At 48.7% G+C, this 57,671-nt stretch carries 46 protein-coding genes (1 of these 46 running past the window's edge); 31 read left to right on the forward strand and 15 right to left on the reverse strand.

Annotated features, from left to right (window positions below):
- Positions 1–60: 60 nt before the first annotated feature.
- Positions 61–255: a hypothetical protein gene (locus tag Q3O60_RS12770; protein ID WP_305894330.1), complete on the forward strand. Its 195-nt coding sequence runs from the start codon at positions 61–63 to the stop codon at positions 253–255.
- Between the two features lie 204 nt (positions 256–459).
- Complete coding sequence (locus Q3O60_RS12775) at positions 460–840, forward strand: response regulator (RefSeq protein ID WP_305894331.1); 381 nt, start codon at positions 460–462, stop codon at positions 838–840.
- Positions 841–874: 34 nt separating this feature from the next.
- On the opposite strand, the gene Q3O60_RS12780 is transcribed toward Q3O60_RS12775, so the two are convergent.
- On the reverse strand, positions 875–4,033 hold the full coding sequence (locus tag Q3O60_RS12780; RefSeq protein ID WP_305894332.1) for an efflux RND transporter permease subunit: 3,159 nt from the start codon (positions 4,031–4,033) through the stop codon (positions 875–877).
- Positions 4,034–4,039: 6 nt separating this feature from the next.
- Positions 4,040–5,038, reverse strand: a complete 999-nt coding sequence (locus Q3O60_RS12785; RefSeq protein WP_305894333.1) for an efflux RND transporter periplasmic adaptor subunit — start codon at positions 5,036–5,038, stop codon at positions 4,040–4,042.
- 466 nt (positions 5,039–5,504) lie between these two features.
- Between Q3O60_RS12785 and Q3O60_RS12790 the strand changes: the two genes are divergently transcribed.
- The 4 genes from Q3O60_RS12790 (at position 5,505) to Q3O60_RS12805 (ending at position 13,319) form a co-directional block, all read left to right on the forward strand.
- Positions 5,505–7,565 carry a S9 family peptidase gene (locus tag Q3O60_RS12790; protein WP_305894334.1) on the forward strand — a complete coding sequence of 687 codons (2,061 nt, stop codon included), beginning with the start codon at positions 5,505–5,507 and terminating at the stop codon, positions 7,563–7,565.
- Between the two features lie 366 nt (positions 7,566–7,931).
- Positions 7,932–11,288 (forward strand): TonB-dependent receptor domain-containing protein, encoded by a 3,357-nt coding sequence (locus Q3O60_RS12795; protein WP_305894335.1) that lies wholly within the window; start codon positions 7,932–7,934, stop codon positions 11,286–11,288.
- Between the two features lie 8 nt (positions 11,289–11,296).
- Positions 11,297–12,841: a DNA-3-methyladenine glycosylase 2 family protein gene (locus tag Q3O60_RS12800; protein ID WP_305894336.1), complete on the forward strand. Its 1,545-nt coding sequence runs from the start codon at positions 11,297–11,299 to the stop codon at positions 12,839–12,841.
- Positions 12,834–13,319, forward strand: coding sequence for a methylated-DNA--[protein]-cysteine S-methyltransferase (locus Q3O60_RS12805; RefSeq protein WP_305894337.1), 486 nt, complete (start codon positions 12,834–12,836; stop codon positions 13,317–13,319). The genes Q3O60_RS12800 and Q3O60_RS12805 overlap by 8 nt, the downstream gene beginning before the upstream one ends.
- A 55-nt stretch (positions 13,320–13,374) precedes the next feature.
- Here Q3O60_RS12805 and Q3O60_RS12810 read toward each other — a convergent pair whose 3' ends face one another.
- Positions 13,375–13,911, reverse strand: coding sequence for a hypothetical protein (locus Q3O60_RS12810; protein WP_305894338.1), 537 nt, complete (start codon positions 13,909–13,911; stop codon positions 13,375–13,377).
- A gap of 212 nt (positions 13,912–14,123) precedes the next feature.
- Here Q3O60_RS12810 and Q3O60_RS12815 point away from each other — a divergent pair, with 212 nt between their 5' ends.
- From Q3O60_RS12815 to lnt, 10 genes are all read left to right on the forward strand, one after another.
- Positions 14,124–15,008 carry a pirin family protein gene (locus Q3O60_RS12815; protein ID WP_305894339.1) on the forward strand — a complete coding sequence of 295 codons (885 nt, stop codon included), beginning with the start codon at positions 14,124–14,126 and terminating at the stop codon, positions 15,006–15,008.
- Positions 15,009–15,056: 48 nt separating this feature from the next.
- Positions 15,057–15,761: a 5'-methylthioadenosine/adenosylhomocysteine nucleosidase gene (locus Q3O60_RS12820; protein WP_305894340.1), complete on the forward strand. Its 705-nt coding sequence runs from the start codon at positions 15,057–15,059 to the stop codon at positions 15,759–15,761.
- 2 nt (positions 15,762–15,763) lie between these two features.
- A complete protein-coding gene (locus tag Q3O60_RS12825; RefSeq protein ID WP_305894341.1) occupies positions 15,764–16,738 on the forward strand; it encodes a cobalamin biosynthesis protein CobD/CbiB in 975 nt (324 codons plus the stop codon).
- 214 nt (positions 16,739–16,952) lie between these two features.
- Positions 16,953–21,416, forward strand: a complete 4,464-nt coding sequence (locus Q3O60_RS12830; protein ID WP_305894342.1) for an EAL domain-containing protein — start codon at positions 16,953–16,955, stop codon at positions 21,414–21,416.
- A gap of 90 nt (positions 21,417–21,506) precedes the next feature.
- On the forward strand, positions 21,507–22,355 hold the full coding sequence (locus Q3O60_RS12835; RefSeq protein ID WP_305894343.1) for a DMT family transporter: 849 nt from the start codon (positions 21,507–21,509) through the stop codon (positions 22,353–22,355).
- 114 nt (positions 22,356–22,469) lie between these two features.
- Positions 22,470–23,894 (forward strand): tRNA (N6-isopentenyl adenosine(37)-C2)-methylthiotransferase MiaB, encoded by a 1,425-nt coding sequence (miaB, locus tag Q3O60_RS12840; RefSeq protein WP_305894344.1) that lies wholly within the window; start codon positions 22,470–22,472, stop codon positions 23,892–23,894.
- A gap of 95 nt (positions 23,895–23,989) precedes the next feature.
- Positions 23,990–25,012 carry a PhoH family protein gene (locus Q3O60_RS12845; RefSeq protein ID WP_305894390.1) on the forward strand — a complete coding sequence of 341 codons (1,023 nt, stop codon included), beginning with the start codon at positions 23,990–23,992 and terminating at the stop codon, positions 25,010–25,012.
- The gene (gene ybeY, locus Q3O60_RS12850; protein ID WP_305894345.1) at positions 25,009–25,470 is read left to right on the forward strand and encodes an rRNA maturation RNase YbeY; all 462 of its coding nucleotides are present in this window, start codon (positions 25,009–25,011) and stop codon (positions 25,468–25,470) included. The genes Q3O60_RS12845 and ybeY overlap by 4 nt, the downstream gene beginning before the upstream one ends.
- Positions 25,471–25,505: 35 nt before the next feature.
- Positions 25,506–26,378: a CorC family transporter gene (locus tag Q3O60_RS12855; RefSeq protein WP_305894346.1), complete on the forward strand. Its 873-nt coding sequence runs from the start codon at positions 25,506–25,508 to the stop codon at positions 26,376–26,378.
- A gap of 13 nt (positions 26,379–26,391) precedes the next feature.
- A complete protein-coding gene (lnt, locus tag Q3O60_RS12860) occupies positions 26,392–27,918 on the forward strand; it encodes an apolipoprotein N-acyltransferase (protein ID WP_305894347.1) in 1,527 nt (508 codons plus the stop codon).
- Here the strand turns inward: lnt and Q3O60_RS12865 are convergent.
- The 5 genes from Q3O60_RS12865 to Q3O60_RS12885 form a co-directional block, all read right to left on the reverse strand.
- A complete protein-coding gene (locus Q3O60_RS12865; protein ID WP_305894348.1) occupies positions 27,915–29,816 on the reverse strand; it encodes a TIGR00341 family protein in 1,902 nt (633 codons plus the stop codon). The two genes, lnt and Q3O60_RS12865, sit on opposite strands and share 4 nt — an antisense overlap.
- The gene (locus Q3O60_RS12870) at positions 29,806–32,199 is read right to left on the reverse strand and encodes a Lon protease family protein (RefSeq protein WP_305894349.1); all 2,394 of its coding nucleotides are present in this window, start codon (positions 32,197–32,199) and stop codon (positions 29,806–29,808) included. Before Q3O60_RS12870 ends, Q3O60_RS12865 begins: the two co-directional genes overlap by 11 nt.
- 72 nt (positions 32,200–32,271) lie before the next feature.
- Entirely contained in the window at positions 32,272–32,745 is a 474-nt protein-coding gene (locus Q3O60_RS12875; RefSeq protein ID WP_305894350.1) for a zinc ribbon-containing protein, read from the reverse strand.
- Between the two features lie 151 nt (positions 32,746–32,896).
- Positions 32,897–33,433: a DUF1240 domain-containing protein gene (locus Q3O60_RS12880; protein WP_305894351.1), complete on the reverse strand. Its 537-nt coding sequence runs from the start codon at positions 33,431–33,433 to the stop codon at positions 32,897–32,899.
- Between the two features lie 92 nt (positions 33,434–33,525).
- A complete protein-coding gene (locus tag Q3O60_RS12885; RefSeq protein ID WP_305894352.1) occupies positions 33,526–34,452 on the reverse strand; it encodes a hypothetical protein in 927 nt (308 codons plus the stop codon).
- 330 nt (positions 34,453–34,782) lie between these two features.
- On the opposite strand from Q3O60_RS12885, the gene leuS reads away from it, so the two are divergent.
- From leuS to Q3O60_RS12955, 14 genes are all read left to right on the forward strand, one after another.
- A complete protein-coding gene (gene leuS, locus Q3O60_RS12890; RefSeq protein WP_305894353.1) occupies positions 34,783–37,371 on the forward strand; it encodes a leucine--tRNA ligase in 2,589 nt (862 codons plus the stop codon).
- 3 nt (positions 37,372–37,374) lie between these two features.
- The gene (locus Q3O60_RS12895; RefSeq protein ID WP_305894391.1) at positions 37,375–37,881 is read left to right on the forward strand and encodes an LPS-assembly lipoprotein LptE; all 507 of its coding nucleotides are present in this window, start codon (positions 37,375–37,377) and stop codon (positions 37,879–37,881) included.
- Positions 37,878–38,918 carry a DNA polymerase III subunit delta gene (gene holA, locus Q3O60_RS12900; protein WP_305894354.1) on the forward strand — a complete coding sequence of 347 codons (1,041 nt, stop codon included), beginning with the start codon at positions 37,878–37,880 and terminating at the stop codon, positions 38,916–38,918. Before Q3O60_RS12895 ends, holA begins: the two co-directional genes overlap by 4 nt.
- A complete protein-coding gene (gene nadD / locus Q3O60_RS12905; protein WP_305894355.1) occupies positions 38,905–39,606 on the forward strand; it encodes a nicotinate-nucleotide adenylyltransferase in 702 nt (233 codons plus the stop codon). Before holA ends, nadD begins: the two co-directional genes overlap by 14 nt.
- A 79-nt stretch (positions 39,607–39,685) precedes the next feature.
- Entirely contained in the window at positions 39,686–40,006 is a 321-nt protein-coding gene (rsfS, locus tag Q3O60_RS12910) for a ribosome silencing factor (RefSeq protein WP_305894356.1), read from the forward strand.
- A gap of 46 nt (positions 40,007–40,052) precedes the next feature.
- Entirely contained in the window at positions 40,053–40,523 is a 471-nt protein-coding gene (rlmH, locus tag Q3O60_RS12915; protein ID WP_305894357.1) for a 23S rRNA (pseudouridine(1915)-N(3))-methyltransferase RlmH, read from the forward strand.
- A 2-nt stretch (positions 40,524–40,525) separates the two neighbouring features.
- On the forward strand, positions 40,526–42,382 hold the full coding sequence (gene mrdA / locus Q3O60_RS12920; protein ID WP_305894358.1) for a penicillin-binding protein 2: 1,857 nt from the start codon (positions 40,526–40,528) through the stop codon (positions 42,380–42,382).
- Positions 42,379–43,497, forward strand: a complete 1,119-nt coding sequence (gene rodA / locus Q3O60_RS12925) for a rod shape-determining protein RodA (RefSeq protein WP_305894359.1) — start codon at positions 42,379–42,381, stop codon at positions 43,495–43,497. The genes mrdA and rodA overlap by 4 nt, the downstream gene beginning before the upstream one ends.
- A gap of 16 nt (positions 43,498–43,513) precedes the next feature.
- Positions 43,514–44,413 carry a septal ring lytic transglycosylase RlpA family protein gene (locus Q3O60_RS12930; RefSeq protein WP_305894360.1) on the forward strand — a complete coding sequence of 300 codons (900 nt, stop codon included), beginning with the start codon at positions 43,514–43,516 and terminating at the stop codon, positions 44,411–44,413.
- Between the two features lie 75 nt (positions 44,414–44,488).
- Positions 44,489–45,649 carry a serine hydrolase gene (locus tag Q3O60_RS12935; protein ID WP_305894361.1) on the forward strand — a complete coding sequence of 387 codons (1,161 nt, stop codon included), beginning with the start codon at positions 44,489–44,491 and terminating at the stop codon, positions 45,647–45,649.
- An 86-nt stretch (positions 45,650–45,735) separates the two neighbouring features.
- Positions 45,736–46,014 (forward strand): DUF493 family protein YbeD, encoded by a 279-nt coding sequence (gene ybeD, locus Q3O60_RS12940; protein WP_305894362.1) that lies wholly within the window; start codon positions 45,736–45,738, stop codon positions 46,012–46,014.
- Between the two features lie 71 nt (positions 46,015–46,085).
- Positions 46,086–46,748 carry a lipoyl(octanoyl) transferase LipB gene (gene lipB, locus Q3O60_RS12945; RefSeq protein WP_305894363.1) on the forward strand — a complete coding sequence of 221 codons (663 nt, stop codon included), beginning with the start codon at positions 46,086–46,088 and terminating at the stop codon, positions 46,746–46,748.
- Positions 46,741–47,724: a lipoyl synthase gene (gene lipA / locus Q3O60_RS12950; protein ID WP_305894364.1), complete on the forward strand. Its 984-nt coding sequence runs from the start codon at positions 46,741–46,743 to the stop codon at positions 47,722–47,724. The genes lipB and lipA overlap by 8 nt, the downstream gene beginning before the upstream one ends.
- A 74-nt stretch (positions 47,725–47,798) precedes the next feature.
- Complete coding sequence (locus tag Q3O60_RS12955) at positions 47,799–48,203, forward strand: PilZ domain-containing protein (protein ID WP_305894365.1); 405 nt, start codon at positions 47,799–47,801, stop codon at positions 48,201–48,203.
- On the opposite strand, the gene Q3O60_RS12960 is transcribed toward Q3O60_RS12955, so the two are convergent.
- From Q3O60_RS12960 to pnp, 3 genes are all read right to left on the reverse strand, one after another.
- A complete protein-coding gene (locus tag Q3O60_RS12960; RefSeq protein ID WP_305894366.1) occupies positions 48,115–49,320 on the reverse strand; it encodes a hypothetical protein in 1,206 nt (401 codons plus the stop codon). The genes Q3O60_RS12955 and Q3O60_RS12960 overlap by 89 nt on opposite strands.
- A gap of 76 nt (positions 49,321–49,396) precedes the next feature.
- On the reverse strand, positions 49,397–50,317 hold the full coding sequence (nlpI, locus tag Q3O60_RS12965; protein WP_305894367.1) for a lipoprotein NlpI: 921 nt from the start codon (positions 50,315–50,317) through the stop codon (positions 49,397–49,399).
- Positions 50,289–52,433, reverse strand: a complete 2,145-nt coding sequence (gene pnp, locus Q3O60_RS12970) for a polyribonucleotide nucleotidyltransferase (protein WP_369812672.1) — start codon at positions 52,431–52,433, stop codon at positions 50,289–50,291. The genes nlpI and pnp overlap by 29 nt, the downstream gene beginning before the upstream one ends.
- 375 nt (positions 52,434–52,808) lie before the next feature.
- On the opposite strand from pnp, the gene fusA reads away from it, so the two are divergent.
- Positions 52,809–54,908, forward strand: coding sequence for an elongation factor G (gene fusA, locus Q3O60_RS12975; protein ID WP_305894369.1), 2,100 nt, complete (start codon positions 52,809–52,811; stop codon positions 54,906–54,908).
- Positions 54,909–55,157: 249 nt separating this feature from the next.
- Here the strand turns inward: fusA and rpsO are convergent, their stop codons facing one another.
- The 4 genes from rpsO to infB all read right to left on the reverse strand — a co-directional run.
- Positions 55,158–55,427, reverse strand: coding sequence for a 30S ribosomal protein S15 (gene rpsO / locus Q3O60_RS12980; RefSeq protein ID WP_305894370.1), 270 nt, complete (start codon positions 55,425–55,427; stop codon positions 55,158–55,160).
- A 123-nt stretch (positions 55,428–55,550) separates the two neighbouring features.
- On the reverse strand, positions 55,551–56,489 hold the full coding sequence (gene truB, locus Q3O60_RS12985) for a tRNA pseudouridine(55) synthase TruB (RefSeq protein WP_305894371.1): 939 nt from the start codon (positions 56,487–56,489) through the stop codon (positions 55,551–55,553).
- A complete protein-coding gene (rbfA, locus tag Q3O60_RS12990; RefSeq protein WP_305894372.1) occupies positions 56,490–56,957 on the reverse strand; it encodes a 30S ribosome-binding factor RbfA in 468 nt (155 codons plus the stop codon). It abuts the gene before it with no gap.
- Positions 56,958–57,028: 71 nt separating this feature from the next.
- Positions 57,029–57,671, reverse strand: partial view of a translation initiation factor IF-2 gene (gene infB, locus Q3O60_RS12995; RefSeq protein WP_305894373.1) — the 3' portion only. The gene runs 2,039 nt beyond the window's last position; 643 of the gene's 2,682 nt are visible here — the last part of the coding sequence; its start codon lies off the right edge, out of view; its stop codon occupies positions 57,029–57,031.

Genomic DNA, 57,671 nt, shown 5'->3' on the forward strand with positions numbered 1-57,671 from the left:
AAGTAATAGCCCAATCAGCCGATAATTTGATGACGACTTACTCTAACCGAAGGAGGTTTTATGAGTCAATCCGTCGGCGCTGCAGCTTCGGCTCAGGCGTTTGAAGTGCTTGGAGCTGTCATGGCAAAAAAGCAAATGAACCAGGAAGCACAGATGACGACTATGTTGTTGGATAGTGCGATGAAAACCGGTGAGCAGGTGCAAACCTCTCAGGCGGTTGGAAACTTGGGTCAGAACATTAATATTAGTGTTTAGTACTAGAGCCAAGGTCAGCATATGCTGGCCTTTTTTTCAGCGGCAATATCGGCATGGTTGTCGCACTTCAGCTATAAAGCATCTATACTGATGAAAATCTGATAAATGAGTTATATTTATTGCGAGTTACGGACAACTCAGAGTCAGCGATTATACTGACTTATATGGAATCATGCTGCGGTTTACAGCACAAGGACGCTTGCGATGAACACAAACATAGCTCTGATTATTGATGACAATGCCACCATCCGCGAACTATTGCGTCAAACCCTAAAGTTATTGGGATTTCAACAAATCCACGATGCCCCTAATGGCCTTACTGGCATTGAGCTGGCCCAGCAACAACCCTTCGATGTGATATTTCTGGATTTAGAGCTGCCTGATTTGCATGGCACCAGTGTATTAAGCCACCTAAAGCCACGCTTGCCGGATACCCCTGTGATCGTCGTCACCGCACATACCACGGTGGAAAACCTAAAGTTAAGTCTGGCTGCAGGCGCTTCTGGCTTTGTCGCCAAGCCATTCTCGGCACAAAAAATCAAAGCCATTTTGCATAAAAATGACCATCAGCAAAGCCTTGTCTGACAGAGTTACACCACGCTGGTTTCATGGCAGCAATCTACTCTCGTGATTTAGAACCAGTTACGAAATGTCCCAATCGCTCAGCAGAACCGGTGATCAGTAGATACAATACCGGCACCAGCAATAACGTAAGCAGCATTGCACCCAGCAAACCACCGATCACACTGATCGCCAACGGCCGCATAATTTCAGCCCCTTCACCCAAGCCTATCGCGAGCGGAGTCATGCCCAGAACCGTGGTCAGCGTCGTCATCAAGATAGGTCGTAACCGCACCTGCCCCGCCTCAACAATAGCTTGTTCGATAGCCAGACCTTTTGCCCGACCAATTTCAATGTATTCAACCAACAAAATGGCGTTATTCACTACAATACCAATCAACAGCACGACACCAATAAGCACCGGAGCAGACAACAGGCTACCGGTGAGCCACAAGGCAAGCACGACTCCCATCAGCGACATTGGAGCTGCGGTAATGATCACCAGTGGGTTGCTTAACCGCTCGTATTGCACGGCCAACACTACAAACACCAAAAATACCGACAGTAGAATCACAATGCCAAGCTCACGCTGTGTTTCCTGCATGGTTTCCCATTGCCCCCCCAAAATTAAACTGAATTGATCGGGCATTTCAAGCTCCTCCAAACGGCGTTCAACCTCGGCCATTAAAGTGGCTACATCGGATTCTGCGGTATTGATATCAGCATTCATCCGCAGCAATCTGCTCTGGTTTTCACGCTCTATATGCGCGGGCCCATCCGTCAACTCAAAACGGGCTAAGTCACGCAAAAAAACGGTTTGTCCCTGCTGGCGAAAGAGCAATAAATTGCCAAGTTGTTCGGCATCTTCGACCTGATCACGCGGCAATTGCACACGAATGTCGTACTCACGATTCTGGTCAATAAAGCGTGAAGGCACAGCACCGTGCACCGCCTGACGGATCGCTTGCCCTACATCCGCCACGCCTAAACCAAAATCAGCAGCCCGCTCTCTATCGACTCGAATTTGCAATAAGGGGCTTTGCTCTTCCCGAGCGGTTTCCAGCCCCTGTAAGCCCGGGATACCTTGCAGTAAAGCGGCGATCTGGTTGGATACCTGATGCAAAGCTGCTAAATCCTCACCGACAATGGCCACGGAGAAATCTGCACCGGCCCGGCCAAAGCGCAAGCCTCGAATGCTTGGCGGCCGCACACTAATGCGAGCGCCGGGCAACGATAACTTTTCCAGCTCTTGCTGAGTTAGGCTCACCCATTGCCCTGCCGTCATCTCTGGTCGTTGGCTGGCTGGTGTAAGTTGCATACGAAAATTAGCGACTCCCGGCCGTTCATTGACGATACCACCGCTTAAATGCCCACCGACCAGTGCAAACAAGGTTTCCACATAGGGCAGACCAGCCAGCACCGCTTCAACTTCCCGACTGATCGCCTCGGTTTCCTGCGGTGGAGTGCCCGGAGGCAGCACAATACGAACCGATACGCTGCCATCATCAACCGGCGGCAAAAACTCACCGCCCAGCTGCTTGGACACTTGATAGCTGCCAATAAAGGCCAGACAAGCTAACCCCAGTGCCAGCCAACGAAATCGCAAAGTTTCAGTCAATACACGCCCATAACCTGCCCGAAGTTTGTTCAGTAGTTGATGAAACGACCGTACTGGCCAACTACGGATCAAACCACTTTGCCACCGCACCTTTCCTAATAAAGCGGCTAGCATCGGCACCAACGTCAGAGCGGCCACTAAGGTAGCCAAGATGGCAAAAGAAATAGTCAGGATCATTTCTTTAAAAATCAACGCTGCCATACCAGTGATCAACAAAAAGGGTACCACTGCTGCTAAGTTGGTCATCGTGCCCGCGATAACAGCCGAGGCCACTTCTGCCGAGCCTTCTTTTGCAGCCTGATTCGCCGGTTTTTTTAATTGCTCGTGGTGCCGAAAAATATTCTCCAACATCACAATGGCATTATCGAGTAGCATGCCGATACCAAGCGCTAAGCCACCCAAACTAATGATGTTGATGGTCAACCCACCTTGTCCCATCAAGGCAAAGGTAGCCATTAACGCAATAGGGATAGACAGGCCAATCACAAAACTCTTGCGCAAACTGCCGAGAAACAACCACACTACCAGCATGGCGAGCGCCCCACCCAATATGGCCGCAGTAGAGACACTAGCGATGGCGCCGCGAATAAAGAAAGCCGGATCATTGATCGCCTGCACCGCCATATCATCTGGGATAAAACCAGATCGCTCCAGTTGAGCGATCACTGCCTGTACCTGCTCGACCACTTCGACGGTATTGGCCTCTGGTAATTTAAAAATAGATAATTGTACGGCAGGCACGCCGTTCAAGCGGCTAAACACTCGCTGCTCACGATAGCCATCGGTTATCTGTGCCACTTCCCGTAGACGGATCCGCTGTTCTGAGTGCGGCAACGGCAGCAGCAACTGCTCGATATCGTCTACTGAGCGAAAACGACCTTCTGTTTTTGACATCACATCAAAACGATTGGACGTCACCCAGCCGCCGGCAATGTCCATATTTTCAGCCGCCAAAATGCGAACTACATCGTCCATCGTTAGCTGATACGCTGCCAGGCGGTGTTGATCCAATACCACCTGAACTTCTCGCTCTAAACCACCAGCGGCTTCGACAGATGAAACGCCTTCAATGGCAATTAAATTCGGTGTCAGGCGGTTATCAATCCAGTCTCGTACTTCCACTTCGGTGCGAATGGGCGAGCTAAAACCCGCTTGCCAGACTGGGGCCTGTGAGGGATCAAACTTATACAGGCGAGGAGGTTCTATATCTCGTGGTAATTGGGTTCTGGCTAATTCCAGTGCCCGAGATGCATTTTGCAGCGCCACATCTAAATTGGTGCCATAGCTAAAATGCAAATTGACATTGGTCCGTCCTTCCGATGCCCTGCTGTCAATGTGCACCAGATTTTCCACCGAGGCTAAGTTACGCTCTAGCACCCGGGTCACCTGCTCTTCCATCACTTCAGGGGCAACTCCGGAGTAATTCACTGTGACCCGAATTTGTGGATACTCGATGTGTGGCAACAGATCAACCGGCAAGCGTTGAATAAAAAATAAACCCAGCACTAAAATCACTGAAGCAAGCGCTAGCGTACCGACTGGCCGATCAATGGCCCAACTGGTCACGGCCGATATGCGTTTTTTGCTGCCTTGGGTCATCTGAAACTACCCCCGCCAACCAACAATACGAACACGCTGACCTTCATTCATATCACTCGCTTGCGCTGCCAGTACGACATCACCAGCCTCTATACCAGAGGTGATTTCTAGCCACTGCCCCCGTTGCACGCCGGTGGTGACAGCTTGTCTGAGTAAGCGATCATCTTTAATCAACATCACATACTGGTTTTCATCATCGCTACTTTCGTCACTACTGATCAGTGCCGAAACAGGGATAGCCAATGCCTGCTCGCGCGCATCAATGGTTAAATTCACCCGAGCCAAATAACCGGGGCGAATGCCTTGTTGATAAGCGGTACCGGGTAGAGCGACTTCGACCGTAATAAATCGGCTGCTTAGTTCAGCCGTGGGAAATACACGCCGGATCTGGCCGGTAATAGGGTGTTGCGGCAGTGCATCCAGCTTTACTTCAACTTGCTGGCCAACTGTTAAGTGAGCAACATCCAGCTCAGACACACCAAGATGCACCACCAGTTGTGACATATCGGTCAGTTCAAGTAATGGATCTTGCTCCCGAATGCTTTCGCCTAATTCGACCCAACGCTGGCTCACGACCGCCGCACGCGGTGCCACAATGGTGCCAAAAGCGACCCGCGTCTGCCACAACACAAACTCACTTTCAGCAACCCGGAGTTCAGCAGCCTGAGCCTGATATTCCGCCGAACTGGTGAGCTGCCGACTATAAAGCTCAGCTTGACGTTGATAGGCCAGTTTAGCTTGCTCCAATACCGCTTCAGCCCGGGCCAACTCAGCACCTTGTTCAGCCTGATCTAAGCTCAATAATGGATCGCCTTGCTCCACCTGATCGCCCACTTCCACATGCAGCTGTTGCACAATACCCCGCGTTTGTGCCGCCAAACGGACGGTTTGTAATGGTTGCACCGTTGCGGATAGTACCAACCGCCTTGAGAGATCGCGAGACTGAACCTCGGCAGCGGCAACAGCGATGGTTCGTTCCGCCATTGGTGAACTAGTGTGATTCACTTGATCATCCTGCCCTGGCTGGCAAGCAACCAAAAACCAAGCCATACAGCTTATAAAAGCAAAAATACCCAATGAACGGATCAAACGGCTTCCTCCATAGTAGCTATAGTGGATAAGACCAAACAGAACCACTATAGCATTGCCAGCCACAAAAAATGATGGGCATCCGCTCTTTAAACAAACAGATACGATAGAACACTATTTTGTACATTTTTTGTTCAAGCTTGCTGTTGCATTCTGGAAAATCCTTTGGTGATTAGCCTGAATGGCAATGCTGGCTTAGTGCAGTAAATTGATGTCGTGGTTAATTGAAGCGGGAGGTTTAATCCGATCGAGTGCCGATACGGCTGCATCGGCACTCATCGCAATTTCTATACCTCTAGCCCCGTCCAACCTTAGCGCCACATCCAAACTCTGCTACCGTTCGTATTTCAAGTACATACAATAGCTGACTGAAGGATATGCCATGGAACTTGCTTGTCGATTACTAGCTGTCACCGCCTTACTATTTGTCTGCAACTTAGTTGCACGACCAATGACCCTGGAAGAAACAGTTCAACTAAATAGCATCAGTCAAGTTGCCATTAGTTCAGATGCTGAACTAACTGCCTTTGTGCGAAACCGACCACGTCACCCTTACAAAGAGGAAGATGGGGTCTCTCATCGTGAGCTATTTGTGCTCGATAGTAGCGGCGAAAGCAAAGCTTTTGTCACTGGCTCAAGTCGTGTGCTGCAGGTACAATTTAGCGCTGATAATCGCCAATTATTTTTTATCTCTCGCCGGCTGAACGATAAGCAAAATAGCCTGTACCGCATCGCTATTGATGGTGGTGAAGCCGTCAAGGTCTACGAGCATCAACAAGGCATTCAATCCTATGCATTAAGTGATGATGGTCGTTACTTAGTTTTCCGTGCGCAGCCTGCAGTGCCTTCTTCCAAGCAAAAAGCACAAAAACATGGTTTTAAAGCCGAAGTGTATGAAGAAAATAATGTTCATAGCCAGCTGTTTATCTTGGATTTAACCGCTGCACAGGCGCAGGCAGAACCGATCACTTTGACTGAGCATGTTTTATCCGTCCAATTTCAGCCAGGACAGCACCAGCTACTGGTTCGTGTCGCACCAACTGCTTTGGTTGATGACGATTTAATGCGTAGCCGCTATCAATTGATTGATTTATCGGGCGAGCTACAACAGCGCTTTGCGACTGAAGGTAAGCTGGATCAAGCCTTGTTTTCTCCTAATGGCCAGCAACTCGCTTTTATTGGTGCAGAAGATCAGCATGACCCATCTGCTGGAAGGCTCATGCTGGCCGATGTCGCCACAGGTTCAATAAAAGAGTTGCTGCCAAACTATCAAGGCCATGTCCGCGGCCTGGGTTGGCGCTCGGATAATCAGTTGCTGTTTGTAGGGCATGTCGGCACCGAAACCGAAGTCGGTAGTGTCAATCTTCGGAATCAACGTGTCAGTCGGATCCTCAATGCTGGTGAAGGCATTATCAGCAGAATGGAATGGCCCACGGGGCAGCGTCAGGGTCGCGTGTTGCTTCATAAAGCAGAACATCCAACGGAGGTGTACCAACTCACCGATCGTGGTCGTTTACATCAACTAACCAACACCAATCCCTGGCTCACTGAGATAAGCATGCCCAGGCAAGAAACCTTTCGTCACCAAGCCCGTGATGGCTTGGAGCTTGAAGGGGTTTTGGTTTATCCCCTGAACTACGAGGAAGGTAAGCAATATCCGTTGATCATGGTCGTGCATGGTGGCCCTGAAGCACATATATCCAATGGTTGGCTTGATCGCTATGGCAGCCCGGTTCATTATGCAGCCGCCGAAGGCTACATGCTGTTTTTCCCCAATTATAGAGGCAGTACTGGCCGTGGTGTTGAATTTACCAAGCTAGGGCAAAATGATTATGCTGGTAAAGAGTTCGATGATTTGGTTGATGCAAAAGATGCTCTTGTTGCTGCCGGGCTTGTCGATAGCAACCGGGTTGGTATCACTGGTGGGTCGTATGGCGGTTATGCCTCTGCCTGGGCCGCGACCAAACAGACTGAGCATTTTGCTGCCAGTGTCATGTTTGTTGGCATCAGTAATAATTTATCCAAGTTTGGTACCACCGACATACCTAATGAAATGCATTTGGTGCATGCGCGCAGCTACCCCTGGGACAAATGGCAGTGGTATCTGGAGCGAAGCCCCATTTATTATGCTGAACAGGCCAGAACGCCACTTCTGATTATGCACGGTAAAAATGATACCCGAGTTCACCCTAGCCAATCGATGGAACTATATCGCTACTTGAAAACCATCGGCAAAGTGCCTGTCCGTTTGGTCTTATACCCTGGTGAAGGCCATGGCAATCAACGTGCTGCTGCTCAATTGGATTACGCCATGCGCTTAATGCGTTGGATGGATCACTTTTTGGTACAACAGCAGACCGAACTCCCTCCGCATGAGCTTGCTCATGCAGAACGGATCAGCCAACAGCAATCCGCAGCGAAGGCCAAAGAGCAAGTCGATTAACCCAGCTACTTTGCTAAACTGAAAATATAAAAAGCAAGTGGGTTTCTTAATTGTAAAGAGCCCACTTTTATTTTTATCGCATAACTATTACAGCATTATGCTGCATTGTACTGACGCAACATGCTCAACCTGCATGCATCGCTATGCTAGCTCCCTATTTTTAATCAACTTACCTATTCTAGGTTCAGCACCAAAATAGTGCATAATTTAATTAAAACATCAAAAAACACCCGCCTAAACCCATGTTTTATGCATAAAAATTCATAATTCTATGTTAAATGCCATAATTAAGTGCATAAAAAAGCTTGTCAACGGCACGTTTTTTGCCATGCTCTATAAGAACAACATGAGATGAGTGGAGCGATAATGAAGACAAAATGCATTGACATGTACCAAAAATCAATAATTGCAGCAGCGGTATCCTCACTATTCTGTTCCCCTATACTACTTGCTGATGATCAAGTGACTGAAGCAGAAGAGAGTGTAGAGCGGATTATGGTGACAGGCTCACGGATTGCCCGTGATGCCAACTTAGCGTCGCCATCGCCAGTGCAATCCATTAGCGAAGAAGAGATACGTATGTCGGGTGAGTTTTCCATTGCCGATGTGGTCAACGATATTCCGGCGCTATTTTCCTCCACTACCAGCTCAATGGCCAATGAAAGTGGCTTTGCCAGTGGCACCAACGTACTCAATTTACGTAGCATGGGATCGAACCGCACCTTGGTTCTCGTTAATGGCAAACGTCACGTGGGTGGAACTCAGGGTTCATCTGCCGTAGATGTTGGCTCCATTCCAACCAGCCTGGTTCGTCGGGTTGAAGTACTGACGGGCGGCGCTTCTGCGGTTTATGGTGCCGATGCGGTAACCGGAGTAGTCAACTTCATCTTACGCGATGATTTTGAAGGATTTGAGTTTGATGCTCAAACCAGTGGCGCTGATGAAGGCGGGGCTCATAAGTACAAGCTGGATGCAACCTGGGGCAGTAACTTTGCCGACAATCGCGGTAATGTTGCCGTGAATGTCTCTTATGGCAAAGATCGAGGCTTACGTGCTTATGAGCGCAAGGATGGTCATTTGATTGGTTCAGGTCGTGATTGGCTTAATCCAGACCGACGTTTTCAAATCGGCGATCTAAATGCCAGCAACACACCTAACTTTCACCAATTTTACAACCCATCGCAAGGCAGGCCAGGTTATGGTCTGAATATTCCTGGTTCTGTCGATGCATTTTTGGATAACTTCGAAGCCAGCTTTGGCTCCCGGCCAAACCTGACGCCCGCGGAGCTGGCGTTGATCGACCGGGCGGCCAATGCGCCACAACGCGCTATTTTGCAAGGGCGAACCTTTCCGTTTTCCTCCGGTTATGGAATAATTGCTCCGGGAAATGGTTTTACTTTTGCTGGTTTTGATGAGTTCACTCCCATCGATCTCGATGGCAATGGTGTGCCAGACTGTCTGGATTCCTTTACTGGCTGGACGTCCTCATTCGCTCCTGGCGCCTTTGGTGCTTTAGGTGGTTGTTGGACTATTCAGCCGGACGGCACCTATCGGCCAGTGCAAGATGGTCTGGTCGCTAGCCCGACTCAAGGCTTTGGTGGCGACTCATTTGACACCATTCAACAAAATAACAGCTACTTACTGACACCAGAAGAGCGGATAGCATTCAATCTACTCGGAAGTTACGATCTGACATCCGATATTGTGTTGCGTGGTGAGCTGAAGTACGTTCGCCAAGAAGTGCAAAACACCATTCACCCTACGTCGTTCTGGGATTTGCTACTTGGTGCTCCGGATAACCCATTTTTGCCTGAGTTTATTCGTCCTATCGCTCAGCAAACCGGCGGTGTGAGTCTAACCATCGATCCCATTGGTCTGGGTGATGCTATGGTGACGAACAAACGGGAAACCGTGCGTGGTGTCGTCAGTATTGATGGCTTTTTGGATAATGGCTGGAGCTGGGATGCCAGTGCTGTCTATGGCCAATTTACGCGTAAATCCGAGTCTACCCATCAAGTCATTGTCGATCGCTTCTTTTCCGCCATTGATGCCGTGACCAACCCAGCGACCGGTCAAGCTGATTGCCGGGTCAATGTAAACCCTGCCACAGCCGCAATGGGTACCCCATTTAATATTCCAACTTACGATCCAGGCTACTTCACCTTTACACCAGGTGATGGTCAGTGTGTCCCCCTTAATATCTGGGCGGGCCGAACCGGTATTACCCAAGAAGCACTGGACTGGGTCACACGAACCAATGAAAGCAAAATCACCTTGGATCAAACCGTACTCAGTGCATCACTGGCTGGTGACTTTGCCGATTACTTTGAATTACCAGGTGGCGCCATTGCTTTTGCTGCCGGGGTAGAATACCGCCGCGAAACATCCAAGGCCGAATTTGATGCATGGAGCCGTGGTGTCATCCCAGAGGGGGCACCGCTACCGGCAGGCAGCAATGTTGCCGACGCCTCCACCAATGCTAGCCTGACCTTCCGGCCAGAAACCATCGTCCGCAACGAAAGCGGAAGCTACGATGTGTATGAAGTCTTTGGTGAGCTATCGATTCCTTTGTTGTTCGATGTCTTTTTGGCCGATGAATTAACGCTGGATTTAGCGGCTCGGGTGTCGGATTACTCCACCATTGGTGTTACGACTACCTGGCGAGCCAACCTGTTATGGGCGCCGGTGCAAGATCTACGCGTGCGTAGCAGTTACTCAGAAGCAGTGCGGGCACCCAATATCACCGAACTGTTCGGGCCAGAAACGGGGACTACCTTCCGCCCTGCTGATCCTTGTGATGCAGCGCAGATCAATGCCATCAGAGCCAATGACCCTGAGCGAGCGAATAATACTCAGGCGAACTGTGTGGCGTTCTTCAATAGCATTGGCCTGGATCCATTTGATGGCAGTGGCAACTATGATTTCTCCGACCCATTAACTGCAGCTTTTGGAGGTGTCGTTGGTGGTAACCCGGATTTACGTGAAGAAACGGCAGAAACCTTAACCGTTGGTTTTGTCTTTACACCAAGCTTTTTGCCGGGCTTTAACATGAGCCTGGATTACTGGAGTATTGAGCTAAAAGATGCCATCAACGCCGTCAGCGGGCAGAATATTGCCGATGGCTGCTTTACTGGTGCTAGCTTAAACGAACAGTTTTGTGAACTATTAACCAGAAACTCTGATCCAGGTTCGCTATTTTTTGGTGGCTTCAACTTTATGAAATCCACCGATATTAACTTCGCTAAGCGTGAAGCTGCAGGGTATGACTTTGCTGTTGGTTACAGTTTTAGTCTGGGAGAGCATAACTTGAGTGCTCGTATTGCTGGCACACGCATGGAAAAGTTGAAGGACTTTACCAACCCGCTTGATGTCAACGATGTAAATGATAGATTAGAAGAGATCCGTAACCCGAAACTAGCTGGCAATGCCAACCTTAGCTGGTCATATCAAGATCTACGCATGGCATGGCAAACTCAGTACCATGGTAAGCAGCTACTTAGCTTTGCCAATAAGGATACCTATCAGTCATTGTACGGTGATATTGTCATGATGCCATCCACCCTGGTGCACAATCTCAATGCTAGTTATCAGTTTAGTCCAGAGCTTATGCTATATGGTGGTGTGAATAACGTAACCAACGAAGAACCCTTTATCACTAACTATGCCTACCCAGCCAGTGCTGCCGGGCGCACCTTCTTTGTCGGGGTGAATTTACGCCTCTAGTATGATGCATGAGCACGATCAAAAGCTCTGGCCTGTGCCAGAGCTTTTTTGTTGGTGCCCGTAGTGCTACCAAGGTTTGCCACATAACTCTATTCAGTACCGGATCCGGCCAGTATTTTTTGCTTAGCCTGATATACTCAGCTTACATTCCTTGCCAGAGATTGTTGATGCTGACTCCTGATATCTGCCGTCAAGCTCGCTTAAGCCGAGATCCGCGTTTTGATGGCTTGTTTTTTACGGCCGTGAACTCAACCGGAATTTATTGCCGCTCAGTCTGTCCAGCTCGAGCTCCCAAAGAAGCCCATGTGACGTATTTCCAATCAGGTGCTGCGGCTTTAGCGGCAGGTTATCGCCCCTGTTTGCGCTGTCGACCGGACAGCGCACCCGGCTCACCGGCATGGCAAGGCAGTGACACCACCTTACAACGTGCGCTGCGCTTGATTGATGAAGGTGCATTACAGCATCAAACTCAATCTGAACTCGTCCATCGTTTGGGCATTAGCGAACGCTACTTACGTAAATTATTTCAGCAGCAACTTGGTATTTCGCCTAAGCAGTACGCCATCACTCAGCAAGTGTTATTTGCTAAAAAGTTACTGCACGAAACCAACCTACCTATCCAACAAATAGCGATGATGGCAGGCTTTCATAGTATCCGGCGTTTTAACGATGCTTTCGTGAAAATACTGCAACTGACACCTGGTAAGATTAGACGGCAAGCCCCCTCCCGAACCGATGGCCTACTTCAGCTAGAACTCAGTTATCGCCCTCCACTGGCATGGCAAAGCATGCTAAATTTTTGGCGAAGCAGAACACTGCAAGGCGTTGAATGGTGTACTGAAGACAGCTATGGTCGCACTTTTGAATGGCAGCAACAACAGGGCTGGTTTATCGTGCAAGCTGGCTCCGGCAATAGTCTGCAATTGCAGTTGCATTGGCCTGCCGGTCGTGAGCTGTGGTCTTTAGTGAAACACATACGTCGGGTGCTCGACCTGGACGCCGATTGCCAGCTAATCGAGCAGCAACTTGCGACGCACCCTTGGTTTCACCGTGGTTTGATCAGCGGTTTGCGCATCCCGGGGATATGGAGCCTTTGGGAGGCCGGAGTGCGTGCTATTTTGGGCCAACAAGTCAGTGTGGCCGCTGCCAGAACACACCTAAATCGCTTGGTGTCGTCGCTTGGAGTGACCATCGATTCGTTAACAGATAAAACCTTGTTTCCCAGCCCTCAAGCAGTAGCTACCAGTGATTTACAAATGCTGAAGTTACCTGATGCTCGCCGCCAAACGCTACGAGCCTTTGCCGGGCTCATGCTTCAGCAACCCCATTGCTCGCCAGAGCAATGGCTGGCACTGAAGGGGATTGGCCCTTGGACTGTCAATTATGCTCGTATGCGTGGCCTTCAACAAACAGATATTTGGCTAGCAGGCGACTTGGGGATCCGTAAAGCTTTGCAGCAAAAGCAAGCAACAGCCTCTGATACTACACTGGCGCCTTGGCGCAGTTACGCCACACTACAACTTTGGTTACAGCAAGGAACATCCAATGCATGAATGTATGATCACAAGCCCGGTTGGCCCTATTCAATTAGTGGCTGAACACGAACACATTATCGCAGTGCGCTTTGTTGCTGCCGATGAATTAGCCAAAGACCAGTACCCTACCCGTTCACAACCGTATCAAGCCCCTATTACTGGGGTTTTGAAGCAAGCCTATGAACAACTGCATAGTTATTTTGCTGGTGAATTATCACATTTTGAATTGCCATTAGCGCCACAGGGCACGCACTTTCAACAGCAGGTTTGGCAACAATTGCAACGCATCCCTTATGGGGAAACCTGTAGTTATCAAGCGGTGGCGAACCGAATCAATAATCCAAAGGCAGTGCGAGCTGTCGGAATGGCCAATAGCCGGAACCCTATTGCTATTGTGATCCCATGTCATCGGGTGATTGGCGCTAATGGCCATTTAACGGGGTATGCAGGTGGGCTGGATAAAAAAACCTGGTTACTCAATCATGAAGGTTGGTAACCAGGTGAGCAAGGCTGTTGAAGGATGGGCAACAGCCGTGAAATCAATCCCGGTATTAAAACTGGTAAGACACACCCAGACGAAATTCATTCGAGCGATTGCCACTGTTCAGTGCAACGCTGGAGCGAGCCGCCCAATCCGGGCTAAAGTAAAAAGCAAGGCCTGCACCTAAACTGCCATAGTCGCGGCCAATGGTGTGATAGCTTGCTTCGGTAAACCATTCCACTTCAGGAGTTAGCTTATCTGCAATCCCAAAGCCGGCATAGATGCCCGTCTCACTGGCATCTTCGAACGCATGCTGTAAACCACCTTTAATATAGGTTTGTACTGAAGGAGCAAAATCCAGCTGAAATCCGGTCAGGTAGTTTGCACCGAGTGATAACTCACTGACATCAACGGAATGTTTTGAAACGCGATTCACGTCAGCGCGAACGACCCAGCTTGGCTCCAACTGATGGCTCAAATTGAGGTAAGCTCCTGACCCAAAATGATCAATATAACCAAAACCAACGTGATCCCAATTTACTGCAGTTGCACTTGCAGCGACGCTTCCTAGCGCCACAGCACAAAATAATTGGCTCAGTTTCTTCATGTTTGTCTCCTTTTCTGTTTGGCGAAACAAGACTTGTAATCACCAAAGCAGGTTCGTTTTACGTTAAGTGCCGAGACTAACAAGCAGCAGCTTAACTCAAACTGAACCATGATCGTTTTAATAAATAGAATGATTGGTGCAAAAATATGCAATTTTCTTTCTATGAATACTATTATTTAATGATGATATCGCACTGACTTAGGGAAACACTTATGACTGCACGATCCATCAAACAACTGATCCCATCACGGCAAGTATCGGACGGTGCTGGCGTGAAAATTCAACGTAGTTTGGGACTGACTCAACAACTGAGGCTGGACCCTTTCCTGATGCTGGACTGCTTTGGCTCCGATCAGGCGAGTGATTATCTGGCTGGTTTTCCTGCGCACCCACATCGTGGTTTTGAAACCGTAACCTACATGCTGCATGGCCACATGCTGCATGAAGACCATATGGGAAATAAAGGCCACTTAAAAAGCGGTGGTGTGCAGTGGATGACTGCCGGACGAGGCATTATTCACTCGGAAATGCCACAGCAAGAATCCGGCTTGATGCAAGGTTTTCAGTTATGGCTGAATTTACCTGCGGCCGAAAAAATGAAAGATGCCGCCTATGTTGATATCGCCCCGGAAGATATTCCGGTGCTGCAACTGGATGCGGGCCATCAAGTAAAGGTCATCGCCGGTCAGTTTCGTAGTGAACAGCACCAGCTCGATGGTGCGATCCGTGGTCTGAGTACCGATCCGCAATACTACGATCTGCATCTGGTGGCAGGGCAATCACTGCATATAGAACTGCCTGAGGATTATCAAGCACTGGTCTATCCGTACGAGCAAGCGGTGACTATTTTGCACGGTGATACCAGCAGTAAAGTGCCCATGCATCAAGCGGCGGTTCTGACCGCTGGCAGCACATTACAGGTACAGGCAGATCAGGACAGTAAACTATTGGTACTCGCAGGAAAACCCATTGGTGAGCCAGTAGCGCAGTACGGTCCATTTGTGATGAATACCTCAGAAGAAATTGAGCAGGCGATCCGCGATTATCAGACGGGTACTCTAACTGGGGATAAGCCACTTCAATCCATTCAAATTTGACCATAAAAGCCGTATACTGCTGCTTTCTCTCCATTGAAAAGAGTCGTTATGCAGCGTATTGGAATTATTGGTGCCATGGAGCCAGAAGTGGCCCTTCTGAAACAGCAACTTGCTCAGCCTCGCACTGAGCAAGTTGGCCCTTATTCGTTTTACTCAGGCCAACTAGCTGGCCGCAATGTAGTACTGGTGCAGTCAGGTATCGGGAAAGTGGCGGCTGCTTTAGCAACCAGTTTAATGATCCACCATTTTCAGGTGGATGCAGTGATCAATACCGGCTCTGCCGGTGGCTTCGATGCTGAATTGCACATTGGTGATGTCGTGATTGGCACTGAGTTGTGCCACCATGATGTCGACGTGACTGCTTTTGGCTACGCCGCTGGGCAAGTGCCTAATATGCCAGCAACATTCCTCTCGGATCCTCGCTTGGTTACCGCTGCAGAGCGCAGCATCGAAAAACTCGGAGTCGGTAAAACCAAGCGAGGGCTCATCGCCACTGGCGATAGCTTTATGTGCGATCCAAAGCGGATTGAAGCAACCCGTGCGACCTTCCCCAGCATGTTGGCAGTAGAAATGGAAGGCGCAGCCATCGCACAAGTTTGTTATCAAATGCAGGTACCCTGCGTGGTGATCCGTAGTTTAAGTGATATTGCTGGCAAAGAATCTCCCGAGTCATTTGAAGCATATTTAGCAGTGGCATCTAAAAACAGTTCAGCCATGGTGATTGAATTGCTTCAGCAGCTATCGGCTGCATAATCATGTCAGAGCCCTGGCTAGAGCTCTTACTTCAAAGCCCACTGCTGCTGTTGCTAGCAGTGTTGATGGCCTATCTGTTGCCGTTGCCAGAGAGCTATCATCCTCTGACCTTTTTTCGCTTTTTTGCCCAGCGACTTGGCCAGAAAGTGAACCCGGATCACGACCGGAGCCCTCAGCAGAAAAGGCTGTCTGGGGGCTTAGCCATTCTGGTAGCCATTCTGCCATGGTTGTTTATTCTGATGGCTTTCATGCACTTGTCAGCGCTACCGACGGTGTTCGAAGCTATACTGCTTTATCTGCTACTGGATATCAGTAGCAAACAACAACGGATCCAAAAATTACAGCGCGCACTGCAGCAACAACAGCTAAGCCTCAGCCGGGATTTGGCCAGCATGTCACTGTTACGCCAAACTCGTACCTTATCAGCACTGGGGCTCAGTAAAGCGGCGATTGAAAGTTTATGGCTTAATTTCAGTCAAATCTGGCTAACCACCTTGTTCTGGTTTCTGGTGGCTGGGATTTGGCCTGCATTGATGGTTCGGTTACTGGCTATTTTGCAGCAAGAGTGGAGCCCAAAATTGCAGCATAATCGTGATTTTGGTGCTGTCGTAGCTTGGTTGAGCAATTGGCTGCAAAAGCCCGGATATTGGTTGTGTTTTATGTTGATCTGCATTCGTTTACGCTGCCGCCTCAGTATTCAGCGTTACCGACAGCGTACGGCCATTTACTTTGATCGTGCCCAAATGGCTTGTCTCTGTGCTGTCAGTGCGAGCCTTCGTTGTCGTCTGGGAGGGCCAGTGTTGTATAACACCCATAAAAAACAACGCGATAAAATCGGCCAGAACGATGCGGAGCCTGATCACCTGACGCTGCAAAAAGCACTGAACCAGCTCAAACAGTTAATCTGGTTCAGCATGGTACTCTTGCTGGCTTATGCCCTGCTTTGGTGGGCGGTGCAGCTAAATTTAACATGGTAACGTTGTTTGGCTATATAAACGTGGTAAGTATGGACTTATTAAGTCAGCTTAGTATAGTAAAGCTCTGTTACCGCTGAATAATAATCAAGAGTGAAAAGCCAGTGTTTCAACAGAGTAGAATAAAAACAAAACTGTTGAGTGAGACGTCACTGTGAAGCATCGAATGCATTGCATATTGTGGCTTGTTTTGCTGCTGTGTTGCAGCCCTTTCGCTTTGGCTAAACCAGTGCTATCGCCACTGACTCCAGAGCAAGGTCTATCCCAAGGTACCATCACCAACATGATGTTGGATCAAGATGGTTTTCTCTGGCTGGCGACGGATGGCGGACTCAACCGCTACGACAGCACCCGCGTGATTAAGTTAAGTAACCAAGAGCAAACATTGCAAGATGCTGCTTTTGTTTCGACACTACAGCAAGCTGACGGTAGTATTTGGATCGCTACAAGTACTGCTGGCATCTATCGCTTTAACGCTGAGCAGGGCTGGTTAGAGCATCAATTTTCGATGCCAACGGTCAGTGAACAAACTCAGTTCCAACACATCACTGATATGATTGCTTATTCAGAGCACCAATTGCTTGTTTCTACCAATCTAGCTGTGTTTTTATTGCATACCAAGACCGGCGAAGTCAGCCAGTTATATCAGCTATCAGGTGAAAACAGCATCGAGCGTTTTATTCGCCGTATCTATCAGTATAATAAGCATATTTTTATTGGTACCCACAACCAATTGCTGTTATTGGATTTAGCAAGTAATCAAGTACAAAGTATCCCATACCTACCGGCTGATGCCAATAATGCTCAGCGCCACATAAAATTCTTTTCAGTGAAAGACGAGCACTTATGGATAGGAGCTGTTGAAGGCTTGCACAGCCTACCATTGTCTTCAATCGCTACTTACCTTGAGACAGGCGAGCCGGTAAACGCGCAGCCTCGGTTTGCAGCGCGAAATATCTGGCATGTCGAATGGCTTGAAGATGAGGCTATTATTGCTACCGAGCTTGGCTTGTACCGCTTTCAGCCTGACTACAATCATTATCAGTATCTCTGGAGTTTCAGTGATAGTGACTTAGGGCTTACCGACAATAACATTATTAGTATGGTGCCAGATCATTCTGGAGGCTTCTGGTTAGGCACTCGCTTTGACGGAGCTTACTATTGGCATCCTCGCAGTACTGCCTTCAGTCACTTAGGTCATGGTGAAGATGGTACCGAAGCCTTTAGTAGTTTGCGTGTGCATGTTGTGGCAGAAACTAAGCCTCATCATCTCTGGGTGGGAACCAGCAACGGTCTAAATCGACTCGACCTGCGCCAAGGAGAAATAGAACCCTTCCTGGTGAACCCCGATCCAAAAGCCATATGGCATGAAACCACCATCTTTACGTTATTCCCAAAAACTGAACATCAAGTATATTTCAGCTCCCCTTATGGCTTATTTTTGTTTGACGCGAAACAAAATCGTTTATTGCCCTTACCATTGCAAGATGAGAGCCAACAAAGCCTATTAGAACAGGGTGCCAGATATTTCTGGCAAGATCATACAGGCACGTTCTGGTTCGCCTATGATCAGCATTTTTACCACTATGAACCAGACACTGGCATTATTCAGTCAGTGACAGGCCTTGAGCCATTGCAACCTGAAGTCTTTGGCGGATTTTTAGGCTACTTGCCAGGCTCCAATCATCAAATATTATTAACCACAGAAGGCAAGATCTGGCTGTACAACTTGAGTTCAGAGCAACTGACTCTGAAATACGAAGCCAGCAATGCCCATCCAGGGTTATCGCGCTTTGCCGATAACATCTTATTAGATCAACAGCAACGATTATGGATTGGATTAAATGGGGTCGGTTTATTAGTTTTTAATCTGCCTGACTTCGAGTTATTACATCACTTCCACCAACACAATCAGCTGGAAAGCAACTTGGTGTTTAGTTTGCAACAAGACCGTTATGGCTTCATTTGGTTTGCCAACCACCATGGCTTATTCCGCATGAATCCGGAAAGTTTTCATACCGAACGCTTTAGTAAACATGATGGTCTGCTCACGCATGAATACAACGGCCGGGCCGGTTTGCAGTTGCAGGATGGCCATTTGATCTATGGAGGAATGCGAGGCATTACTCTTATTCAACCAGAGCAACTCCTGGACGAGCCTGACCGTCCTACGGCTGCCATCACAGAACTCAGTTTACTTGATGGCAGCTTTAGTACGCCCTATGGCTTATTAAATGAGCAACAATTCTCGTTACCACATGATGCTGAAGGGCTTAAGCTGCATTTTAGTAGCATGAATTTCCGTGATAAAAATAAGGTCCGCTTTCGGGTGTGGCTTGAAGGGAAGCAGCAGTTTAGTTTTCCTGAACAAACAGAAACACAAATTATTATTCCCAAACTACCCGCCGGTGATTATATTTTTCACGTGGTTTCGGTCTCACCTGTAACTGGCGAGGAAAGTGCGCCTGCCCGACTTCGCTTAAGTATCACGCCAGCATGGTGGGCATCGTTCTGGGCTTATGGTTTGTATACGTTCATGGTCTTAACCATTATTTTGCTCTGGTTACGAAACCGGCAGCAACATGAGCGGGTGTTAGCCATGGCACACCGAAAAGTGAAAGCCAGCGAACAAAGGCTAAAGCTAGCCCTGTCGGCAGTAGATAGTGGCGCCTGGGAGTGGCTGGCCAGCAAAAATAGCGTGTTCGCCAACAGGGTTCATACCATGTTGGGCTATCGTGAGGCGTTGAACCCTCTGACACTAGAACAACATGTGTCACTTATCCACCCTGAGGATAAGCCAGCCTTTTTAGACAGTTGGCAACGCTTTACCGAACAGCAAGACATCAACTTTGATCACACCTACCGCCTACAACACAAAGAAGGTCACTGGCTTTGGTTTCGTGATATTGGCAAGATTGCCGAAGTCGATAGCGACGAGCAGGTTGTCCGTGTGGTGGGTACCTTCAGCAATATTACCGAAACGCGTGCCAGTCAGGAAAAAGCGCGGTTATTTGGTGAAGCCTTCCAAAAAACACGTGACTGGGTCGTCATTCTGGATGCAAAACAACGGGTGATCGCCGCAAACCAATCCTTTGCCGATGCCTTTGGCCCGGTTGAGCATTACATGACCAACCCACAGACGCATCATTTAGGGATCAGCCTGGATCGTCGACGCTATTACACCAAATTGCTGAATGACTTCTCAGTCAACCAGCACTGGCAAGGCGAAGAGCTAATCGTGACACCTGATGGTCGTGAGCGACCTACTCTGATTAATATCAGTGCAGTAGGCGATAACAAGAAAGTCGGATTTTTTGTACTGGTGTTTACCGATATCACCGACCAAAAACTAGCAGAAGATGAGCTGCGTTATTTAGCCAATTACGACGCATTAACTGGATTGCCTAATCGTGCCTTGCTGATGGATCGAATTCATCATGGCATCGAAAATGCGAAACGTGCCAAGCGAGCGTTGGCACTTTGCTTCATCGACTTGGATAAATTTAAACAAATTAATGACTCGCTTGGCCATGATATTGGCGACTTGTTATTAAAAGAGGTTGCCCGGCGTTTAAGCCTGACACTTCGTGAAAGCGATACCGTGGCACGGCTGGGTGGTGATGAATTTGTTGTGCTGTTAGAGGGCTACAAGAGTCACGAAAATATCAATCACGTCTCACGCAAAATGCTGCAAATCATTGGTGAGCCGATGCAGCTGGGTCCGCATACTGTCGGCGTATCTCCCAGTATTGGTATCGCTGTGTATCCGGATGATGCTTACACCGCCTTTGAACTACTGAAGCATGCGGATGTTGCTATGTATCATGCCAAAGAAAGTGGCCGTAATAACTTTCAGTTTTTCACGCAAGAAATGAACGACAAAGCGCATATGCAACTGGCCAAGGAAACGCGGCTACGTAAAGCATTCCAGCAACATGAGTTCGTCAATTATTACCAACCTATTGTCCATAGTGCAGATAAAACCATAGTGGGTGTAGAAGTCTTGCTGCGCTGGTACAGCAGTGATGGTGTGGTGTCACCGGCCGAGTTTATCCCACTGGCTGAAGATTTAAGCCTGATCATCCCGATGACACATGCATTACTGGAACGTGCATTAGCGGATCTTCAGCACTGGCGCTCTTTTGATCATCAGCTGTATATTTCCGTCAATTTATCGGCTCGCCATCTGGAGCATCAAAGCTTGGCAGAACAGACAGCATCATTACTGGCGAAGTATCAACTCCCCGCTGACTGCCTGCGTTTTGAAGTGACTGAAAGCGCCTTGATGCGCGACCACGAAAGCGCCATTGCAACCATGCATCAACTAAGCGAGCTTGGCATTAAATTGGCGCTGGATGATTTTGGTACCGGCTACTCCTCGCTAAAATATTTAAAAGAACTACCAATTAACGCCATTAAAATCGATCATAGTTTTGTTAAAGATATTGGCATTGATCAAAACGATGAAACCATCATCGAAACCATGCTGAGCATGGCCAGGAGCTTGGGCATGTATTGTGTCGCTGAAGGCGTAGAAACCGAGCAGCAGCTGAAATTCTTCAGTCAACGTGAGTGTTATCTGATTCAGGGCTATTTCTTTGCTCAACCCATGCCAAGTGCTCAGTTACTGCATTTATTGCAAAGTAAACGCTTTATCACCCAATCAGCCAATCAGCTCTGATCCCAGTGGAACAGACCCGAATCCTTACCATGCTCGAGAGCCTTTTGTTACACTAGGCTCTTTTATTCATCACTCATCCTGAGCCGCATCATGCAATCCAATTTACTGAAAGGTGCCTTATTACTTCTATTAGCAGAGGCTTGCTTTGCTGGTATTGGTGCTTTGGTGAAATACAGCACTGGCTTGGCCAGCGAGGCGCAAGTGGTGTTTTTTCGTAATGGCTTTGCCTTACTACTGATGCTGCCATTTTTGTATACTCATGGTATTGGTTTATTAAAAACCAAGCGCTGGTATCTGCATGCCTTTCGCGCTTTGACTGGCCTTACTTCCATGTACTGTTTCTTTTATGTGCTTGGCCAATTGCCCTTAGCGCAAGCGATGGCTGTGTTGTTATTATCACCATTTATTGTCCCTATTATTGCCCGGATATGGCTAAAAGAAAGCCCAAGCCAAATTACACTTATTGCGATAGCCTTGGGCTTTGTTGGTGTGTTGTTGGCTCTGCCTGCACCTGCAGCAGGGCTAACCTGGGTATTGCTGATTGCCATGGCTGCTGCCTGTCTGGTTGCTATCACCAAAACCACTATCCGCGCCATGGCAAGCACCGAGCCCGCTGTTCGAACGGTCTTCTATTTTTCTTTATTAACAGCCGTGTTTTCTGTCTTACCACTACCGTTCTATTGGCAGCCGCTGGAGTGGCAGGCTTGGTTAGCTTTTATTGGTATGGGTGCATTGGCCGCTATTGGCCAACTAGCAATGACACAAGCTTATACTCTGGCTCCGGCCAGTGATATTGGCATGTGGACATACAGCAGCGTGGTCTTTGCCGGGCTATTTGGCTATTTCTTCTGGCAAGAACCAGTCACCATGAGCTGGTTGGCTGGCGTTGCGGTGATCTTTTATGCCGGCTATGTCACCACCAGACAACGCTTATGGTAAACCGCGCCATGCTTCCGGTAAGAAGGATCACACGACAACACTGGCGCTTCGCCCCCAGCTACGGTAAAATATGCGACCTTTTCGTACCGTAATCGACACAGGCACCAACAACGCATGAGCAAAAAGCTACACATCAAAACCTGGGGTTGTCAGATGAATGAATACGATTCATCCAAGATGGCTGATCTGCTGGATTCTACGCATGGCTATACCCTGACCGATGAGGCAGCTGAAGCCGACGTGATCTTGCTTAATACCTGCTCTATCCGGGAAAAAGCTCAGGAAAAAGTGTTTCATCAGCTAGGTCGGTGGCGACCATTGAAAGAAAAAAATCCAAAGCTGGTGATTGGTGTCGGTGGCTGCGTTGCTTCGCAAGAAGGTGCCGCCATCCGTGAGCGTGCGCCCTATGTCGATATTGTGTTTGGTCCACAAACCCTGCATCGTTTGCCTGAAATGATCAACTCTGTACATGGCGATCGCTCTCCTGTGGTCGATATTTCATTTCCGGAAATTGAAAAGTTTGATCGCTTGCCAGAACCAAAAGCAGAAGGCCCAACGGCTTTTGTGTCGATCATGGAAGGCTGCTCTAAATACTGCAGCTTTTGTGTGGTGCCTTACACCCGGGGTGAAGAAGTCAGCCGCCCAATGGATGATATCCTGTTCGAAATAGCCCAACTGGCAGCTCAGGGTGTACGTGAAGTCAATCTGCTGGGTCAGAATGTCAATGCTTACCGCGGCGCGACCCATGACGGCGCTATTTGCTCCTTTGCGGAGCTGCTGGCTATGGTTGCCGCCATCGATGGTATTGATCGTATTCGATACACCACATCGCATCCAGTCGAGTTTACCGACGATATTATCGAAGCCTATCGGGATATTCCTGAGTTGGTCGATCATTTGCATTTACCAGTACAGTCTGGCTCAGATCGTATTTTAACGCTGATGAAACGTGGCCATACTGCTTTAGAGTTTAAAGCCCAGATCCGTAAGTTGAAACGGATCCGACCCAACCTGAGTATGTCATCCGATTTTATTATTGGCTTCCCAGGCGAAACTGCTGACGATTTCCAGGCCACCATGGATCTGATCCAGGCCATTGATTTTGATATGAGCTTCAGCTTTATTTATAGTGCGCGTCCCGGCACGCCGGCTGCTGACTTGCCTGACGATATCAGCGAGGATGAGAAAAAGCAGCGGCTGTATATTTTGCAAGATCGCATCAATCAGCAAGCCCTGCGCATTGCTCGTGGCATGCTCAATACGGAACAACGTATTTTGGTGGAAGGCCCATCGAAGAAAAACCTGATGGAGCTGTGTGGCAGAACGGAAAATAACCGGGTGGTCAATTTCGAAGGTGATCCTAAACTGATTGGCCAATTCGTTGATGTTGCTATCACCGATGTCTATGCCAACTCGCTGAAAGGTCAGCTGATCCGAACCGAACAAGACATGGGGCTTCGCCGTGCTATTTCACCTCAGCAAATTCTGGCCAAACAACCAAAAACCGACGAACTGGGCGTGACTCAGTTTGCGCCTTAACAAATGAACCGTGGGCTGCCAACTGCAGCCTTCAGTCAAAAGAGAGCCTGCTGTTGAGTACAGACATTATTACCAAAGAGTTCAGTATCACACCGATGGAGCGTAAGCGCTTGTTGTCGCTATGCGGTCCTTTCGATGAGCACTTACGATTACTGGAAAAACGGTTGCAGCTCGATGTAGCACATCGCGATGAGCAGTTTAAGCTAAAAGGCAGCATAAGCGCTGTCAAAGCTGGTCATTTTGTGCTCGAGCAGCTTTACCGTGCGACCGATGAGCAAGGCAAAGTGCAAGAGCTCACCACAGAGCAAGTCCACTTAATGATCCAGCAAGCTCAAAATGTCACCAATGAGAACGCATCGGCCAACAACTTTAGCCTGAAAACCAAAAAAGGCTTACTAACACCACGCAACCCTCATCAGCAGCAGTATGTACAAAATGTACTGAAACATGACGTGATTTTTGGTATTGGCCCGGCAGGTACTGGTAAAACCTATCTGGCAGTAGCCTGTGCGGTGGATGCACTGGAAAAGAATTTAGTTCGTCGCATTGTACTGACCCGGCCGGCTGTTGAAGCAGGCGAAAAGCTGGGCTTTTTGCCGGGCGATCTGTCGCAAAAGGTCGATCCTTATCTGCGCCCTCTGTACGATGCCTTGTTTGAAATGCTTGGTTACGACAAAGTAGAAAAATATCTGGAGCGCGGCATTATTGAAATTGCTCCTTTGGCTTACATGCGTGGCCGCACCCTGAATGATGCCTTTATTATTTTGGACGAAAGCCAGAACACCACGGTCGAACAAATGAAAATGTTTCTGACCCGCATCGGCTTTAACTCCAAAGCTGTGATCACTGGAGATATCACGCAGGTCGACTTACCACGCGGCCAGTATTCAGGCTTAAAACATGCCATAGATGTTTTGTCTGATGTCGATGCGATTAGCTTAAACTATTTCGATGCCAAAGATGTGGTGCGCCATCCTATTGTGCAAAAAATCGTCATGGCCTATGAAGCTTACGAAGCAGCTCAAAACAGCGACTCTCAAAAAGCCGACAAAACCACCTCAGTCGCAAAACCAGCTCGTACACGTCGTAGCAAAAGCGAATCAGGCAGCACCTCGTGATCGTAGATCTCGACCTGCAAATCGCGACGGAGTCCATACCGTTGCCTAGTCAGTCCGATTTTGAACAATGGGCTGCTTTAGCATTGTCAGGCTACCGATCTGAGGCCGAGCTGACAATTCGACTGGTCGATGCCGCAGAAAGCCAACAACTGAATCATCAGTATCGTGGCAAAGACAAAGCAACCAATGTACTGAGCTTTCCATTTCAGAATCCACCGGGCCTGACACTGCCATTGATTGGTGATTTAGTGATCTGCGCTGCCGTTGTTGAACAAGAAGCAGTAGAGCAAAGCAAAACCCCTCAGGCCCACTGGGCCCATATGGTCATTCATGGATGCTTGCATTTATTGGGTTTTGACCATATAAAGGACGACGATGCCGAAGAAATGGAACAGCTGGAAATAACACTGCTGGCCAAACTAGGTTTCAATAACCCTTACCTGACGGATGCAGAGTAAGAACCTTATGATTAGTTGGAGCATACATTTCACCAATGAGTGAAGATAACCCCCACTCGAGCCGCGGCTCTGCCTCAAAGACTTGGTTGGAACGAATAGCCAGCCTGTTTAACGCAGAGCCACAAGATATCAGTGAACTTGAGCACATCATTAGTGAAGCCGCTAACCGGCAGCTGATAGATGAAGATACCAAAGGCATGCTTCATGGCGTCTTGGATGTATCGAACATGCGCGCCCGTGATATCATGATCCCTCGCTCTCAAATGGCTACTCTCGATATCGAGCAGTCCATCAGTGAGATCTTACCGACCTTACTCGACAACAATCACAGCCGCTACCCGGTGGTCAATGAAGACAAAGACCATATTGAAGGGATCCTGCTGGTTAAAGATTTACTGCAATTTGCTTTTGATGCGGAGGCACCCGCCTTTCATATTCGTGATTTATTACGGCCGGCTGTCATCATCCCAGAGAGCAAGCGAGTCGATGCATTGCTAAAAGAGTTTCGCCAAAAGCGCTATCACATGGCTATCGTGGTGGATGAGTATGGTGGTGTCTCTGGTCTGGTGACTATAGAAGATATTCTGGAACAAATTGTCGGCGAAATTGAAGATGAGCATGACGATGCAGAAGATGCTGATATCAAAAAAATGGCCACCAATGTCTACCAGGTGAGTGCTTTAACGCCGTTGGATGACTTTAATGAACGCTTCAATACCACCTTTAATGAAGAAGAGGCAGATACCATCGGTGGCATTGTGCTGCATGCTTTCGGCCATATGCCCGAACGAGGTGAGAGTATCGAGCTTGATGGGCTGATGTTTAAAGTAAGTAAAGCCAACAGCCGCCGTCTGTTGCAGTTACAAGTGATCAGTGGCAAACCACCTACTGCTACAGAACAGGATTGAATCAGACTCCAACATGAAAAAAGTGTGGCTGACATCTCCTTGGTTATTGAGTCTGTTCATGATACTGGCAGGGGCAATAACCACCTTTGCGTATGCTCCTTTTCATCTGAGCTTGGTGCCTGTTTTCACACTGGCTGCACTTTGCCTACTGGTACTTCGTACCGAGCGCTGGCAACAGGCCTTCTGGCTGGGGTTCTGCTGGGGGTTAGGTTGGTTTGGTGCCGGCATTAACTGGGTGCATATCCCCATCGAGCAGTTTGGTGGCGTGCCGTTAGTATTTAGTCTGGCGCTGATGTTGTTACTCAGTGGCTATCTGGCTTTGTTCCCTGCCCTTGCTGCCTGCGCCATCTTTACCTTCAAAACAAACCGAGCTCTCCCTTTACTGTTCGCCGCCTCGTGGTTGCTGCTAGAAACCATACGCGCCTGGTTACTGACTGGCTTTCCATGGTTATCGCTTGGCTACAGCCAGACTGACAGTATATTACGGCATTGGGCACCGCTGATTGGTGAAACCGGCATTAGCGTACTCATCGTCTGTACTGCTGCTGCGCTAGCTCTGCTGTTACTGCGCCGACAGTGGCATGCGCTGGGCTTCATTCTCCCTTTGTGGTTGATTGCACCATTATTACAACCCTTGCACGGCTGGAAAGTTACCGGTGAAACCGTAGATGTCGCTCTGGTGCAAGGCAATATTAAACAGGAACTGCGCTGGGATCCGGCGCAGGAAAGCGCCACCATTCGTCATTATATGGAACTGACTGAACCACATCTTGGCACCTCTTTAATCATCTGGCCTGAAGCCGCCATCCCACGCGTTGAAATTTTGGCCGAGCCTTTTTTGCATGAATTAGATGCTTTGCTGGCAGAATATAATAGTAGCCTGATCACCGGCATCATTGATTACAACTTTTATACCGATGCAGCCTGGAACAGCTTAATTACATTAGGTAAGCAGCATCAAACCGATAGCATGGGCCACTATCAACCTGCCCATGCTAATCGCTTTGAAAAACACCACTTACTGCCCATTGGAGAATTTGTCCCATTCGAGGATTTACTGCGACCACTTGCACCTATTTTTGATTTACCAATGAGTTCTTTCAGTCGTGGTGATTATGTTCAAAATAACTTGCTCGCGAACGATTACCGCCTGCTGCCGGCGATTTGTTTTGAAATTGCCTTTCCACGCCAGATAGCGGCTAATTTAACCGCTGATACGCAACTATTACTAACCGTAAGCAATGATGCCTGGTTTGGCGACAGCATTGGCCCACATCAGCATCTGCAAATCGCGCGTATGCGCGCTTTAGAGTTTGGTCGCCCTCTGCTGCGGGCAACCAACAATGGCATTACCGCCACTATCGACGCGAATGGTCAGATCCAACAGCAAATACCACAATTCACTGCAGCCGTGTTGACCGATCAAATGCAACTCACCAGCGGCCACACCCCTTACAGCCGCTATGGCGATTGGCCACTGTGGTTATTATCGCTGGTTAGTTTGCTCTGGGGCAGCTGGCAGCGTTTTCACCGGGCTTAGCGTACGACCCGGGTACCAACCTCCAGCTGTATCTCCTGTGCCAGCTTCTGCTCAATCAGCAGCTTCACCGCATCCATTTGTTGTTCATCGATGGTACTACTTGATACCATCGTGAGCGACACCCGGGTTGGCTTTCCGGGACGTACCTGTACATGACGTAATTGAATATCATCCAACACGATACCTTCCAGCTGTTGTTTAATTCGCCCTTCTTGCACCATATGCGAAAAGCTTAACGCCAAAGGGATACTCAGCACGATAACCAATAAAAATGTCAGCGCCAGCCCCCGGCGTGCTCGATGAAATGGGCTATAACCTAAAAATAAAAACGTCAGCACAGCAGCGAGGATAATACCCACCAAGTTGGTTAAATACAGCAGAAAGGCGCCCCAAAACACGGTAAAATCCCCCCACCCTAAGCCGATACCTGCTACCGCTAGTGGTGGTACCAACGCCACCGCAATGGCAACACCAGCTAAACTTTTAGCCACCTCAGCCCGGGCGTGGGCGTAAGCGCCAGCCACACCAGATACAACTGCCACACCTAAATCCAATAGGGTTGGACTGATCCGTGCAGCAATTTCACTATTGATGGTATTCAGTGGAATCATCCAGGTCGCCAGTACAGCACAGGCTATAGACAACGCAGTGCCAACACCAATACTGCGCGCGCTGGTCATCATTAAGCCTTCATCTTGACGCAAAGTACCAAGCGCCATAGAAATGATGGGCCCCATCAGTGGGGCTAAGATCATCGCACCAATAATCACTGGAGTAGAATTGGCAAACAGGCCAAATGTCGCAAGCAGTGTAGCCAGCAACATCAAGGTTAAATAAGATGGCGTTGCCTTGGCACTTTCCCGCAACGCAATAAATAAGTCTTTAAATTCTTCCGTTGCCGCGTGATGGATCCAAGGCAACGGATAGGTCACCAGCTCAGATTTGGCTTTACCTGCAGGCAGTGCCTGAGTTTTAAACACTTCTTTTTGTTCAGCGACTTTATCTTCCATGGTTAGATGCCGCCCTGGCACCATGAACAAGCAACGGGGTTCCACTTCCAGTTTCAACTCTTTCGTTCGCTCTATCAAACCATCATGGGTGTAATTAAAGGATTTAGGGCTTTGAATGATTAAACAGCTGGTTTTAATGTGGCCGACAAACGAGGGAGTACCTCTATTCCAGTAATCACGCAAAAATAAAGCAGCAAACAAAAACCGCAGCATTTCAAATACACTGCGAGGTACCAGCACCAAGGCATGTAACATGCCGTCATTGGCGCTAGAATCTGCCACCAAGCGTCTTGATAACACCGAGCTGCGACCATGCTCAACCGCCACAATACCCAGCGCAGCCGTATCCAGCAGTTTGCCTTTCTGGGTGGTCATTTTAAATGCTGTGAAGGTTACCTCACCGATGCGACTCAGCAGCCGGAAAAAGCGCCGTAAGCGGGTAGCAAAACGTTCGGCTAAGGCTTCGCCCGGGATCAAGGAAAAAGTATCACCAACCACCACAGAGTTAAACACCGGCGTACCGTTGCATATCATCAGATCCAATGGTTCTACCGAGCGGTTCAGCGCGTCATCCAGGGCTTCTGCGATATCACCAGTGATGCCAAAACCATAGCGGGCGTGCTTCATATCGGGGTGCGGCAATAACGCCAGCTGCCATTGTTTTTCTTTTGCCTGTTGCACCAGGTTGCGCAAGGCTTCATCAGCCAAAAAGCAAATCAATTTTTGCTCACTGGCAAATAAATGACTAAGCTTCTCGCTCCAAAGACAAAGCTCTGCTGTACAATGACGCTCAGCCAATAAAGGCACAATATGTGACTTCACCCACTGCTCATCAATCGCCTGATACAACAATACCACTGGTGCCTTTACCGATACTTCAGTCATCATCACTGTACCCGTTGACGATCTCGGCAATATCGCTTAACCGGTTTAACACCATCGCATTTAAAGTCTTTTTCGGGTAATAACCACGACGATTTTGCTCACCTGCATCGACACCTGTTAACAGCGTGAGCGCTTCATCCACCGTACTGACAACATAGACATGGAACTGCCCATCAGAAACAGCCTGGCGTACCTCCTCGTTCAACACCAGATTCAACTGATTGCTGGCGGGGATCACCACACCTTGCTCTCCAGTTAGACCACGCTGCTGACACAACCGGAAGAAGCCTTCAATTTTCTCATTAACTCCGCCAATGGCCTGCACTTCGCCATGTTGGTTGATGGAGCCTGTCACCGCCAAGCTTTGTTTGATGGGCACCTGAGTTATGGCTGAGATCAAGGCACATATTTCAGCCAGAGAGGCGCTATCGCCATCAATATGACCATACGATTGCTCCAGCGCAATGTTGGCCGATAAGGTTAGCGGAAACTGCTTGGCATAACGAGCACCTAAAAATCCGTTTAAGATCAGTACCCCTTTCGAGTGAATGGCTTTACCTAGCTCCACTTCACGCTCAATATCGACCACGCCAGAGGCGCCGGCAAACACAGTGGCACTAATACGTGCTGGTGTGCCAAAGGCGGTATCGCCAATTTCAAGCACGGTTAAGCCATTGACTTTGCCCACGGCCAAACCATCGCTGTCAATTAGGATCTGACCTTGCTGTATATCTTCAAGAAAACTTTCGCTGATCCGACCGGTACGATACTGTTTACCCAGTAACGCCTGACGCACGTGCTCGGCAGTTAAAATATCACTTCCTGCCAAATTCGCGTAATAACAGGCCTCTCTTACCAGCTCCAGTACATCGGCAAATCGGGCGGATAGCTTGTGTTGGTGTTCCGCCTGCCGAAAACTAAAAATCAACAAACGCTCAAAACCACTGTCGGATAATTGGGTTAATCCCAACTCCTGCATTTGCAGACGAATTTGCCGCACCATGTAACTTAGTGTCAGTTGCTGATAGGGCAAGAAATGCTCAAAGTCTGCCAATACCCGAAAAAGCTCGTTGAATTCTTCGTCTACATCCTGAATCAAATAATACAGATCCCGCGACCCCATCAAGATCACCTTCACCTGCAACGGGATCGCTTTTGGTGTAATGATGGTGGAGTTGGTGACCGCATGCTCACTCAGGGTATCAATGAGCAACTCATTGCTTTTCAAAGACTGCTTCAGAGCCTCCCAAACCTGTGGCTGCGACAGCAACTTATCTGCATCCAGGATCAGGTACCCCCCATTGGCTCGATGCAAAGCACCCGGTCGAATCATGCGATGATTGGTGTAAAGCGAACCGCCACTGGAAGCATACTCTACCCGGCCAAACAAGTTGCCGTAACTGGGGGACGGTTCAAAAATCACCGGTGCACCGTCCATGGCTTCATGATGCACCAACACATTGGGAACAAACTCTTCCACAAACATAGTACGCACATCCAGCTCTTCCGCTTTTTCCGGCTCAGTTTCTTCAGGCAGCAACTCCAGTACGAATTTCACCAAGGGAATACGCATTTCCCGCAGATAGCGCAGCACGCCCAGCTCGGCAACGTAGTCATGCTCCATCGCTTTGAACAGCGGCTTCAGCACTTGCTCAATGGTCGCCTTACGCAGCTCGCGTAACTGCTCAGACGCTTCACGCTTCCAGCGGGGCAGTTCAATCAACTGTTCATTGAGAATGCTCTCCAACTCGACCACCAAGTCATAGAAATATTGGCGTTCTTCGTCGGTCAGTTTGTTAAATTCGCTGTCATCCAGTGGCTTGCCATCCACCAAGGGCGCAAAACTAACCGCGCCATTGTCTTCATACAACACCACCTTTTTTTCCAGTGCTTTTTGTTCTACCTGCTCAAGTGCGGCTTCATAGCGCTGATCAAAGGTACGCTGAATGGCTTTTTTCTGTCGTTGGTAACCCGGATTATCAAAAGCAGCTGGAAAGGTATCGATCAGTTCATCGATAATGCCTTCGATACGTTTGACAAATTTTCGTCCTTCACCTGGCAACAAGCGCAAGGTGGTTGGTAAACGTTCGTCATCAAAATTATTCAGATAACACCATTCATCTGGTGTCGCTTTTTCACTGGCGGCATGCTTCAGTTCGTCTTGCACCAGCGTAAAGCGCCCTAATGCAGGCTCACCCATCACATAGAGGTTGTAACCTGGCATGTCCATGCCAATGGCAAACGTCAGCGCTGCTTTCGCCCGCTCCTGCCCAATAAAAGCTGGGGTTAGCTCTGTTTGTTGTAAGCTGTGTTTCAGCCAGTCATTGCGAAGCTGTGGTGCCAACTGATGGGCCTGCAGGCCCAGCGAATGCAGGGTGTTGGTCATGAAAGTCCTTATTGTCCATGCGGTTCATGCGTCAACCAATGATTATACCCAATTCATATGCCCAAACCAGCGTTACTCAACCGGCACCCCTTCGCGGCAGAAGCTAACGCCACCGCAGTTAGTACAAGCCTGCAGTTCAGTCGGGTGGTAATAATTGACTAAATGAGCGCAGTGTTCACAACGATAGCAGCCCATACCGACCCGTTCACCTTGAAAGTACACACCTTTATGACGAAAATCTTCCAACAGCTCTTGCCACTCAACCTGAGTACGATCGGTAATTTGTGCTAATTCATACCAGAGCGCCTCTGGCCACAGTGAAGGCTGATCATCCTGTTCAGCGGCGTCAGCATCCTGCCATTGGCGTTTTAATGTTTCAACAAACAACTGTGTTTCATAGGCCGTCAACTCCCGCCCTGCTTTAAAGTATGCACGAATGTTCTGGTTCAGCTCCATCAGTTGGTCAACACTGTCCTTTTCTGCCTCCTGAACCATCTCTGCCAATTGCTCCAGCCACTGCTGGTACTTCTGCTTTAGTTCTTTCATGCTACCTCCATGGTTTCAGTACATCATCGCCCTGAGTATAGCAAAGCCATTACAAGCCACGCTGAATTGGCACAAAAGATTAAGGTATGGTGAACCTTGATGGTTACTGTTACAGCAAGGTAATTAGATTACAAACAAGCGTAGCTGTGGTCTATTGCTCAGTAGCTAAGGTTTCACGCTGGCGACGGCGTGCTTCCTGCCGTTCAGCTTCGCGCTCCAGCCGTTCAAGCCGGGCCTCTTCACGGTGGTTACGCTGCTGCAGCATTTGTTCCACTTTAAAAGACTCGTCCCAATGACCGCGCCGTACAATACGCCGCACATCACTATCGTGGCAAAGCACAGGGTCTTTCACCCAAGCACTGTAAGTCACCCGGGCCAGCAGCAAGGTTGTATCCGAGCAACGCTGGTAGCCATTGGCTGACATCTGCTGACGATAATAGCTGTTAATAGCAAAATGGCCGACAAAAGCAAGTACGAATGCGAATCCCATAGGAGCAAAAAAACAGCGAATCACAAACTTCTTGTGCTTCTTTGTCGCTATCTTCCCACGAATAGCAAAAACGACCATGTAGAAAGAAAAAAACAAGAAAAATACAAGGAATAGCACTGAGCTCAGCAAAAAAGCATACGATGAGCTATGAATAATCAACTGACGGCTACTTTGAATGGCTTCAAACTGTATTTTCATTGCCTCAGGACCAATCCACAGTGCAACCCCAATCAACAACAGATTAAATGCAGCCAATGACAAGGCTGTAAAAAAAAGTGATCTCTGGTTTTTTAATTCCATAATAGCGGGTTAGACCTCAGAATATCGTTAATCTTACGTCTCGCAGCTTGAGTAAGCTGCCTCTTGACACTTTGGCTGGTAGATATGATTGCATAGTACAGGCCATCGTAAATTTTATGTTTAGCTTTTTCTTCCTTTTTAGTTAAATATTGAATGAGCCGCTGAGTGATCTGGAAATGTTCATCTGCATAGCTCAATGCAGCACCTACAAATAGTGTAGCAATTATGCCAGCAGCAATTGGTACCACAACAATAGTTCCACCGAAAATCGCAGCAGAAAGAGCCGCAGCGCCTAATCCGGCAAAATACCCCGCTGCACCAGCAATGGCGATTTTTACCAGATCAGTTGAAATACCGGCCAGCCAGTTAGTCCAGCGGTACTCATCTTCAAACAACCATTGCAAACTGTGCAGCGATAACGAAAAAATCACCGAGACCAGAAAACCGCTTTTGGCTGACTGCTTCAGACCTTCTTTGCCTACTGCCATCTTCACCAGACCGGTGTTACTGGCCAGATAACGGGTGCCCTTTACCACCTGACGGGCACGGTGGTTGCCTTTAAAAATAATGTACTGGCGACCGTTTTGCATGGTGGTGCGGTAGGTATCAAAAAAGCGACCACCACGTTTAAGATCGTTGGCCAGCACGGTAAGCACCCGCACATCGTTGCTGGCAGCACCGTAATCCCGACCAAATTCACCGACAGCGGTAACCACAGTAAGGCCGGTTAATTGCTGAAAAAGCGCCTCAGCCTGGACTTGAGTTTTACCCTCCTGCCGCTGCACGGTTAGCCAGAAATCAGTCACTTCCCGAGCATTAAGCACATAGATATCTACTTGGTTTTCATCAAGTTGTTTTTTCAGCTGCTGTTGTCGTAGCTGGCTGCTGGCGTGTTGCTGGGCAATATAGGCGGTCATAACTCAACATCCTGTGAAGTAATTGGCTCAAAAATGTATGCTAGGTGTTTCCATAAATTTTACCATGTTATTTTTTTGAGTACAGTTGAACGTGTTATTTTTTCGTTTTTAGTTTCACATCATCGCCGACAACTGGTCATCTAACCTCACTGGCTGCACTAAGATCATTCTGTGCCAGCTAACAGAGTAAAGAAGCTGTATAACAGGCATGGATTCAAGTTGTTGTCAGCCAGTCGCTGCGGTATGCTATAGCTAAATTTTCGCTGTCTCCTACTAATCAATTTTCAGAGGGGGCAGGCCCTCCTCAGATGCTTAGTTTGGAAGACGTTAATGCACGAACAATATAACCCGCAACAGATAGAAACTGCGCTGCAGCAGCAATGGGAACAAGATCAGGTTTTTAAGGTTGTTGAAGACGACAGCAAAGAGAAGTTTTATTGTCTCTCGATGTTCCCCTATCCAAGCGGACGCCTGCATATGGGCCATGTGCGTAACTATACCATTGGCGATGTGATCAGCCGTTTTCAGCGTATGCAGGGCAAGAATGTGATGCAGCCGATGGGTTGGGATGCCTTTGGCTTACCAGCTGAAAATGCGGCCATCAACCACAAAACAGCCCCAGCCAAATGGACCTACGAAAACATCGATTACATGCGCACTCAGCTGAAACGCCTTGGTTTTGGTTACGACTGGTCGCGCGAACTGGCTACCTGCCAGCCTGAATATTACCGCTGGGAACAATGGTTTTTCACCAAGCTGTATGAAAAAGGCCTGGTCTACAAAAAAATGTCAACGGTGAATTGGGATCCAATCGATCAGTGCGTGCTGGCCAATGAACAGGTGATTGATGGCCGTGGCTGGCGTTCTGGTGCTTTGGTCGAACAACGTGAGTTAGCGCAGTGGTTTATCAAAATCACCGACTATGCAGAAGAATTGCTGCAGGATCTGGATCAACTGGATGAATGGCCTGAGCAGGTCCGCACCATGCAGAAAAACTGGATTGGTCGTTCTGAAGGGGTAGAAATAACTTTTGATGTCGCCGATAGCGATCAACGCGTCTCCGTATTTACCACCCGTCCCGATACACTCTATGGTGTGACTTACATGGCGGTTGCCGCTCAACATCCATTAGCGCTGCAAGCGGCGAAAACCAATGCTGAGCTGGCTGCTTTTATTGAAGATTGCAAAGGTGGCAAAGTGGCTGAAGCTGAGCTGGCTACCATGGAAAAGAAAGGCATGGCGACTGGCGTTGAAGCCATTCACCCGCTAACTGGTGAGCGCTTACCTATTTGGGTCGCGAACTTTGTACTGATGGATTATGGTTCGGGCGCTGTGATGTCAGTACCAGGGCACGATCAGCGCGATTATGAGTTTGCCAGCAAGTATCAGCTGCCGATAAAACAAGTGGTTAAATCTGCTGATAGCAACATTGAGGTTGATTTAACTCAAGCCGCTTTTACCGAGAAAGGCATCCTGCTGAACTCGGCTGAATTCGATGGGTTGGATTTTACCGCAGCATTTAAAGCCATTGCTGACAAACTAAAAAATGACGGCCGTGGCGAAGTAAAAGTGAATTACCGCCTGCGTGACTGGGGCGTTTCCCGTCAGCGTTATTGGGGTTCGCCAATTCCAATGCTGACGCTGGAAGATGGCAGCCAGGTGCCCGTACCTGATGATCAATTGCCGGTGCGCTTGCCAGAAGATGTGGTGATGGATGGTGTACAATCACCGATTAAAGCGGATGCCGAGTGGGCAAAAACCAGCTTTGAGGGGCAAGCCGCCTTTCATGAAACCGATACCTTTGATACCTTTATGGAATCGTCCTGGTACTATGCACGTTATACCAGCCCGGGCAGCGACGACCAAATGCTTGACCCTGCCAAGGCCAACTACTGGTTGCCGGTTGATCAGTACGTCGGCGGTATCGAGCATGCCATTCTGCATTTGTTGTATGCCCGTTTCTTCCATAAGTTGCTGCGTGACGTTGGCTTGGTGCAATGCGATGAGCCGTTCAAGCGCTTGTTGTGTCAAGGCATGGTGCTGGCGGAGACCTTCTACCGCGAGCATGATAATGGCAGCAAAACCTGGTATTCGCCACAAGATGTGCAGGTTGAACGCGATGACAAAGGCCGGATCATTCAGTCGACCCTAACCAGCGATGGCCAACCGGTAATGTCGGCAGGCATGAGCAAGATGTCCAAGTCAAAAAATAACGGCATCGATCCTCAGAAAGTCATTGATCTGTATGGTGCCGATACCGTGCGCTTATTTATGATGTTTACCGCACCACCGGAACAAACGCTGGAGTGGTCTGATTCTGCCGTAGAGGGAGCCCATCGCTTCCTGCGCCGTATTTATACTCTGGTGCATCAGTTTAGTCAGAATAAACCGGCAGAAGCGCTCAGTACTTCTGCATTGAATGCCAACCAAAAAGCATTGCGCCGCGAGCTGCATAAAACCATAGCCAAGGTCACCGATGATTTATCACGCAGGTATACCTTTAATACCGCCATTGCCGCTATCATGGAGCTGAGCAATAAGCTGCAAAAGGCCCCACTTGATAGCGAGCAAGATAAAGCAGTGATGCAAGAAGCGGTTTTGGCCGTCTTGCAAATGCTAAACCCCATTACACCCCATTTATGTCAATACCTGTGGACTACTCTGGAGCAGCCCCAACCTATCGAACAAAGCCAATGGCCGTCGGTGGATTCTGCCGCCTTGGTCGAGGATGAAAAGCTGATCGTGGTTCAGGTGAATGGCAAAGTACGGGGTAAATTTACCGTGGCGGTAGATGCCAGTCAGGATGATGTCCTGGCTCAAGCAAAAGCCGACGACAATGTGCAACGCTATCTCGACAATGTAACGCTGCGCAAAGTGATTTATGTACCCGGCAAGCTATTGAATCTGGTGGTTGGCTAAGTGATGAAATCACGCTATCTGCCTCAGAGCATGCTGCTAAAGGCCTTATGGCTTACTATGTTGCTAAGCATGCTCTCCGCCTGTGGCTTTCAGCTGCGTGGTCAACTGCCATTGCAACAATACCCGGCGCTCTCTATTCAAGCTGAGCGTCACTCCGCATTGGCTGCAGTTCTAAGCCAGCGCTTGCAAAGCCATCAGATTGATGTGCTGGCCAGCCAACAAGAGGATAGCCCGCACCTGATGCTGCATCATGACTCCCTGGAACGGCGAACCTTGTCGCTGTTTCCCAATGGTCAGGTAGCCGAGTACGAGCTGATTTATCAGGTACGATACAGCATTCAGATGCCCGATCAGCAAGCACAGTATTTTGAGTTTGAATTGTTTCGTGATTATCAGGACGATCCAAACCGGGCTCTGGCCAAAGCACAAGAGCTTGATCTGATGCTAACAGAGCTCAGGGAGCAAGCGGCCCAGCGCATTTTGCGTCAGCTGGGGCGCCTTGGTGCATGAATAAGCTTTACGCCAATCAACTGCCGCAACAGCTGCAGCAAGAACTGGCGCTTAGCTACATCGTTTTTGGCGATGAACCGCTGCAATTGCAAGAATCGCTCGATCACATCCGCCGACAGGCCAAACAGCAGGGTTATCTTGAGCGTCAGCAATTTAAAGTAGATGCCCAATTCGATTGGGGCCAGCTTACCTCGGCCTTGCAAAGCTTATCGTTGTTTAGTGATCGTCGGCTGATTGAACTCGATCTCAGCCAACAAAAACTGACCACAGCCTCAAGCAATGAGCTCAAATCACTAGCCGCTCTCTTGCACCCAGATACTCTGCTGCTGATTTTTGGTGATCGCAGCCCGGCAGAGGTAGCGCGACAAAGTTGGCTAAAAGCATTCCCTGCCAATACCGTCTTTGTCAGTATTTATCCACTGGATGACCAGCAGTTTCGGCAATGGTTACAACAACAGCTTCGCCAGGAAAAGCTACAATTATCCGCAGATGCCATGCAGCTATTTCTGCACCATTGCAGCGGCAACATGCTGGCAGCAAGGCAAAACCTTGATAAACTGCTACTCACCTTTGGGCCCTGCCAGTTGGATGAGCCGGCACTAACTGCTTTTTTATCCGACCAATCCAGCTTTACCATTTTTCAGCTCAGTGATGCATTACTAGCGGGACACAGCCAGCAAGCCTTTCATCGCCTGGAGCGTCTTTGTGGTCAGGACGAAGAACCAACCTTAATTGGTTGGCAACTACAACGTGAAGTACAAAACTTGCTGCAACTGCAACAAGTCTCAGCAGCTGAACGCAGCGCTCTGTTTAAAAAACTCGGTATTTGGCCAAAGCGCCAACCGCTGTATCAGCAAGCTTTGCAGCGGCTACCACTAAAGTGGTTGCATTATATTGTGCAGGAATTGGCGGCTTTCGATCGCTTATACAAAGGCGGACAACTGCCCAATAGCCAACTCGCGCTGACGCACCTGACCGCACTCTTTATTGCACCGGTCGCTAAAGCCTATTCGTTACGCCACCATGACATCGATTAAGTCGAAGTTGCCTCAAACGACACCTTTGCAACCGGTGATCGGTATCTTTGGTGGTACCTTTGATCCAATCCATATCGGCCATGTGCACTGCGCTTTGCAGGTACTGCAGCAGTGTCCACTGGAGCAGGTCCGGCTGATGCCATGTCACCTTCCCCCCCATAGAGTGACCCCTGGTGTCAGTGCGCAGCAACGAGCAGAAATGGTCCAGCTTGCGATTGCTGAGCATCCGCAACTGATACTGGAAACACTCGAGCTGGAACAACATCGCCCCTCTTATAGCGCGATAAGCTTGCAACAACTGCAGCAACGTTATCCCAAACACAAGTTAGCCTTTATCATGGGCATGGATGCATTTAATCAGTTTACCAGCTGGCATCGTTGGCAAGACATCCTGCACTGTGCCGATCTGATAGTCTGCCAACGACCTGAGCACTCGCAACTATCTAGTGACAGCAAGGCGCTGCTTACTCAGCATCAAATGTTCGACGTGCAGCAGCTGCAGCAACAACAAACAGGGCGAATCTTACTGCTGGATAACCCTTTACAGGACATGTCAGCCACCTCATTACGCCAGCAGTTGGCGCACAGCCAGACACCACCCAAAGGTTTAGATACTGCCGTATGGAACTATATTCAGCAGCATCAACTCTATAAAGGTAGCCACCCAGCGGCTGCAATAAAAAAATAAGCGGGTGACAACAAAAATACATCCGCTGGTGAAAAAGTGATAAAATTGACGATTGAACCCATCAACCCAAGGAATACAGGTGCAAAGTAGCGAATTACTTAGTTTTGTTCATGGTAAAGTTGACGATATGAAAGGCCGTGACATTGTCACGCTAGATGTTCGTGGTAAATCCAGCATCACCGATTACATGCTGATCTGTTCTGGTACGTCAAACCGCCACACCAAGTCCATTGCAGCGCATGTGGCGCAAGAAGTTAAAAAACATGATGTAACCGTTATGGGTATTGAAGGCGAAAAAACCGGCGAATGGGTGCTACTGGATCTGGGGGATGTGGTGGTCCATGTCATGCTTGATGACAGCCGTAATTTCTATCAGTTGGAAAAACTCTGGAGCGCCTGAGTCTGATGGTTGTTGTTGATGGTCGTAACCAAAAGCTACGTCATTCATGAAATTGATGCTCATTGCTGTGGGGACCAAGATGCCCGATTGGGTGCAGACCGGCTTTCAAGAGTATGCCAGACGTTTTCCCCGTGATTTAGCGCTGGAGCTCTGTGAAATTCCGGCGCAAAAACGAGGCAAAAACGCCGACATTAAACGCATTCTTCAACAAGAAGGCGAGCGCATGCTGGCTGCGATTCCCAAGGGCGCTCGGGTGATTACGCTTGAAGTCACCGGCCATAGTTGGGACAGCCCGACACTGGCCACCAAGTTAACACAATGGCAGCTTGATGGCCGTGATGTCTGTTTGCTGGTCGGTGGCCCTGAAGGGTTAGCACCGGATTGTATAGCGGCGAGCGAGGGCAAATGGTCGTTATCTGCATTAACGCTGCCGCACCCCTTGGTACGAATTGTATTGGCAGAGAGCCTGTACCGTGCCTGGAGTATTTGTACTAATCATCCTTATCATCGCGAGTAAACATGCGACGACAACGAGAAGCCATTCAAGATCATGCCGCCGAAGCTCAGCTTTTCAAGCGCAGAGCTGCGGTTGCTTTTAGTTTCGTTGTGCTGCTGTTCAGCATCATTCTGATCAACCAATATCATTTACAAGTCCGTTCTTATCATGAGTATCAGACGCGCTCAGAAGGCAATCGCATCAAAGTCGTACCTGTTGCCCCTAATCGCGGATTAATTTACGACCGAAACGGTATCCTGTTGGCCGAGAACACCCCAGTCCACTCCATTGAAATTATCCCGGAGCAAGTCGCTGATATCGAACAAACACTAGCCGATCTGGCGGAGTTAATCGACATCAGCCCAGAGCAACAACAATCATTATTAAGTGAAGTGAGGCAACAGCGTCGCTTTAACAGCATTGCCGTAAAAGAGCGATTGACGGAACAAGAAGTGGCTATTTTAGCAGTCAATCAACATCGTTTTCCCGGCGTTACATTGGAGGCTCGCTTAAGCCGAACCTACCCCTTTGGTGATCTCTTCACCCATGCGCTAGGATACATAGGCCGGATCAATGCCAATGACTTGCAGCGACTGCGAGAACAAGAGCGCGCAGCCAACTATGCAGCCAGCCATCATATTGGTAAAATTGGCCTTGAGCGTTACTATGAACAAACACTGCATGGTACCGTTGGTTATCAGGAAGTTGAGGTGAATAACCGGGGGCGGGTTATTCGCACCTTGCGCTCCGATCCTGCCATTTCTGGTAAAGATATTATACTGAGTCTGGATGTTGGCTTGCAGCTAACCGCGCAGCAATCTTTAGAAGGCTTACGTGGTGCAGTGGTCGCAATGGACCCCCGCACCGGTGCAATACTGGCGTTTTATAGCAATCCAGGCTATGACCCGAATCTGTTCGTCCATGGTATCAGTAGTACCAACTACAATGCTCTTCTCAACTCATTCGACCGTCCATTGATTAATCGGGTGACTCAAGGGGTGTATCCACCGGCTTCTACCATCAAGCCTCACATGGGATTAATTGGGCTCGATCAAGGTCACATTACACCAACAACACGGATGTGGGATCCAGGCTATTATCAATTGCCTAACTACTCGCGACGTTTCCGCAACTGGCAACGCTATGGGCTGGGCTGGGTCAACATTTACAATGCGATTACGCAAAGCAACGATACCTACTTCTATGATCTGGCAGTAAAGCTCGGGATTGATACTATTTCCGACTCGATGAAACAGTTTGGCTTTGGTCAACGCACTGGCATTGATATCCATGAAGAATCGGCGGCTAATATGCCATCCCGGGGTTGGAAACAGGCCCGCTACAATCAGCCTTGGTATACTGGCGATACCGTCTCCTTGGGCATAGGCCAAAGCTACTGGACCACCACACCGCTGCAACTGGCGACCAGTACAGCCATTCTGGTCAACCGTGGTGAGAGTGTTGTTCCTACCATGCTGCAAGGCACTCGTTTTGATGCGCAATTTGAAGCAGTAACTTATCAACGCCAGCCAGCCGTGACCATTAAGGATCCACAGCACTGGCAGGTGATCCTCGATGCAATGGAGCAAACCGTAAGCGAAGGTACCGCTAATCGCCCATTTCGGGGAGCAAACTATACATCTGGTGGTAAAACGGGTACCGCTCAGATAGTCAGTATTGCTCAGGATGCAAAGTACGATGCAGACGCTCTGCTAGAGCAACATCGTGATAATGCGATGTACATCGGTTATGCACCCGCAGTAGATCCTACCATAGTGGTTGCTGTCGTCGTAGAAAACACCGGTGGAGGCAGCAGCACTGCAGCGCCCGTGGCTCGCCAATTATTTGATTACTATTTTAGTGCCGGAGTCAATCAATGAACGCTGAAATCACCGAGTCGCAACGCCCTAAAGGGTTGGCTGTATTTCACATTGATACCCCGCTATTGTTAGGGTTACTCATTCTGATGGGGTACGGCCTGATGGTGCTGTACAGTGCGACTGGCCAAAGCCAACCCATGATGCAGGCACAACTGATCCGCCTTGGGCTCGCTGTGGCTGTGATGATTGCCTTTGCCCAAGTGAGTCCACTAACGTTTAAACGCTGGGGCTTACCCATTTTTATTGTTGGGTTGCTGATGTTGGTCGCCGTCATGTTCTTCGGTGAAGTTAGTAAAGGGGCTCAACGTTGGTTGAACTTAGGTTTTATCCGCTTTCAACCTTCTGAAATTATGAAGCTGGCCGCGCCACTAGCCATTGCCTGGTTTATTTCCAGCCATAATTTACCGCCTAAATTATGGCGTTTAGGCGTTGGCTTTGTCATGTGCGCTCTACCTACGATGTTGATTGCTCAGCAACCTGACTTAGGCACTGCCTTACTGATTGCTACCTCAGGCATCATGGTACTATTTTTAGCCGGTATGAGCTGGCGCTTAATTCTATTTATCGGCACACTCATTGCCTCTTTTTTGCCCGTCATGTGGTTTTTCGTGATGCGTGACTACCAGAAACAGCGGGTTCTGACACTGCTGAACCCTGAAACTGATCCACTGGGAACCGGCTATCACATTATCCAATCCAAAATAGCCATTGGGTCTGGTGGTCTGCAAGGCAAAGGTTGGTTGCAAGGAACCCAATCGCAGCTGGAGTTTTTGCCTGAGCGTCATACCGATTTCATTTTTGCTGTGTTAAGTGAAGAGTTTGGCTTACTGGGTGTTGCCTTGCTGGTTGCCTTGTATATTTTTATCATTGGTCGTTGCCTACTGATTGCCATCAGGGTGCAGGACAGCTTTTCCAAATTAGTAGCAGGCAGTATTACCATGACCTTTTTTGTCTATGTTTTTGTCAACATAGGCATGGTATCCGGCCTGTTGCCCGTGGTTGGTGTGCCCTTACCTTTAGTGAGCTATGGTGGCACCTCCATGGTGACCTTATTAGCGGCTTTTGGTATTCTCATGTCCATCAGCACGCATAAACGTGTTTTAGCATCATCCTGATTTTGGAGTCTTATTGATGTACTTTCGACTTGCTGGCCTCCTTACTTCTATCGTCTTATTACAAGCTTGTAGTCAAACACCGGCATCGACCAGGGACCAATCTCCCAATGCCGGTCGCTACCAGTATGAGCAGGATCATCAACCAAGTCGTCTGCCTACGTTACTAGAAATGACCGATCCTGAGCCTAGCATTGAGCCATTAAGTCGTGGTGGCAATCAGCCCTATCGAATTTTTGGTATTGATTACCAGCCTAAGCCTGATTTAGCAGAATACAAAGCCACTGGCGTTGCCTCATGGTATGGCGTGAAGTTCCATGGCCACAAAACCTCCAATGGCGAAACCTACGACATGTACCGGATGAGTGCAGCGCATAAAACATTGCCACTGCCCTCCTATGTTCGGGTCACCAATCTTAATAACCAGAAAAGTGCCATCGTCCGGGTCAATGACCGGGGCCCATTTCATCAGAACCGGCTGATTGATCTTTCGTATGCCGCTGCACATAAAATTGGTATGTTGCAACACGGTACAGCTCCAGTTCAGGTAGAGTTGCTACGATCGCCGGCGATGGTTCATGCTGAGCCGACGTCGGAGCCATTTGAAGTTGCCATCGCAACACCACAAACCACATGGACTGAACAAAAGACAGAGTCGCCTGCAGTATCAGTGGCTCCCGTTGCTGAAGCGTGCTACATACAGGTGTTTGCCAGCCAAAACGATCAGCGGGCAAATGAACTTAGCCAACAGATAAAGCAACAACTAGCATTTACCACTAAAATCAGTCACCATAATGGAATTTACCGCTTGCTAGTGGGTCCTATTACAGACGCTCATCAAGCCAAAGACTGGTTGCAACAGCTGAGATCTGAGTTGTATCCCTCAGCTTACTTTACCAATGCCCAGCTGTGCAGTTAATGTGTCGCCACTGTTGTGTCGTCATTCTGTAGCTAAATCACTACCCAATTTGATTATCATGATAAGAAAGGTGCTATGAATATTTACACTCGCTGTTTAGCTACCGTTACCCTTGCTGTTGCCTTCTTTACGATAGAGCCTGTTCAAGCCGTATCGGTAACCCCTGCTCCACCTGAGATCAATGCAAAAGGCCATATCCTTATTGATTATGACACGGGTCGCGTGCTGTCCGAACACAACGCTGATATGTCATTGTCACCGGCAAGCCTCACCAAAATTATGACCAGTTATGTGATTGGCACCGAGCTGAAAAATGGCAACATCAGCCCGGATGATATGGTCACCATCAGCGAAAAAGCATGGGCCCGTAACTTTCCTGGTTCATCACTCATGTTTATTGAGGTAGGCACTCAGGTATCCGTCGCCGATTTGAATATGGGTATTATTGTGCAATCTGGCAACGACGCCTGTGTTGCTTTAGCCGAGCACATTGCCGGTAGCGAAAGTGCTTTTGTCGACTTAATGAATGCCCATGCCGCCCGTTTAGGAATGACCAGCACGCGTTTTGGTAACAGCCATGGTTTACCTCATCCAGAAATGCGCACATCGCCACGAGATATGGCTACCTTGTCTGCAGCTTTGATCCGGGATGTGCCAGAAGAATATGCTCTCTATGCTGAAAAAGAGTTTACTTACAACAATATTCGCCAGTACAACCGCAACTCGTTATTGTGGGATCGTAGCCTCGATGTCGATGGCATTAAAACAGGTTTTACTTCTGAGGCCGGTTATAGCTTAATCACCTCGGCTACCAGAGACAATATGCGCTTAATCGCTGTGGTCATGGGGACAGAAAGCGAGCGCATTCGCCAGCAAGAAAATAAAAAGTTACTGACCTACGGTTTTCGTTTCTTTGAAACCATCTCGCCCTATCAGCCAGGCGAAGTCTTTGCCGAACACCGGGTCTGGCAAGGCGCTGCAGATAGTGTCCGCTTAGGTATTCAGCAGGAAACCTTAATCACCATTCCACGCGGTCAACGTAGCAAACTAAAAGCAGATTTCAGTTTGGATCAACAATTAATAGCCCCAATCGAGCAAGGTCAAGTGATTGGTACGCTTTACCTGACGCTAGAAGGTGAAGACATTGCTCAGTACCCTCTTGTCGCACTCGATAGCATCGAACAAGGTGGACTATTTAAGCGTGCGATGGACTACCTGAAAATGCAATTTGACTAACGCCTGCACGACTCTTATCTAAATGCCTAGCCACTACCCGGTGAAATGCAGTAAAATACCCGGGTAGTAGCGACTAAGGCAAGCTAATGACTCCTGTAAAAGACACCAAATTTGATGAGCTGCTGGAATTTCCATGCATGCTTAATTTTAAGATTATGGGCGTTGCCCATGACCGACTGGTCGATGATATCATTGCGGTATTGCAGCGCCATGCCGAACAAACCGACTATAGCCCAAGCATTAAACCCAGCACCAAAGGCAATTACCATTCGGTTCGGGTCGATGTACGTGTCATAGATAAAGACCACATCGAGCTACTGTACACAGAACTGAGCAAACTCGAACTGGTGCGATACGTCCTGTAATGGCGCAAACCTCGAATTCTCAGCTGATCTCGTTATACTACCCTCTGTCGATAATCGTATCGGAGCAGTAGATGGAGACAGATGCTAAGCCGCTGGTGATCCGTGAACTTGGTCAACTGCCCTACCTTGAGGTATGGCAAGCCATGCAGCAGTTCACCGATGCACGGGATGAGCACAGTCTGGATCAGTTATGGTTTCTGCAACATGATCCGGTGTTTACTCAAGGACAAGCAGGTAAAGAAGAACATATTCTGGCTGCCGGTGATATTCCTATCGTCAAGGTTGATCGTGGCGGTCAGGTTACTTACCATGGCCCCGGTCAGCAGATGGTCTATGTATTGCTTGATCTTAAACGGCGTAAACTCGGTGTGCGCCAGCTGGTGACTCTGCTGGAGCAGGTGTTAATAGACAGTCTGGCTGCGTTTGCTATTCAGGCCTATGCCAAACCCGATGCACCAGGGGTTTATGTAGATGAAAAGAAAATCGCCTCGTTAGGGCTGCGAATACGTAAAGGCTGCAGCTTTCATGGCCTGGCACTGAACGTTGATATGGATCTGGCACCATTTTTACGCATCAACCCATGCGGTTATGCCGGGTTGCAGATGATTCAATGTCGCGATTTCGGCTCAATCACCATGAGCGATATCAAACAACAGCTGATACAGCAATTCACACAACATCTTGACTGTGCTGATGTGCTGTACAAAACAGGATTGGATTGGCAGCATGACTAAAACCGCCCGTATGCAACCTGGTGTCAAACTGCGTGACGCCGACAAAATGGCATTGATCCCGGTCAAGGTATTACCGACCGAACGCGATCAAATGCTGCGCAAACCAGAGTGGTTGAAAATTAAATTGCCTAAAAGCTCTGAGCGCATTGAAGAAATTAAAAGCGCGATGCGCAAACATGGTTTGCACTCTGTCTGTGAAGAAGCCGCCTGCCCTAACCTGCCGGAATGCTTTAACCACGGTACCGCTACTTTTATGATTTTAGGCGCCATCTGTACCCGTCGTTGCCCATTCTGCGATGTGGCCCATGGCCGCCCACTGCCACCCAGCGCCGAAGAGCCTGAAAAACTGGCCCTGACCATTCGTGATATGAAACTCAAGTACGTGGTGATCACCTCTGTCGATCGCGATGATTTACGGGATGGTGGTGCCCAGCACTTTGCCGACTGCATTAGCGCCATTCGTAAATACAGCCCTGATATTAAAATTGAAGTGCTGGTACCTGACTTCCGTGGTCGGATGGATAAAGCACTGGAGATCCTCACGGCTACACCAGCCGATGTATTCAACCACAATTTGGAAACAGCTCCACGTCTGTACAAACTGGCCCGTCCGGGTGCTGATTACAAGTGGTCGCTTGAGCTGTTAAAGCGCTTTAAAGCAGCCCATCCGCATATTTCTACTAAATCAGGCCTTATGGTTGGGTTAGGTGAAACCACGGAAGAGTTGATTGAAGTGCTGAAAGACTTGCGAGCCCACGATGTTGATATGCTTACCGTTGGTCAGTACCTGCAACCAAGCAAACACCATTTGCCGGTAGAACGTTATGTTCCACCCGCAGAATTTGATGAAATCAAACGTATTGCTTACGAGCTAGGTTTTAAGCATGCTGCTTGTGGACCTTTCGTCCGCTCATCGTACCATGCTGACCGTCAGGCAGCCGGTGAAGAGGTAGTCAGTAGCTTTAGCCCTGCGTAAATACTCCCCAGAACAACAGGGTGGTAGGAAATAGTTATTCCACCCCCTGTTAGTCACAAGCATGGCAACCCGCTATGAAACCAGCTATTCTTAGCCTATATCCAATTAGCCAGAGTTTTTGCATGGAACACCGCCGTTTTAGTCGCATTTCTTTTGCTGGCCCTGCGCAGTTAAATGCTCAAGGACAGAGTTTTGATACTGAATTGTTGGATATCTCATTAAATGGTGCCTTGGTGCGCCGCCCTGAACTATGGCCTGCGCATATCACCTCATTGACGCTACGTTTGCTACTTGCGGATACGGAAACAGAAATACTGATGACCGCTAGCGTGGTGCATCAGAACAATCAACAACTTGGTCTGCACTGTGAAAGCATCGATCTCGATAGTATCAGCCACCTGAAACGGCTGGTACAGCTGAATCTTGGGGATGAGCACTTACTGGAGCGGGAACTGTCGGAGCTGACAAGCGCTGATTAAGCAGACGTTCGGCATCGGCATAGCCTAATTCATCCGCCAGCTGCATCAGACGTAGCCACTCGGTATCCAACTGGTGTAAACGCGCCTGATAGGCTAAATAATACTGCACCGGCATCAATTGCTCTGGCATCTTCAACTGCTGTTTTACCAATCGTAAATAATAATCAGGCAAAGCCAGTTGGAAATACTCCATGCTATTGCTGGCAGCGATAAGTCGATAGGCCTGATACTCACTGTATTCGCAGGTTGGTACTTCTGTCAGCTCCAGTTGTTCTGGTAAAAGCCCCCAGTACTGCTTGTAAGCCGTTAACTGAGCCTTGCCAATCAAGATGTTGGCATGAATACGTTCCGGCTTGCATACCTGCTGTGCCACTTCTCGCGGTAAGCGGTATTCATCAATAAAGTTGAAAATATGCATAAACTCATGCCGCAGTAGTGCAAGATCTGCCCGCTCAGGCAATTGAATAATGCCATTGTTGTAACTGGCTCGACCGCGACCAGCCATAATGATCAATTGCTGTGCAGAGGTATTTTGTACGTAGGGGATCAAAGCCTGATACTGGCAATCAATACGCTGTTCTGCTTGTTCGCTGCAAGCAAGTTCTGTACTACTAATCAGCCGTAGTGGTTGAAAACAAACCGCCAGACTGTGCAGCTGTTTATCCTGCTGCCAAGCCCGTTGTATCTGCAACCACTGCTCGGCTCCCTGCTGGGTAACCGCTATCGGTTGCAGGGTGAGTTGACAAGCCTCAGCAGATTGCCAGCCGGCCTGATCGGTCAAACCAGCCTGAAGCCAAAAAGGCCAATCAGCATCGGTAGGTTCTGCACGAAGGTGCCATAGTCCTAGCTGGGGCAACTGCGACTCAGGCAAATGAACCGCCGCTTGTGACTGTTGTGCTTCCACCCACTGGGCAGTCGCTAACTTGCCATCCCGTCGCTGTCGCAGCGCCAACACAGCTTCAGCCGCATCCTGATGACCTAATTGCCACGCCTGTTCAAACCAACGCAGTGCCGCATCCGTTTCATCTGAGGCCAATCGTCGTTGCGCTAAGCGATAAGCTACTGCGGCATTGTACTTAGCTTCCTCCATCTGCTCTTGCTCTTGGGATGGAGCCATCGGTTGACAAGCTGTTAGCAAACAGCAGATAGCAAAAAAGCCAGCAAGCTGGCTTTGATAGTGTGGAGATATGATCTTAAAAGCCATCATGATCCATACTCAATGGTTCATTCCGTAACCGTGCCATTTCCAGCCGGGCATAACGATGCTCAACAAATTCGTAGACATTGGTCGCCAATGCCAATTTATAAAAGTGCAGTGCCTGTTCTGCCTGGCCCTGATGACTATGCCACTTGGCCACATAAAAATAGGCTTCGCACAACCGTTCGGCGAGCTGTCTCGGGTTGTTCAGATCGACTGCAACGCTATACAGCAACTCTGTCTGATTAATGTTTCCCAGCAAGAAATCAGCAATATTGACTCCCCACTGATCAGCAGACATCTCTAAGCGATGCATGGCTAATTGTTGCTGCGCACTCTCGGCATCAAGTTCGTATTGAGCCAGATACAACCATATAGCACGATAAGGATCGGTTGGTTTCAACTGATGGAAGGCAGTGAAATCGTACACGGCTAAATCAACACGCTCTGCGTAATACAATGCCAAAGCCCGATTCAGGTAAGCAAAGTCGTACTCAGGGTCCAGCTCCAACACGGAATCAAATGCTTCGTAGGCCTGATCAAAGTTTCCTGCCAGCGTGTGGTGGATCCCCATGAAATTGTAGGCACCAGCCATATCCGGTTGCAATCGAAGCGCTCGCATAAAGTCAAAACGCGCCAATGCCGTAAGCCCTACACTTTCGTACATCACACCGCGATCATAGAACAACTGCGCCGATTGTGTATCGGTCAGTTCAGCACGGTTGAGAATTTCAGACAGACGAGCAATAGCAACTTCGGTACGCTGAGCCACAGGTAAAGGCTCAGGTGTCAACCAGTAGGATGGCTCAGGGTTGTGCATGGATGCACAACCACTAAGCCCCAGCAGCAGGATGGCACCTGCTGCTGAGCGAAGCCACATCGCCAGATCAGGCATCGGCATTTTCAGCCGGAGCATCCTGCTTGCTTTGTGCTTCTTTGATACTCAGGCGCACACGGCCCTGCTTATCAACTTCCAGTACTTTTACTTTTACTTTCTGCCCCATGCTCAGGTGATCAGACACGGTGTTCACACGCTCTTCAGCGATTTGTGAAATGTGTACCAGACCATCTTTACCAGGTAGTACATTGACGAAAGCACCGAAATCAACGATACGTACCACTTCGCCGTCGTATATACGACCAACTTCCAGCTCAGCGGTGATCAGCATCACCTTATCGATAGCAACCTGAGCCGCCTGGCTGTTGGTTGCAGCGATTTTGATAGTACCGTCATCTTCAATTTCAATGTTACAGCCTGACTCTTCCGTGATCTGACGGATCACTGCACCACCTTTACCAATCACATCACGGATTTTCTCAGGATTGATTTTCAAGGTATAGATGCGGGGAGCATGCTCTGACAACTCTTCACGGTGCGACGAAATTGCCTGATCCATCACTTGCAAAATATGCAGACGTGCGGCTTTAGCTTGTTTCAGGGCAATCTGCATGATGTCACGAGTAATACCATCGATTTTGATGTCCATTTGCAGCGCAGTAATCCCTTCGGTAGTACCCGCTACTTTAAAGTCCATATCGCCTAAGTGATCTTCATCACCCAAGATATCGGACAGAACCACAAAGTCATCACCTTCTTTAACCAGACCCATGGCAATACCAGCCACAGAGGCTTTAATCGGTACACCAGCATCCATCATGGCCAATGAAGAACCACAGACAGAAGCCATTGAGCTTGAACCATTGGACTCAGTGATTTCAGACACCAAACGAACCGTGTATGGGAAATCATCAAACGCTGGCATTACAGCTTGCACACCACGCTTGGCCAAACGACCATGGCCGATTTCGCGACGCTTAGGTGAGCCAACCATACCGGTTTCGCCAACACAGTAAGGAGGGAAGTTGTAATGCAGCATGAAGTAATCTTTCTTCTCGCTCAGCAAATCATCGACATTCTGTGCATCACGTGCTGTACCTAGAGTACAGGTTACTAACGCCTGCGTTTCACCACGGGTAAACAACGAAGAACCATGAGTACGTGGCAGTACGCCCGTCATTACGCTTAATGCGCGGACCATATCTGGTTCACGACCATCGATACGCGGCTCACCAGCGATGATGCGGCTACGTACGGTTTTGCTTTCCAAATCATGGAAGACATCGCCAACTTCATGGTCATCTAGGCTCTCGCCTTCAGCCAAATCAGCAGTCAGTTTTGCAACCAAGTCGGCTTTAATTTCTTTGATGCGGTCGTAACGCTTGGCTTTCTCGGTGATCTGGTACGCTTCACTCAGCGCAGCAGCACAATGGGCCTTTACGGTTTCAATCAGCGGCTCGTTTTTCGCCGGAGCTTGCCAATCCCACACTGGCTTGCCTGCTTCTGCTTTTAACTCATTGATTGAGTTAATCGCAACCTGCATTTGCTCGTGGCCATAGACCACAGCACCTAGCATGATGTCTTCCGACAACAGGTTGGCTTCAGATTCGACCATTAATACTGCTTTGTCGGTACCTGCAACCACCAAATCCAGCTTACTTTCTTTCAGCTCAGCTTCTGATGGGTTTAGCACATACTGCTCATTGATATAACCAACACGAGCAGCACCGATAGGGCCAGCAAATGGAATACCAGATAAAGCTAATGCTGCTGAAGTACCCAGCAAAGCAACAATATCTGGTTGAATTTCAGGCTGAACCGATACCACGGTCGCAATGACCTGAACTTCATTGGTGAAGCCTTCAGGAAACAACGGACGGATTGGACGGTCAATCAGACGGCAAACTAAGGTTTCACCTTCAGAAGGACGGCCTTCACGCTTGAAAAAGCCACCAGGAATACGGCCAGCTGCATACATTTTTTCTTGATAGTTCACCGTTAACGGGAAGAAATCCTGACCCGGTTTCGGTTGTTTTTTGCCAACAACGGTCACTAAAACTGAGGTATCGCCGATGCTGGCTAATACCGCCGCATCTGCTTGACGTGCAATAACGCCAGTTTCTAAAGTACAAGTGTGTTGACCAAAAGGGAATGATTTAATGATAGGTGTCACGTGGTTTTTCCTTACTCTCATAACGCCTTATGGCGCATTATCTCTGTCTATCGTTTATTTCCGGCTTAGTATACTCTGTAACTGTGACAAAAAGAAGCGATGCACATAGCTTTGCGGCAAAATCTACCGGGCAAAGTTCAATGCATCATCGCCATCACTTCGCGCAAAGTCATGCGGCAAAAGCCTTAGTCCTTGCCTATTCCATCGATTCGTAAGTTTTTCTCCTCTTTTTCGATGAAAACTGCAGAAAAATCATCGAAATCATAATATAATGCCGCCACGTTTGTGCACAGGCCCTCATGAATGATTATTGGTCTATAGCACCAATCACGTAGAGGACTGAATTAGTTCAAATTTTCACCCAAGTTTAGGTTCATTTAACTTATAGAGACTACTATGTCAGCAGATTTATCCTTATACAGAAACATTGGTATCTTCGCCCACGTCGATGCCGGCAAAACCACCACTACCGAGCGTATCTTAAAACTGACCGGTAAAATCCATAAGTTAGGTGAAGTTCACGAAGGTGAATCAACGACCGACTTCATGGAGCAGGAAGCAGAGCGTGGTATTACTATCCAGTCAGCAGCCGTTAGCTGTTTCTGGAAAGGCTACCGCTTCAACGTCATCGATACCCCGGGACACGTTGACTTCACCGTTGAAGTATATCGTTCATTAAAAGTATTGGATGGCGGTATCGGTGTATTCTGTGGCTCAGGCGGTGTTGAACCACAGTCAGAAACCAACTGGCGTTATGCCAACGATGCTGAAGTATCTCGTCTGATTTTCGTGAACAAGCTGGATCGGGTCGGTGCTGACTTTATCCGCGTGACCGAACAGGTGAAAAAGGTTTTAGGTGCTCAACCACTGATCATGACCTTGCCTATCGGCCGTGAAGATACCTTCACTGGTGTGGTTGATCTGTTAACTGAAAAAGCCTACGTATGGGATAATACCGGCCAGCCAGAAAACTTTGAAATCCAGGACATTCCAGCTGATATGGCTGATGATGTGGCTATGTACCGTGAGCAGATGGTTGAAACGGCACTTGAGCAAGATGACGATCTGTTAATGGCTTATATGGATGGTGAGCAACCTTCTATCGAAGACATTCAGCGTTGTATCCGTAAAGGTACCCGTGACTTGGCATTCTTCCCAACGTACTGTGGTTCCGCCTTTAAAAACAAAGGTATGCAATTACTGCTAGATGCCGTTGTTGATTATCTGCCTAGCCCAACTGAAGTTATTCCGCAGCCGCTGACTGACGAAGAAGGCAATGAGAACGGCGAGCATGCTATCGTGTCTGCAGATGAGCCATTCCGCGCTTTAGCGTTTAAGATCATGGATGACCGTTTCGGTGCCCTGACCTTTATCCGCATCTACTCTGGTGTATTAAACAAGGGTGATACTATCCTGAACTCATTCACCGGTAAAACAGAGCGTATCGGCCGTATGGTTGAAATGTACGCTGATGAGCGTATTGATCTGACCACAGCTCAGGCTGGTGACATCATTGCTCTGGTTGGTATGAAAAATAACACCCAGACTGGCCACACGCTGTGTGATCCTAAGCACCCTTGTACGCTTGAGCCAATGGTCTTCCCAGAGCCTGTTATTTCTATCTCGGTAACGCCAAAAGACAAAGGTTCTGTTGAGAAAATGGGTATCGCTATCGGCAAGATGGTCTCTGAAGATCCTACCTTCCGCGTTGAAACCGATGTTGACTCAGGTGAAACCATCCTGAAAGGCATGGGTGAATTGCACTTGGATATCAAAGTAGACATCTTAAAGCGTACCTATGGTGTTGAATTAGTCGTAGGCCAGCCTCAGGTTGCTTACCGCGAAACCATCACTCGTGCCATTGAAGATACTTATACCCACAAGAAGCAATCTGGTGGTTCAGGTCAGTTTGGTAAAATCGATTACCATATTCGTCCGGGCGAGCAAAACTCTGGCTTTACGTTCAAATCCACCGTCGTGGGCGGTAGCGTACCAAAAGAGTTCCTGCCTGCGATCGAAAAAGGCTTCGAGTCCATGATGTCAACCGGTACGCTAGCTGGCTTCCCAGTGTTAGACGTAGAAGTTGAAGTGTTTGATGGTGGCTTCCACGCCGTCGATTCATCCGCTATCGCGTTTGAAATCGCTGCTAAAGGCGCTTTCCGTCAGTCCATGCCAAAAGCAGGCGCTCAGCTGCTTGAGCCGATCATGAAAGTTGACGTGTTCAGCCCGGAAGACAACGTCGGTGATGTTATCGGTGACTTAAACCGTCGTCGCGGCATGATCTCTGGTCAAGAAGCTGGTGCCACTGGCGTTCGCATCAAAGCAGATGTGCCGTTGTCAGAAATGTTTGGCTATATCAGTACCCTGCGTACCATGACTTCAGGCCGTGGTCAGTTCTCTATGGAGTTCTCGCACTACGCACCATGCCCGGCCAACGTAGCAGAAGCCGTGATCGCAAAAGAAAAAGAAAAGAAAGCCGCTCTCGCTAAAAACTAAGCGGTAGCTGCTGTCAAAAAGCCCTGCCAGAGTGATCTGACAGGGCTTTTTTATGCCCGGTATTTACTCTTTGCATCATTCACGGATTCCCCACGAGGTGCTGAGCTCCGAGTTGAGGGCTAGCTTCGCTGCCAGTGTCATACTGTATCTGCTGAGCATCATGTCATTGCTGCAGATGTGGTTTTAGGGCAGCTGTTTTTCAGGCACAAAAAAAGGGCTGAATCAGCCCTTTTCTTTTTACGCTTTGGATTAACGACGTAAGCCAAGACGTTTGATCAAGTCTGCATAGCGGCTTTGATCTTTACCTTTCAGGTAATCCAGCAATTTACGACGCTGGCTAACCATACGCAATAAGCCACGACGTGAATGGAAGTCATGCTTGTGGTCAGCGAAGTGACCTTGCAGGTGATTGATGTTTGCAGTTAACAAAGCAACCTGCACTTCAGGTGAGCCGGTGTCACCTTCTTTTTGTGCGTAATCAGCAACGATTTGTGCCTTTTCAGCAACAGTTAAAGCCATAATAAAACTCCAATCCTGAGTGAATTAATAAAAGTATTGCTGCCGATCACTCATTCAGCGAACAATAAAGCGCGCGTATTGTACCATGCAGACTTTGCTTTACAAGATCTATTCGACGACAAGCTACTCATGATTGAAATTGAGTAAGCGCCGGGGCAGCAACTGCGATTCCACGCAGCGGCCGATGCCGAGAAAATCAGCTTGTTCCGAATACAAACGTATCGCATCCGCCTCAGCATGTTCAATCGAAAACGACTGACCATGCTGAATTCTCTTCTGTTGCTCTACGTTTAGTTGTAGGCTTGGTAAGCCATGCAGCGCCGTATCCATCGGCAATAGCAATCCATCCAGTGCAGTAAAGTCGTACTCGGCATGACAGGTTTCAGCCATTGATTCCAGCAGCGGTAATGGCTGCATGGCCTCGGCTTGAAAAGGCCCCACCTGAGTGCGATGCAAGGCGCTGACATAAGCACCACAGCCTAAAGCCTCGCCCAAATCATCAATCAAGGTGCGAATGTAGGTGCCTTTGCTGCAATGCACAATAAAGTCAGCCTCAGTCGTTGCAGCGGTTTGTCGCAAGGCCAACAACTCAAAGCGAAAAATGGTGATGGGCCTGGCTTCACGCGGCACGCTGATGCCCTGACGGGCGTATTTGTAGAGCGGCTGGCCCTGATGCTTTAGTGCCGAAAACATGGTCGGCACTTGCTGGATAGCACCACGAAAGGGCTGCATCGCTTGCTCAAGCTGCACCTGATCGAACTGCACCGGGCGCTCACTCACGACCTCACCTGCGGCATCGCTGGTATCGGTGCGGATGCCAAAACGGGCACTGACCTGATAGGTTTTATCGGTATCGAGTAAGAACTGGCTGAACTTGGTCGCTTCACCAAAACAAAGCGGCAATAAACCACTGGCTAACGGGTCCAAGGCACCGGTGTGACCGGCTTTCTTGGCCTGATACAGCCAGCGTACCTTTTGCAAAATGCCGTTGCTGGTGAAATCCAACGGTTTATCCAACAGTAGAATGCCGTCCACGGCGCGGCGTTTACGCTGTTGTGTCATCTAATCGTTGTTTCCCGGCTCTGAATGCCCTGCTGCTGCAGAACCCGACTGTTGGTCTTGCTCGTCAGTCTGCTCGCTATCCACATCGCTCTTCGGGCGTTTGGCCTCATCGGAACGACGAGCCGATTCAACCAGCGCAGCCATACGGATCCCTTCATCCAGCGTGCTGTCGTAATAAAACTGTACCTGAGGCACGATACGGGTCTGGATACGCTTGCCAATTAAGCTGCGAATAAAGCCTTTGGCTTCATTTAAAATCTTAATGTTTTCTTTCACTTTTTCCGGGTCTAGCCCTAAAAAGGTGAGGTAAATTTTCGCGTACGACAAATCACGCGAGACATCGACCTCTGACACCGTAATCATAGTGTGCAGGCGTGGATCTTTAATTTCGCGTTGGAAAATCACGGCCAGTTCTTTTTTCAACTGCTGTGATAACCGGTCGACACGGGAGAATTCTTTATGTGCCATCTTTTACTTTTCCTTTAGACAAAAACACCACCAGCAACCGTAATTGCTGATGGTGTTCTGGCAAGAGCGGGTTACAGCGTCCGTTCGACCTGAACCACCTCAAAGACTTCGATTTGGTCGCCTTCGCGAACATCGTTGTAGTTTTTCACACCGATACCACATTCGAAACCATTCTTCACTTCATTGACGTCATCTTTGAAGCGACGCAGAGATTCTAACTCACCTTCGTAGATCACCACGTTGTCACGCAGTACACGGATTGGTGCATTGCGTTTAATCACCCCTTCAGAGACGATACAACCAGCGATGGCACCGAATTTCGGTGAGCGGAATACATCCCGCACCTGCGCCAGACCAATGATCTGCTGCTTGAACTCAGGTGCAAGCATACCGGTCATAGCAAGCTTCACTTCATCCAGCAATTCATAGATGATGCCGTAGTAGCGTAGATCCAAACCTTCTTCTTCAACAATACGACGAGCAGAACCATCTGCACGCACGTTAAAGCCGATGATGATGGCTTGTGAAGCTGCCGCCAGACTGACGTCAGTTTCGGTGATCCCACCGACACCACTACCGACAATCTTGATTTTCACTTCATCGGTAGACAGTTTCGCCAAGGCTTCGTTGATGGCTTCTACTGAACCCTGTACATCGGCTTTTAGCACGATATTCAGTTCAGACACATCGCCATCAGACATGTTGGCAAACATG

The sequence above is a fragment of the Alkalimonas collagenimarina genome (assembly GCF_030717845.1).
GTDB classification, from domain to species: domain Bacteria; phylum Pseudomonadota; class Gammaproteobacteria; order Enterobacterales; family Alteromonadaceae; genus Alkalimonas; species Alkalimonas collagenimarina.

Excerpts from the sequence above, each read along its gene's own strand:
- Q3O60_RS12880 (WP_305894351.1), bottom strand. The coding sequence starts at position 33,433 with ATGAAAATACAGTTTGAAGCCATTCAAAGTAGCCGTCAGTTGATTATT.
- Q3O60_RS12835 (WP_305894343.1), top strand. The coding sequence starts at position 21,507 with ATGCAATCCAATTTACTGAAAGGTGCCTTATTACTTCTATTAGCAGAG.
- rpsO (WP_305894370.1), bottom strand. The coding sequence starts at position 55,427 with ATGGCTTTAACTGTTGCTGAAAAGGCACAAATCGTTGCTGATTACGCA.
- Q3O60_RS12930 (WP_305894360.1), top strand. The coding sequence starts at position 43,514 with ATGTACTTTCGACTTGCTGGCCTCCTTACTTCTATCGTCTTATTACAA.
- Q3O60_RS12770 (WP_305894330.1), top strand. The coding sequence starts at position 61 with ATGAGTCAATCCGTCGGCGCTGCAGCTTCGGCTCAGGCGTTTGAAGTG.
- nlpI (WP_305894367.1), bottom strand. The coding sequence starts at position 50,317 with ATGCTCCGGCTGAAAATGCCGATGCCTGATCTGGCGATGTGGCTTCGC.
- Q3O60_RS12895 (WP_305894391.1), top strand. The coding sequence starts at position 37,375 with ATGAAATCACGCTATCTGCCTCAGAGCATGCTGCTAAAGGCCTTATGG.
- Q3O60_RS12810 (WP_305894338.1), bottom strand. The coding sequence starts at position 13,911 with ATGAAGAAACTGAGCCAATTATTTTGTGCTGTGGCGCTAGGAAGCGTC.
- fusA (WP_305894369.1), top strand. The coding sequence starts at position 52,809 with ATGTCAGCAGATTTATCCTTATACAGAAACATTGGTATCTTCGCCCAC.
- leuS (WP_305894353.1), top strand. The coding sequence starts at position 34,783 with ATGCACGAACAATATAACCCGCAACAGATAGAAACTGCGCTGCAGCAG.
- Q3O60_RS12955 (WP_305894365.1), top strand. The coding sequence starts at position 47,799 with ATGAAACCAGCTATTCTTAGCCTATATCCAATTAGCCAGAGTTTTTGC.
- Q3O60_RS12960 (WP_305894366.1), bottom strand. The coding sequence starts at position 49,320 with ATGGCTCCATCCCAAGAGCAAGAGCAGATGGAGGAAGCTAAGTACAAT.
- Q3O60_RS12800 (WP_305894336.1), top strand. The coding sequence starts at position 11,297 with ATGAGCACGATCAAAAGCTCTGGCCTGTGCCAGAGCTTTTTTGTTGGT.
- Q3O60_RS12790 (WP_305894334.1), top strand. The coding sequence starts at position 5,505 with ATGGAACTTGCTTGTCGATTACTAGCTGTCACCGCCTTACTATTTGTC.
- Q3O60_RS12795 (WP_305894335.1), top strand. The coding sequence starts at position 7,932 with ATGAAGACAAAATGCATTGACATGTACCAAAAATCAATAATTGCAGCA.
- Q3O60_RS12845 (WP_305894390.1), top strand. The coding sequence starts at position 23,990 with ATGGAGCGTAAGCGCTTGTTGTCGCTATGCGGTCCTTTCGATGAGCAC.
- Q3O60_RS12825 (WP_305894341.1), top strand. The coding sequence starts at position 15,764 with ATGTCAGAGCCCTGGCTAGAGCTCTTACTTCAAAGCCCACTGCTGCTG.
- rodA (WP_305894359.1), top strand. The coding sequence starts at position 42,379 with ATGAACGCTGAAATCACCGAGTCGCAACGCCCTAAAGGGTTGGCTGTA.
- lnt (WP_305894347.1), top strand. The coding sequence starts at position 26,392 with ATGAAAAAAGTGTGGCTGACATCTCCTTGGTTATTGAGTCTGTTCATG.
- Q3O60_RS12775 (WP_305894331.1), top strand. The coding sequence starts at position 460 with ATGAACACAAACATAGCTCTGATTATTGATGACAATGCCACCATCCGC.
- lipB (WP_305894363.1), top strand. The coding sequence starts at position 46,086 with ATGGAGACAGATGCTAAGCCGCTGGTGATCCGTGAACTTGGTCAACTG.
- miaB (WP_305894344.1), top strand. The coding sequence starts at position 22,470 with ATGAGCAAAAAGCTACACATCAAAACCTGGGGTTGTCAGATGAATGAA.
- Q3O60_RS12805 (WP_305894337.1), top strand. The coding sequence starts at position 12,834 with ATGCATGAATGTATGATCACAAGCCCGGTTGGCCCTATTCAATTAGTG.
- Q3O60_RS12855 (WP_305894346.1), top strand. The coding sequence starts at position 25,506 with ATGAGTGAAGATAACCCCCACTCGAGCCGCGGCTCTGCCTCAAAGACT.
- rlmH (WP_305894357.1), top strand. The coding sequence starts at position 40,053 with ATGAAATTGATGCTCATTGCTGTGGGGACCAAGATGCCCGATTGGGTG.
- nadD (WP_305894355.1), top strand. The coding sequence starts at position 38,905 with ATGACATCGATTAAGTCGAAGTTGCCTCAAACGACACCTTTGCAACCG.
- mrdA (WP_305894358.1), top strand. The coding sequence starts at position 40,526 with ATGCGACGACAACGAGAAGCCATTCAAGATCATGCCGCCGAAGCTCAG.
- truB (WP_305894371.1), bottom strand. The coding sequence starts at position 56,489 with ATGACACAACAGCGTAAACGCCGCGCCGTGGACGGCATTCTACTGTTG.
- Q3O60_RS12815 (WP_305894339.1), top strand. The coding sequence starts at position 14,124 with ATGACTGCACGATCCATCAAACAACTGATCCCATCACGGCAAGTATCG.
- rbfA (WP_305894372.1), bottom strand. The coding sequence starts at position 56,957 with ATGGCACATAAAGAATTCTCCCGTGTCGACCGGTTATCACAGCAGTTG.
- holA (WP_305894354.1), top strand. The coding sequence starts at position 37,878 with ATGAATAAGCTTTACGCCAATCAACTGCCGCAACAGCTGCAGCAAGAA.
- Q3O60_RS12885 (WP_305894352.1), bottom strand. The coding sequence starts at position 34,452 with ATGACCGCCTATATTGCCCAGCAACACGCCAGCAGCCAGCTACGACAA.
- Q3O60_RS12820 (WP_305894340.1), top strand. The coding sequence starts at position 15,057 with ATGCAGCGTATTGGAATTATTGGTGCCATGGAGCCAGAAGTGGCCCTT.
- ybeD (WP_305894362.1), top strand. The coding sequence starts at position 45,736 with ATGACTCCTGTAAAAGACACCAAATTTGATGAGCTGCTGGAATTTCCA.
- pnp (WP_369812672.1), bottom strand. The coding sequence starts at position 52,433 with ATGAGAGTAAGGAAAAACCACGTGACACCTATCATTAAATCATTCCCT.
- Q3O60_RS12865 (WP_305894348.1), bottom strand. The coding sequence starts at position 29,816 with ATGATGACTGAAGTATCGGTAAAGGCACCAGTGGTATTGTTGTATCAG.
- Q3O60_RS12875 (WP_305894350.1), bottom strand. The coding sequence starts at position 32,745 with ATGAAAGAACTAAAGCAGAAGTACCAGCAGTGGCTGGAGCAATTGGCA.
- Q3O60_RS12780 (WP_305894332.1), bottom strand. The coding sequence starts at position 4,033 with ATGACCCAAGGCAGCAAAAAACGCATATCGGCCGTGACCAGTTGGGCC.
- lipA (WP_305894364.1), top strand. The coding sequence starts at position 46,741 with ATGACTAAAACCGCCCGTATGCAACCTGGTGTCAAACTGCGTGACGCC.
- Q3O60_RS12870 (WP_305894349.1), bottom strand. The coding sequence starts at position 32,199 with ATGACCAACACCCTGCATTCGCTGGGCCTGCAGGCCCATCAGTTGGCA.
- Q3O60_RS12935 (WP_305894361.1), top strand. The coding sequence starts at position 44,489 with ATGAATATTTACACTCGCTGTTTAGCTACCGTTACCCTTGCTGTTGCC.